Annotated in this window: 46 protein-coding genes and 4 pseudogenes (2 of these 50 running past the window's edge); 14 read left to right on the top strand and 36 right to left on the bottom strand. The window is 72.5% G+C overall.

The features are described 5' to 3' along the window. The 11 genes from EIM47_RS05675 to EIM47_RS05725 form a co-directional block, all read right to left on the bottom strand. Nucleotides 1-307, bottom strand: the 5' portion of a protein-coding gene (locus tag EIM47_RS05675; RefSeq protein ID WP_019399406.1) for a YceI family protein. It extends 272 nt beyond the left edge of the window; 307 of the gene's 579 nt are visible here — the first part of the coding sequence; the start codon lies at nt 305-307; its stop codon lies off the left edge, out of view. A gap of 41 nt (nt 308-348) precedes the next feature. After that, on the bottom strand, nt 349-825 hold the full coding sequence (locus EIM47_RS05680; protein ID WP_019399405.1) for a TlpA disulfide reductase family protein: 477 nt from the start codon (nt 823-825) through the stop codon (nt 349-351). After that, nucleotides 822-2,618 (bottom strand): protein-disulfide reductase DsbD domain-containing protein, encoded by a 1,797-nt coding sequence (locus EIM47_RS05685; RefSeq protein WP_240626169.1) that lies wholly within the window; start codon nt 2,616-2,618, stop codon nt 822-824. Before EIM47_RS05685 ends, EIM47_RS05680 begins: the two co-directional genes overlap by 4 nt. Further along, the gene (locus EIM47_RS05690; RefSeq protein WP_028914353.1) at nt 2,615-3,652 is read right to left on the bottom strand and encodes a cytochrome c peroxidase; all 1,038 of its coding nucleotides are present in this window, start codon (nt 3,650-3,652) and stop codon (nt 2,615-2,617) included. Before EIM47_RS05690 ends, EIM47_RS05685 begins: the two co-directional genes overlap by 4 nt. A gap of 8 nt (nt 3,653-3,660) precedes the next feature. Further along, complete coding sequence (locus tag EIM47_RS05695) at nt 3,661-4,137, bottom strand: disulfide bond formation protein DsbD (protein WP_125076362.1); 477 nt, start codon at nt 4,135-4,137, stop codon at nt 3,661-3,663. 51 nt (nt 4,138-4,188) lie between these two features. Further along, nucleotides 4,189-5,541: a TlpA disulfide reductase family protein gene (locus tag EIM47_RS05700; protein ID WP_125076363.1), complete on the bottom strand. Its 1,353-nt coding sequence runs from the start codon at nt 5,539-5,541 to the stop codon at nt 4,189-4,191. 230 nt (nt 5,542-5,771) lie between these two features. Continuing rightward, entirely contained in the window at nt 5,772-6,803 is a 1,032-nt protein-coding gene (locus EIM47_RS05705; protein WP_125076364.1) for an NAD(P)H-dependent glycerol-3-phosphate dehydrogenase, read from the bottom strand. Between the two features lie 22 nt (nt 6,804-6,825). Next, entirely contained in the window at nt 6,826-7,362 is a 537-nt protein-coding gene (gene secB, locus EIM47_RS05710) for a protein-export chaperone SecB (protein ID WP_019399306.1), read from the bottom strand. Nucleotides 7,363-7,470: 108 nt separating this feature from the next. Next, the gene (locus EIM47_RS05715; RefSeq protein WP_205948690.1) at nt 7,471-7,905 is read right to left on the bottom strand and encodes a rhodanese-like domain-containing protein; all 435 of its coding nucleotides are present in this window, start codon (nt 7,903-7,905) and stop codon (nt 7,471-7,473) included. A gap of 67 nt (nt 7,906-7,972) precedes the next feature. Then, nucleotides 7,973-8,392 carry a hypothetical protein gene (locus EIM47_RS05720; protein ID WP_125076365.1) on the bottom strand — a complete coding sequence of 140 codons (420 nt, stop codon included), beginning with the start codon at nt 8,390-8,392 and terminating at the stop codon, nt 7,973-7,975. A 31-nt stretch (nt 8,393-8,423) separates the two neighbouring features. Beyond that, the gene (locus EIM47_RS05725) at nt 8,424-8,912 is read right to left on the bottom strand and encodes a YiiD C-terminal domain-containing protein (RefSeq protein WP_019399303.1); all 489 of its coding nucleotides are present in this window, start codon (nt 8,910-8,912) and stop codon (nt 8,424-8,426) included. Nucleotides 8,913-8,969: 57 nt separating this feature from the next. Between EIM47_RS05725 and EIM47_RS05730 the strand changes: the two genes are divergently transcribed. The 3 genes from EIM47_RS05730 (at nt 8,970) to EIM47_RS05740 (ending at nt 12,050) form a co-directional block, all read left to right on the top strand. Beyond that, nucleotides 8,970-9,722 carry a uroporphyrinogen-III synthase gene (locus tag EIM47_RS05730; protein ID WP_125076366.1) on the top strand — a complete coding sequence of 251 codons (753 nt, stop codon included), beginning with the start codon at nt 8,970-8,972 and terminating at the stop codon, nt 9,720-9,722. A gap of 97 nt (nt 9,723-9,819) precedes the next feature. After that, nucleotides 9,820-10,797, top strand: a complete 978-nt coding sequence (locus EIM47_RS05735) for a uroporphyrinogen-III C-methyltransferase (RefSeq protein WP_028914348.1) — start codon at nt 9,820-9,822, stop codon at nt 10,795-10,797. Next, complete coding sequence (locus EIM47_RS05740) at nt 10,794-12,050, top strand: heme biosynthesis HemY N-terminal domain-containing protein (protein WP_028914347.1); 1,257 nt, start codon at nt 10,794-10,796, stop codon at nt 12,048-12,050. Before EIM47_RS05735 ends, EIM47_RS05740 begins: the two co-directional genes overlap by 4 nt. 82 nt (nt 12,051-12,132) lie before the next feature. Here EIM47_RS05740 and EIM47_RS05745 read toward each other — a convergent pair whose 3' ends face one another. Further along, entirely contained in the window at nt 12,133-13,410 is a 1,278-nt protein-coding gene (locus tag EIM47_RS05745) for an acetyl-CoA C-acetyltransferase (RefSeq protein WP_019399314.1), read from the bottom strand. Nucleotides 13,411-13,578: 168 nt separating this feature from the next. Here EIM47_RS05745 and EIM47_RS05750 point away from each other — a divergent pair, with 168 nt between their 5' ends. Further along, nucleotides 13,579-14,466, top strand: coding sequence for a hypothetical protein (locus EIM47_RS05750; protein WP_019399315.1), 888 nt, complete (start codon nt 13,579-13,581; stop codon nt 14,464-14,466). Between the two features lie 189 nt (nt 14,467-14,655). Here EIM47_RS05750 and EIM47_RS05755 read toward each other — a convergent pair whose 3' ends face one another. The 7 genes from EIM47_RS05755 to glnA form a co-directional block, all read right to left on the bottom strand. Beyond that, on the bottom strand, nt 14,656-15,243 hold the full coding sequence (locus EIM47_RS05755; protein WP_125076367.1) for a superoxide dismutase family protein: 588 nt from the start codon (nt 15,241-15,243) through the stop codon (nt 14,656-14,658). Nucleotides 15,244-15,363: 120 nt separating this feature from the next. Beyond that, nucleotides 15,364-16,794 carry a nitrogen regulation protein NR(I) gene (gene ntrC, locus EIM47_RS05760; protein WP_019399317.1) on the bottom strand — a complete coding sequence of 477 codons (1,431 nt, stop codon included), beginning with the start codon at nt 16,792-16,794 and terminating at the stop codon, nt 15,364-15,366. Beyond that, nucleotides 16,791-17,849: an ATP-binding protein gene (locus tag EIM47_RS05765; protein WP_125076368.1), complete on the bottom strand. Its 1,059-nt coding sequence runs from the start codon at nt 17,847-17,849 to the stop codon at nt 16,791-16,793. Before EIM47_RS05765 ends, ntrC begins: the two co-directional genes overlap by 4 nt. 54 nt (nt 17,850-17,903) lie before the next feature. Further along, the gene (locus EIM47_RS05770; RefSeq protein WP_125076369.1) at nt 17,904-18,650 is read right to left on the bottom strand and encodes an N-acetylmuramoyl-L-alanine amidase; all 747 of its coding nucleotides are present in this window, start codon (nt 18,648-18,650) and stop codon (nt 17,904-17,906) included. A gap of 205 nt (nt 18,651-18,855) precedes the next feature. After that, the gene (gene amt, locus EIM47_RS05775; protein ID WP_026010669.1) at nt 18,856-20,313 is read right to left on the bottom strand and encodes an ammonium transporter; all 1,458 of its coding nucleotides are present in this window, start codon (nt 20,311-20,313) and stop codon (nt 18,856-18,858) included. 19 nt (nt 20,314-20,332) lie between these two features. Next, nucleotides 20,333-20,671 (bottom strand): P-II family nitrogen regulator, encoded by a 339-nt coding sequence (locus EIM47_RS05780; protein WP_019399321.1) that lies wholly within the window; start codon nt 20,669-20,671, stop codon nt 20,333-20,335. A 291-nt stretch (nt 20,672-20,962) separates the two neighbouring features. Further along, nucleotides 20,963-22,372, bottom strand: a complete 1,410-nt coding sequence (gene glnA / locus EIM47_RS05785; protein ID WP_125076370.1) for a type I glutamate--ammonia ligase — start codon at nt 22,370-22,372, stop codon at nt 20,963-20,965. A gap of 228 nt (nt 22,373-22,600) precedes the next feature. Between glnA and EIM47_RS05790 the strand changes: the two genes are divergently transcribed. Continuing rightward, complete coding sequence (locus EIM47_RS05790; RefSeq protein ID WP_019399323.1) at nt 22,601-23,392, top strand: undecaprenyl-diphosphate phosphatase; 792 nt, start codon at nt 22,601-22,603, stop codon at nt 23,390-23,392. A 57-nt stretch (nt 23,393-23,449) separates the two neighbouring features. On the opposite strand, the gene EIM47_RS05795 is transcribed toward EIM47_RS05790, so the two are convergent. Both EIM47_RS05795 and EIM47_RS05800 read right to left on the bottom strand, forming a co-directional pair. Further along, complete coding sequence (locus EIM47_RS05795) at nt 23,450-24,052, bottom strand: GyrI-like domain-containing protein (protein ID WP_028914340.1); 603 nt, start codon at nt 24,050-24,052, stop codon at nt 23,450-23,452. A gap of 19 nt (nt 24,053-24,071) precedes the next feature. Further along, nucleotides 24,072-24,242 (bottom strand): annotated as a pseudogene (locus EIM47_RS05800) (YbhB/YbcL family Raf kinase inhibitor-like protein); the annotation flags it as partial. On the opposite strand from EIM47_RS05800, the pseudogene EIM47_RS05805 reads away from it, so the two are divergent. Then, nucleotides 24,237-25,350: pseudogene (locus EIM47_RS05805) on the top strand (alpha-amylase family glycosyl hydrolase); the annotation flags it as partial. The pseudogenes EIM47_RS05800 and EIM47_RS05805 overlap by 6 nt on opposite strands. Nucleotides 25,351-25,624: 274 nt before the next feature. Here the strand turns inward: EIM47_RS05805 and EIM47_RS05810 are convergent. Next, nucleotides 25,625-28,339, bottom strand: a complete 2,715-nt coding sequence (locus EIM47_RS05810; RefSeq protein WP_125076372.1) for a TonB-dependent receptor — start codon at nt 28,337-28,339, stop codon at nt 25,625-25,627. Between the two features lie 263 nt (nt 28,340-28,602). Between EIM47_RS05810 and EIM47_RS05815 the strand changes: the two genes are divergently transcribed. Continuing rightward, a complete protein-coding gene (locus EIM47_RS05815) occupies nt 28,603-31,146 on the top strand; it encodes an alpha-amylase family glycosyl hydrolase (RefSeq protein WP_164514549.1) in 2,544 nt (847 codons plus the stop codon). A gap of 162 nt (nt 31,147-31,308) precedes the next feature. Here EIM47_RS05815 and EIM47_RS05820 read toward each other — a convergent pair. Then, a pseudogene (locus tag EIM47_RS05820) lies at nt 31,309-32,001 on the bottom strand (glycoside hydrolase family 97 catalytic domain-containing protein); the annotation flags it as partial. 96 nt (nt 32,002-32,097) lie between these two features. On the opposite strand from EIM47_RS05820, the pseudogene EIM47_RS05825 reads away from it, so the two are divergent. Beyond that, a pseudogene (locus EIM47_RS05825) lies at nt 32,098-32,442 on the top strand (undecaprenyl-diphosphate phosphatase); the annotation flags it as partial. 57 nt (nt 32,443-32,499) lie between these two features. On the opposite strand, the gene EIM47_RS05830 reads toward EIM47_RS05825, so the two are convergent. The 9 genes from EIM47_RS05830 to EIM47_RS05870 form a co-directional block, all read right to left on the bottom strand. After that, nucleotides 32,500-33,102, bottom strand: coding sequence for a GyrI-like domain-containing protein (locus tag EIM47_RS05830; RefSeq protein ID WP_125076374.1), 603 nt, complete (start codon nt 33,100-33,102; stop codon nt 32,500-32,502). A 19-nt stretch (nt 33,103-33,121) separates the two neighbouring features. After that, on the bottom strand, nt 33,122-33,733 hold the full coding sequence (locus EIM47_RS05835) for a YbhB/YbcL family Raf kinase inhibitor-like protein (RefSeq protein ID WP_125076375.1): 612 nt from the start codon (nt 33,731-33,733) through the stop codon (nt 33,122-33,124). Between the two features lie 73 nt (nt 33,734-33,806). Continuing rightward, nucleotides 33,807-34,799, bottom strand: a complete 993-nt coding sequence (locus EIM47_RS05840; RefSeq protein WP_028914338.1) for an alpha/beta fold hydrolase — start codon at nt 34,797-34,799, stop codon at nt 33,807-33,809. 81 nt (nt 34,800-34,880) lie between these two features. Beyond that, complete coding sequence (locus EIM47_RS05845; RefSeq protein WP_019399327.1) at nt 34,881-35,690, bottom strand: lysophospholipid acyltransferase family protein; 810 nt, start codon at nt 35,688-35,690, stop codon at nt 34,881-34,883. A gap of 73 nt (nt 35,691-35,763) precedes the next feature. Beyond that, nucleotides 35,764-36,207, bottom strand: coding sequence for a hotdog fold thioesterase (locus EIM47_RS05850; protein ID WP_019399328.1), 444 nt, complete (start codon nt 36,205-36,207; stop codon nt 35,764-35,766). Nucleotides 36,208-36,252: 45 nt separating this feature from the next. Then, complete coding sequence (locus EIM47_RS05855) at nt 36,253-38,217, bottom strand: phospholipase D family protein (RefSeq protein ID WP_019399329.1); 1,965 nt, start codon at nt 38,215-38,217, stop codon at nt 36,253-36,255. Continuing rightward, a complete protein-coding gene (locus EIM47_RS05860; protein WP_019399330.1) occupies nt 38,214-38,813 on the bottom strand; it encodes a YceI family protein in 600 nt (199 codons plus the stop codon). Before EIM47_RS05860 ends, EIM47_RS05855 begins: the two co-directional genes overlap by 4 nt. 4 nt (nt 38,814-38,817) lie before the next feature. After that, complete coding sequence (locus EIM47_RS05865; protein ID WP_019399331.1) at nt 38,818-39,294, bottom strand: histidine phosphatase family protein; 477 nt, start codon at nt 39,292-39,294, stop codon at nt 38,818-38,820. 25 nt (nt 39,295-39,319) lie between these two features. Continuing rightward, nucleotides 39,320-39,949, bottom strand: a complete 630-nt coding sequence (locus tag EIM47_RS05870) for a ParA family protein (RefSeq protein WP_019399332.1) — start codon at nt 39,947-39,949, stop codon at nt 39,320-39,322. Nucleotides 39,950-40,058: 109 nt separating this feature from the next. On the opposite strand from EIM47_RS05870, the gene EIM47_RS05875 reads away from it, so the two are divergent. Next, complete coding sequence (locus EIM47_RS05875) at nt 40,059-41,543, top strand: AAA family ATPase (protein ID WP_125076376.1); 1,485 nt, start codon at nt 40,059-40,061, stop codon at nt 41,541-41,543. 172 nt (nt 41,544-41,715) lie between these two features. Next, nucleotides 41,716-43,863 (top strand): M48 family metallopeptidase, encoded by a 2,148-nt coding sequence (locus EIM47_RS05880; RefSeq protein ID WP_164514550.1) that lies wholly within the window; start codon nt 41,716-41,718, stop codon nt 43,861-43,863. A 43-nt stretch (nt 43,864-43,906) separates the two neighbouring features. On the opposite strand, the gene EIM47_RS05885 is transcribed toward EIM47_RS05880, so the two are convergent. Further along, on the bottom strand, nt 43,907-44,824 hold the full coding sequence (locus tag EIM47_RS05885) for an AEC family transporter (protein WP_125076378.1): 918 nt from the start codon (nt 44,822-44,824) through the stop codon (nt 43,907-43,909). A gap of 232 nt (nt 44,825-45,056) precedes the next feature. On the opposite strand from EIM47_RS05885, the gene EIM47_RS05890 reads away from it, so the two are divergent. Beyond that, nucleotides 45,057-48,803 (top strand): indolepyruvate ferredoxin oxidoreductase family protein, encoded by a 3,747-nt coding sequence (locus EIM47_RS05890; RefSeq protein WP_125076379.1) that lies wholly within the window; start codon nt 45,057-45,059, stop codon nt 48,801-48,803. Nucleotides 48,804-48,819: 16 nt separating this feature from the next. Here the strand turns inward: EIM47_RS05890 and EIM47_RS05895 are convergent, their stop codons facing one another. The 3 genes from EIM47_RS05895 to EIM47_RS05905 all read right to left on the bottom strand — a co-directional run bounded on the left by EIM47_RS05895 (nt 48,820) and on the right by EIM47_RS05905 (nt 54,421). Continuing rightward, the gene (locus EIM47_RS05895) at nt 48,820-49,785 is read right to left on the bottom strand and encodes a LacI family DNA-binding transcriptional regulator (RefSeq protein ID WP_240626182.1); all 966 of its coding nucleotides are present in this window, start codon (nt 49,783-49,785) and stop codon (nt 48,820-48,822) included. Between the two features lie 98 nt (nt 49,786-49,883). Beyond that, nucleotides 49,884-51,449, bottom strand: a complete 1,566-nt coding sequence (locus EIM47_RS05900) for a sodium/sugar symporter (protein WP_125076381.1) — start codon at nt 51,447-51,449, stop codon at nt 49,884-49,886. Between the two features lie 383 nt (nt 51,450-51,832). Continuing rightward, nucleotides 51,833-54,421 carry a glycoside hydrolase family 3 protein gene (locus tag EIM47_RS05905; protein ID WP_125076382.1) on the bottom strand — a complete coding sequence of 863 codons (2,589 nt, stop codon included), beginning with the start codon at nt 54,419-54,421 and terminating at the stop codon, nt 51,833-51,835. A 404-nt stretch (nt 54,422-54,825) separates the two neighbouring features. Here EIM47_RS05905 and EIM47_RS05910 point away from each other — a divergent pair, with 404 nt between their 5' ends. The 3 genes from EIM47_RS05910 to EIM47_RS05920 form a co-directional block, all read left to right on the top strand. Then, the gene (locus EIM47_RS05910) at nt 54,826-55,341 is read left to right on the top strand and encodes a c-type cytochrome (RefSeq protein ID WP_019399340.1); all 516 of its coding nucleotides are present in this window, start codon (nt 54,826-54,828) and stop codon (nt 55,339-55,341) included. A gap of 76 nt (nt 55,342-55,417) precedes the next feature. After that, a complete protein-coding gene (locus tag EIM47_RS05915) occupies nt 55,418-57,148 on the top strand; it encodes an ExeM/NucH family extracellular endonuclease (RefSeq protein WP_125076383.1) in 1,731 nt (576 codons plus the stop codon). Nucleotides 57,149-57,227: 79 nt separating this feature from the next. Next, nucleotides 57,228-57,246: the beginning of a TSUP family transporter gene (locus tag EIM47_RS05920; protein ID WP_125076384.1), read on the top strand. Its footprint extends 767 nt past the window's final position; 19 of the gene's 786 nt are visible here — the first part of the coding sequence; the start codon lies at nt 57,228-57,230; its stop codon lies off the right edge, out of view.

The following is a 57,246-nucleotide window of genomic DNA, read 5'->3' on the forward strand; positions in this document are numbered from 1 at the left end:
CCTCGGGGAAGCGCCCGGAATCGAAATAGTCCTCGCGCTGCACGCGCTGGTTGAGGCGCTCCACGTGGCCGTCGAAGCTCGCCAGCGGCAGCACCACGTCCACCCGCGAGGTGGCGGGGCTGGCGGGGTCGTAGACCACGGTGCCGGTGGCCTCCAGCCGCGCGGTGGGGCGGGCGAAGCCGAGGTAGTCCCAGCTCACCAGCACATCGGTATGGGTCGGGTCGATGGTGTAGCTCAGCGGTGCGGCGGTGGCGCCGGCGGTGGCGGCCAGCAGCAGGGCGGCAAGGGTCGGGCGCAGCGGTTTCATGGCGGGACTCCGGGGTCGTGGAAGGAATGCACGGCGGCGGCTCAGCGCGCCGCCGCCGTCCAGGCCGCCAGTTCGGCGGCGGTGAGCGGGCCGGCCTTGCTGCGCAGCACCCTGCCCTGCGCGTCGAGCAGGACCGAGTACGGCAGCACACCCAGGCGGTTGCCATAGCGCGCGGAACTGCCGGCCTGGCCGTAGTCCACGGCCTCGACCAGCACCGGGTAGCGCACCGGCCGCCGCGCGAGGTAGGCCTGCACGCTGGCCGGCTCGTCCAGGGCGATGCCCACCACCTGCACCGCGCGCTTGCCGGCCTGCGCGGCGGCGAAGGCATCCAGCTCCGGCATCTCGCGCAGGCACGGCGCGCACCAGGTCGCCCAGTAGTTCAGCAGCACCGGCTGGCCGCGCCACTGCTCCAGCGGCGGCGCGTGCGCGGGCGCAGCGGCCTGGGCGATGGCGGCGCACAGCACCAGGGGCAGCCAGGCGAAGCGGCGGTGGCGCGCGCGGGCGGACGTGCGTTTCATGAGGCATCTCCCTGCAGCGCGGCCTCGACCTGGGCCTCGGTGGGAACGGTGGACAGCACCCGGCCGGCGCCCCCGGGGCGGAACACCACGTACAGCGGCACCCCGACCGCGCCGTGCTCGCGCAGGAACGCGGTGATCTCCGGATCCATCCGGGTCCAGTCGCCCTTGAGGTAGACCGCACCGCTGCGATGCAGGGCGGTCCGGAACGGCGCGCGCGCGAACACCCGGCGCTCGTTGGCCTTGCAGGTCACGCACCAGTCGGCGGTCATGTTCACGAACACGGTGCGGCCGTCGGCGCGCAGCCGCGCCAGCGCCTGCGCCGAGTACGGCAGGCTGCCGTCGGCCGCTTGCCGCGCCGGCTCCGGTGCCGCCGTCGGCAGGGCGTGGATCCGGTACAGCGGCCAGGCCGCGACCAGCGCCAGCAGCAAGGCCGCAAGCCGCGGTCCGCCGTTGCCGACGTGGCGCAGGCGCTCGCTGGCCCACAGCGCCAGTGCCAGCCACAGCATCCCGGCCAGCAGCCAGCCCAGGGCCTCGCTGCCGTGCTGGCGCACCAGCACCCAGGCCAGCCACGCGGAGGTGGCGTACAGCGGGAAGGCCAGCGCCTGCTTGAGGGTTTCCATCCACGGCCCCGGGCGCGGCAGGCGCGTGGCCAGCGCCGGGACGAAGCCCGCCAGCAGGAACGGCAGCGCCAGCCCGAGCCCCAGCGCCAGGAACACACCCAGCGCGGCCGCGACCGGGAGCGCAAAGGCCGCGGCCAGGGCCACGCCCATGAACGGCGCGGTGCAGGGGCTGGCTACCACCACCGCCAGCACGCCGGTGGAGAAATCGCCCCCCAACTCGTCGCGGCCTGCCAGGGCCTGGCCGGCGCCGCCCAGGCGGGTGCCGATCAGGACCACGCCCGACAGCGACAGGCCCAATGCCAGCATCACCCAGGCCAGGAACGCGACCACCACCGGCTGCTGCAGCTGGAAGCCCCAGCCCACGGCCAGGCCGGCGCCGCGCAGGGCCAGCACGATGGCACCAAGCGCGGCGAAGGCCAGCAGCACGCCGGCGGTATAGGCCAGCGCGCGGCGGCGCGCATGGCGCGGCGAGCCGCCGGATCCGGCCAGCGACAATACCTTCAGCGACAGCACCGGCAGCACGCAGGGCATCAGGTTGAGCAGCAGGCCGCCAAGCACGGCCGACAGCAGCAGCGCGGCCACGGCCGGAGCGCCGGTGGCGGCGGCTGCGGCGGTTCCGGATCCCGTCGCGCCGGCTACCCCGGCATCCACGGCTACGGTGGCGGTGGCGCCCGCGTCCGGCGCGCCTTCCACCCGCACGAGGCCGCCGTCGATCCGCAGCACCGTGGCGTGCGGCGGATAGCAGACCAGCGGCTCGACCTCGTGGCAGCCCTGCACCACCACGCGCAGGCGGGTGGCCGTGGCCGGCGCCGCGGGCGCCGCCAGCACGACCTCGGCGCTTGCCTCGCCGCGGTAGACCTCGACCGGCCCGAGGTACGGGTCGTCCTTGGCCACGCCCGGCGGCAACCGCAGTTCCGGCGCCGGCGCATCGTCCAGCGCGCGTACGTGGATGCGTTCGCGGTAGAGGTAGTAGTCGTCGGCCACGCGCCAGTGCAGGCGCAGCCGGGTCGGCGACTGCAGCCGCGCGTCCAGGGCGAACGCCTGCTCCACCGGCAGCAGGCCCGGCGGTCCTGTGTCCTTCGCATGCAGCGACGGGACCACGGCGCCGGCAAGCAATGCGCCAAGCAACGGCCAGCGCGCGCGCAGGGTACGGGGCATGGCGACCGCGCTCATCGCCGCGCCTCCAGCAGCGGCGCGTAACGCGCGTCGGTCAGCGACACCAGGAAGGCCTCCAGGTCGTCCAGCTCCTGCGCGTCCAGGCCCAGCGGGCCGGCCATCGAGGCATCGCGGCCGTGGGCGCCGGGTACCACGCGGTCCGGGTCGTTGTAGTACTCCAGCACCTCGCGCAGGGTGGCGAACATGCCGTTGTGCATGTACGGCGCGGTCACCGCCACGTTGCGCAGCGAGGGCACCTTGAACTGGCCGTCATCGGCCGGGTTGCCGGTGACTTCGCCGCGGCCACGGTCGGCGAGCCCGGCGCCGTCGTACAGGCCGATGTTGCGGAAGCGGTCGGAGGTGAAGTCCTCGCCGGAATGGCAGTCCGCGCACTTGCCCTTGCCGATGAACAGCAGGCGGCCGCGGCGCGCCGCCTCGCTGATGGCGCCGTCGTCGCCGCGCGCGTAGCGGTCGTAGGGCGAATCGCCGGACTCGAGGGTCTTCTGGTACGCAGCCAGGGCCCGGCCAAGGCTGCGCGCGGTGGCCGGACCGCCGTAGGCGGCCTCGAACGCGGCGCGGTAGGACGGGTCGGCGTTGAGCCGCGCCAGCGCCTGCTCCAGTGGCAGGTCCATCTCCAGCGGGTTCTCGATCGGGAAGATCGCCTGCTCCTCCAGGGTCTCGGCGCGGCCGTCCCAGAACATCGAGGTGCGCGCGGCGACATTGAGCACCGAGGGCGTGTTGCGCCGGCCCAGGCGTCCGCCCACGCCGGCGCTTACCGGCACGTCGTCGGCGAAGGCGCGCTCGGGGCGGTGGCAGGACGCGCAGCTGGTGCTGCGGTCGGAGGACAGCAGCGGGTCGAAGAACAGGCGCCGGCCCAGCTCCACCCGCAGCGCGGGCAGGTCGGCGGCGGCCGGTGCGCCGGTGGCGGTGGCGGCCGCGCCGGCCAGCCACGGCAGCGCGGCCAGGCCCGCGGCGGCCAGGGCCAGGCCCAGCAGCAGGCGCGGCCCGTGGCCACGACGGCGGCGGCGCGTGCGCAAAGCGGCAGCGTCCACGGCATTCCTCACGGCACGACGGCGAACGGTGCCTTGAACAGGGTGCACAGCCCGCTGCCCTCGTGGCAGCTCTGCCCGGCCAGGGTGCCGCTGACCTCGCGCGCGCCCGGCTCCAGGCGCACGCGCTGGCGGAAGGTGGCCTGCCCGGCGAAGTAGGCATAGCGGTACTCGCCGGCGAAGTTGCTGCCGCTGCGTTCCTGCGCGCCTTCCGCGCGCAGCGGCTGCAGCGCCTGGCCGCCGGACTCCACCGCCAGCCGCGCCGGGCGCGGCCCGAAGTCCCCGGCGTCGAAGCCGGCGGCGTACACGATCCAGCCCGGGCGCACCGGCGCGTTGGCCACCAGCTCGACCTCGCCCGGCGCGCCGGGCACCGCTTCGGCGCGCCAGCGCCAGTCCAGTTCCACTTCTTCCTGCGCCGGCGCCGGCGCCGCGGCGAGGGCGAGCGCGCCCAGCAGCAGGCCGCGGGCGGCCTGTTTCCAGTCCCTCATGGTGCTTCCTCGTTGCGATGGCGCCTGCCGCCGCCGCGGCAGGCGCCGGGTTCAGGGTGCGGCGGCCAGCGTGGCCGGCGGCGCAGTGCCGCCATCGGCGCTGGCGTACGGGTCCGGCTCGGCCAGCAGTTCGTCAAGCAGCGCGTTGAAGCGGGCCACGTACTGCTCGTAGTACTCGCCGGTCACGGTGCCGGTGTAGCCGGTGTAGATCTCGCGCACCTCGCCCTTGCGGTCGATGATGAAGGTGGTCGGGAACGCGGCCAGGTAGTTCACGCCCTGCAGCTTCTCGGTCGCCACCTTCTTGTCGGCGATGCCGCCGAACACGATGTCGTACTGGATGTCGAAGTACTGCTTGAACTTGCCCAGCACTTTCTGGAAGTACTCGAAGCTGTCCTCCTGCTCGAACGCGACCGCCACCGCCTCGACCCCGCGGTGCCTGTTCTGCCTGAACCACGGCGCCAGGAAGTAGGTCTGGTCGGTGCAGTTCGGGCACCAGGTGCCGATCACCTCGACGATCACCACCTTGCCCTTGTACTTGTCGTCGCGCAGGGAGACGGTGCGGCCCTGCAGGTCGGGGAAGCTGAAGTCGATGCGCTTCTGCCCGTCCTTGAGGAAGGTCAGCTGGTAGGGGTCGGGCAGCTCGGCCGCCGGGTCCTTGCGGCCCTCGAAGCGCACCACGTTGTAGATGCCCGAGCCGGACACGCCCTGCAGGTTGCCGTCCTCGTCGATCGTGCCCTTGATCAGGCGCGGGCTGGGGCCGCTGAAGTGCGACAGCCAGAAGCGGTTGCCCTGGACCACGCCCTCCAGCTCACGCGAGTCGCCCACCGCGGTCATGATCACGCCGGTCAGGCGGTTGCCCTGCTGCTGGAACAGGCCGACCTGGTTGCGGCGGTTGCGGCGCTCGTCGGGGTTGTCGTCGCGCAGGCGCGCCTGGTCGGACTGCTGCAACGCCCACTTGCCGCTGAGGTCGACCCCGGCCGGCTGCTCGCGGCCGGGTTCGACGAAGCGCCAGGCCTTGCCGTGCTCGGCGGTGAACGGGATGTTGCGCGCGCCGTTGCGGCTGGGCACCAGGTCGCGGTACTCGCCGGCGAGGGTGCCGTCGTCGCGCACGGTGAACACCAGGGCGGCGTCGTAGGTGTTCATCGGCACGGACAGGGTGTCGTCGGACACGCGCTCGACCACGAAGCGATCGCGGCGCGAACCGTTGATCAGCTCGAAGCTGGCGTCGGCCGCGTCGCGGCCCCGGACCTCGAAGTTGAACGGGATCGGGTCGCCGTCCACCGTGAACTCGCCGCGCCAGATGCCTTCCTTCGGGAAGCGCGCGGCGGCCTCGGCGGCGGCGGCCGGCAGGAGCGTGGCCAGCAATGCGGTGCCTGACCACAGCAGCGCTGCAACTGCCTTCATTGCCTCACCTCGTCGTTGGGGATGCCTCCGGGGCAACGAATGTAGGAAGCGGCACGCGGCGGCGTCCACGCGAAAGCCCACGCCATGCATGGCATGTGCTCATGTGCTGATGAGGGCAGGTGCTGAGGCGGCTTCCGCGGCGGCGGCTACACCCGGCCGCCGCCTGCGATGGCGGCTCCGGTCGATCCATCATCACGGGGACCCGCGCCGCGAGCCGGCGCGGGCAGCCCTCAGCGGAACAGGGTTTCCGGGTATTCCGGCTTCTGTTCGCGGGCCAGCAGCTGCTCCAGGCCCTGGCGCGGGGTCAGCTCGCCGTGCAGCACGGCGTGCACGCCGGCGGAGATCGGCAGTTCCACGCCGTGGCGGTTGGCCAGGCGCATGACCTCGTTGGCGGTCTGCACCGATTCGACCACCTGGCCGATCTCGCGCACCGCCTCGTGCAGCTCCTTGCCACGGCCCAGGGCCAGGCCCAGGCGGCGGTTGCGCGACAGGTCGCCGGTGCAGGTCAGCACCAGGTCGCCGAGGCCGGACAGGCCCATCAGGGTCTCCGGGCGCGCGCCGATCGCCGCGGCCAAGCGCAGCATCTCGTTGAGGCCGCGGGTGATCAGGCCGGCACGGGCATTGAGGCCCAGCTCCATGCCGTCGGCCACGCCGGTGGCCACCGCCAGCACGTTCTTCATCGCCCCGCCCAGCTCGGCGCCGACCATGTCGTCGCCGGTGTAGGCGCGGAACGCGGGGCCGTGCAAGGCCGCGGCGACCTTGCGGGTAAACGCCGGGTCCTCGCCGTGCACGGTCACCGCGGTGGGCAGGCCCAGGGTGACTTCCTTGGCGAACGAGGGGCCGGTGACCACGGCCAGCGGCACGCCCGGGCCGAGCACGTCGGCGGCAACCTCGTGCAGGAAGCGGCCGGAGCCGGGCTCGAAGCCCTTGGTCGCCCAGGCCACGCCGGCACCGGCCGGCAGCAGCGGCTTGAGCGCGTGCAGGGTCTCGGTGAAGGCATGCGAGGGCACCACCACCAGCACCCAGTCGCAGCCGGCGACGGCCGCGGCCAGGTCGGTGGTGGCACGCAGGTTCCCGGGCAGCGGGATGCCCGGGAGGTAGCGCGGGTTCTCGTGGCGCTGGTCGATGGCCTCGACCACCACCGCGTCCCGGCCCCACAGGGTGGTGGCCAGGCCGTTGCGGGCGGTCAGGGTCGCCAGGGCGGTGCCCCACGACCCGGCCCCGAGGACCGCCAGCCTGCTGCTGCCGGTTGCGGCAGTCATCGGATGCGCGTTTGCCGCCGGATCAGGCGTTGCCGGCCGGCTCGGCCGAGGCCACGTCGCCCTCGGCGGCCTGCTGCTGCGCAGCCTGGGCCTGGCGCTGGCGCAGGGTCTCGGCGTACAGCGCGTCGAAGTTGATCGGCTGCAGCAGGAACGGCGGGAAGCCGCCGGCCTGGACCAGGTCGCTGACCAGCTGGCGCACGTACGGGAACAGGATGTTCGGGCACTGGGTGCCCAGCAGCACGTCCACGCCCTGCGGCGGCAGGCCGGCGATGCCGAACACGCCGGCCTGGTCGACCTCGACCACGTAGGCGGTCTTCTCGCCGACCTTGCAGGTCAGGGTGACGCGCAGGGAGACCTCGAACGCGGTCTCGTTCAGGCGCTGCACGCGCTGGTTGAGGTTCAGCTGCAGGTCCGGCTGGCCCTGCTCGTTAAAGATCGCCGGCGAATTGGGCGACTCGAAGGAAACGTCCTTGACGTAGATCTTCTCGACGCTGAAGGCCGCGCCGGCGGCTTCCTGCGGGGCGGGGGCGGCAGCGCCGTTGGTGGTTTCGTCGGACATTTCGGACTCCGGAATCGCTGGTTGGATGGCCGGCTGAACCGGCCGGGAACGGAACGCGGGATTATGGCACGTGCGCCGGACGCGGGTAGCCCCGGGGCGCGGCCGGGCTCAGCGGCCCTTGACCAGGGGCAGGCCCGCGGCCTGCCAGGCGACCAGCCCGCCGTCGAGCCAGTACACCTGCTCGAAGCCGGCCTTCTTCAGCTTGCGCGCGGCGCCGGCCGAGGCCATGCCGGTGCGGCACACCACCACCACCGGCGACTGCTTCGCGCCGGCCAGCAGCTTGCCGGCCGGGTCGAACTGGCTGGGGATGATGTTGCGGCTGCCGGCGATGTGGCCCTTCTCGAAATCGGCGATCGCCGACAGGTCCACCACCAGGGCGCCGGGCTGGTTGGCCACCAGCGCCAGCTCCGACGGCTTGAGCGCCTTGTAGCCGCGCAGCAGGCGCACGATCTCGGTGTAGATGATCGCCACGGTCAGACCGGCCAGCGCCAGCGACAGCATCGGGTGGCGGCCGGCGAAGGCCATCAGGGTCTCAAGATTCACGGCGCGCGTTCTTCATGCGGATGGGACGGGGCGGCGATTGTCGCACATGCCCCGCGCCGCGCCGCCGCTAGTGCCCGTCCCAGAAGTCCGGCAGCCCGGAGACCTGCCACCAGCGCCGCGCCTGCGCGTCCCAGCGCCACAGCTCGCGCCAGCGCACGGTGCGCTCGGCCTGGGTGTGGCGGTTGACCGCGCCGACCTCGATCTCGCGCGCGACGCTGCCGTCGGCCAGCACCGAGCTGGTGCCCTCGCGGTAGCGGGTCACCTGCAGCTGGCGGTAGCGCTCCAGTTCCAGCCCGCTGACCGGGTGGGCGGCCAGCCATTCCGGATCGACCAGCTGCAGCGCGGCCTCGTAGTCGCTCCAGCGCACCGCCGCGGCGAACGCCTCCTGCGCCTGGCCCAGGGCCTGCGCCTGGCGCTTGCCCATGGCATGCGCCGGCAGCACCAGCGCGCACAGCGCCAGCAGCAGCAGGATCCCTGGAATGCGCATCGTCGTCCTCCGGCGGGCCATGGCCGGCATGCTAGCAGCTGGCCCCGGCGGCGCGGCCGCCGGCCATGGCCACGTAGCGGCCGCTGAACACGGTCGCATCGCCGCCGCCGGGCAGGGCGATGCGCGCGGCGATCCGGCAGCGCGCGCGGCCACGCTGGCGGAAAGTGGCGAGGAAATCCTCCCACTGCCCTTCCTCCAGCCAGGCCTCCGCCTCCAGCGCGTCGTACAGCGGCGCCAGGTAGCGCACGTGGCTGTCGGCCACGTACACGTCGGCCGGGTGCCCGGCGCGGGCCAGCTGCCAGGTGGCCAGGCCCCAGCCGGCCAGGGTCATCAGCGAGGCCAGGCTGCCGCCGAAGGCCGAGCCCTTGTCGTTGATGTTGGGCGCCAGCGGCGCGCGCAGGCGCAGGCGGCCGTCGCCGGCATGGACGATCTCGATCTGCATCTGGCGCGCCAGCGGGATCGCGCACAGCTGCGCGCGCACGGCGGCCAGGGCGGGGTCATGCGGCTCGTTCGTGGTCATCGGCAAAGGGTAGCGGAAGCCCGGCCCGGGCCGGTCCGCGGCCCGCATAATGCGCGGATGCCTGCACCCCCTCCGCCCTGGACCCTGGTCTCGCTGCGCCCCGCCGGCGGCCACGACGCCATGCGCCGCGCCGCCGCGCGGCATGGCGCGCGCCTGCTGGCGCTGTCGCCGTGGGCGTTGCGCCCCTGCGACGACGACGATGCCCGCCGCGCGCTCGACGCGGCCCTGGCCTGCGAGGCGGTGCTGTTCACCAGCCCGGCGGCGGTGCGCGCCGCCGCGGCCCTGCGCCCGCTGCGGCCGGGTCCCGGCCAGGCCTGGCTGGCGGTGGGCGCCGGCAGCGCCGCCGCCCTGCGCCGCGCCGGCGTGGCCCGGGCGCAGGCCCCGGCGCAGATGGACAGCGAGGGCGTGCTGGCGCTGCCCGCGCTGGCCGCGCCCGCCAGCGTCGGCCTGGTCACCGCCCCGGGCGGACGCGGGATGATCGCGCCGACGCTGGAAGGCCGCGGCGCGCGGGTGCTGCGCGCCGACGTCTACCGCAGGGAGCCGCTGCCGCCGGCGCCGCGCGCGCTGGCCGCGCTGCGCGCGCTGCAGGGCCCGGCCTGCGTGGCGGTCAGCAGCGGCGAGGCGCTGGAACGGGTGCTGGACGGCTGGCCGGAGGACGCGGTCGCGGTCCTGCGCCGCTGCGCCGTGGCCGCCGCCAGCGAACGCCTGGCGGAACTGGCGCGCGCGCGCGGCTTCGCCCGCGTCGCCTCCGCCGCCAGCCCGCGCCCGGCGGCACTGGCGGCGCTGGCGCAACAGCTGGTTGCCGGGTGAGTCCTTGCGGGCGCGGCGGCGGCCAAGCGATGCTTGCCGCTGGCCGGATGGCCGCCTGGAGCGCGGCACCCCCCGCCCGGCCGAACAGGATGCAGCCGTGAACGAGACTCCCCCTTCCCGCCGGCCATCCACGCGCGCGCTCGCGTGGCTGCTGGTCCCGCTCGTACTGGTGCTGGCCGGCGCCTTCGCCTGGCATGCCTGGCGCCAGCAACAGGCGCGCCTGCACGACCGCAACGCCGACCAGGCGCGCCAGCTGGAAACCCTGATCGCGCGCATGGACAACCTGCGCAGCGACCTGGCCACCCAGTCGCGCCTGATCCGTGATGCGTCCAATGCCAACCGCGTGCTGCGCGACGAGGTACTGGGCCTGGGCCAGCGCAACGCGCTGCTGGAGGACAACGTCGCGCGGCTGGCCGCCAGCAGCCGCGACGGCAGCCGCAGCGCGCGCCTGGACGAGGCCGAGCTGCTGCTGGTGATGGGTGCACAGCGCCTGCGCATCGCCGGCGACGTGGAAGGCGCGCGCCGCGCCTACGCGCTGGCCGCCAGCCTGCTCGAGGGCCTGCACGACCCCGGCCTGCTCAACCTGCGCCAGACCCTGGCCGAGGAGCGCGCCGCGCTGGACCGGCTCGGCCCCGGCCCGCGCGCGGCCATCGCCGCGCGCCTGGACGCGGTGGCCGCGCGCCTGGCCGACCTGCCGCTGGAAGCCCCGGCGGCCGACGAAGGCCGCCCGCAACCGTGGTGGCAGCGCGCGCTGGCGCCGCTGGTGCAGGTGCGCCCGGCCGGCAGCCACGAACTGCTGACCGGCAGCGAGCGCATCGCCGCCGAAACCACCCTGCAGCTGGAGCTGACCCTGGCCCGCGCCGCGCTCGAGCGCGGCGACGCGCCGGCGTTCGGTTCGGCGCTGCAGCGCGCGCAGGCGGCGATCCGCCGGTTGTGGCCGGATTCACCCGCCCTGCGCGAGGTTCAGGGTCAACTGCAGGCCTTGCGCGGCCAGCCGCTGGAACTGCAGGAACCGGTGCTGGAAGCCACCCTGCTGCAGCTGCGGGCCGCGCGCGAAGCGAGGAGTGTGCAATGAAGCCGTATCGATGGCTGGTGGCGTTGCTGGTCGCGGCGGTGCTGGGCGTGCTGGCCGCGCAATGGATCGCGCAGCAGGACCCGGCCGCGCTGGGCCGGGTGATCGTGCGCACCGGCGGTTACGACTACAGCACCAGCCTGCCGGTGGCCATCGCCCTGGCGGCGCTGGCGCTGGTGGTGCTGGGCGCGGCCTGGCACCTGCTGCGGCTGCCGTTCCGCGCCTGGGGCCGCTACCGCAAGCGCCAGGGCCGCGGGCGCCTGATCGAGGGCATGCGCGCGGTCTACGGCGGTCGCTGGAGCCAGGGCGAACGCCTGCTCGGCAATGCCGCCGACGATGCCGAGGCCGGCACCCTGGCCCTGGCCGGCGCGGTGCGCGCGGCCGATGCACGCGGCGACGAGGCCGCGGCCGCGCAGTGGCTGGCGCAGCTGGCGCAGCGCGACCCGGTGCTGCACGCGGTGCTGCAGGGCGAGCGCATGCTGGCGCGCGGCCGTCCGGTGGACGCGATCAACGCGCTGGACGTGGCCGAGGCGCAGCCGCTGCCGCCGCGCGGCCTGCTGTTGCGCGCCCGCGCCCTGGCCGCGGTGCACCGCGCCGGCGAGGCCTACGGCCTGCTCGGCGCGCTGCGCCAGCAGGCAGTGCTGCCGGCCGACGAGCTGGCCACCCTGGAGCTCGACCTGGCGGCCGCCTCGCTGGAGGAGACCGACGACGCCAACCTGCTGGCCGAGCGCTGGGAAGCCATGCCCAAGACCCTGCGCACCGAGCCGGCGGTGGTCGGGGCCTATGCCCGCCGCGCCGCCGCGCTGGGCTGGCACGAGGCGGCCATGCGCCACCTGGAGCAGGCGCTGGACGCGCACTGGGACGAGGAGCTGGTGGACCTGTACGCGCGGCTGCCGGTCGGCCACGTGGATTCGCGCCGGGCCAGCGCCCAGCGCTGGCTGCAGCAGCACCCGGGAAGCCCGGCGCTGCTGGTGGCGCTGGCGCGCCTGGCAAGGCAGCAGGAGCAGTGGCCGCAGGCGCGCGACTTCCTGCAGCGGGCGCTGGAACAGGGCGCCGGTGCCGAGGCCTGGGAACTGCTGGGCGACGGCCTGGCCGAGGCCGGCGACCACGCCCTGGCCGCGCAGGCCTACGCCAACGCGCTGCTGGCAGGACGCGGCGAACCGGTGCAACCGCTGCCGGCGCGCCTGCTCCAGCCGCCGGCCGACGCCGCCCCGGAGGAACGCGACGCCAACGGCCTGCCGCGGCTGGTGGAGTGATCCGCCGCGGCGCGGATCCCGGCGACCCGGAAAAGGAAAGGCGGCCCCAGGGCCGCCTTTCTTCGTTGCGCCGGCGCCGGGATCAGCGCTCGACGATCGCCACCACGCCCATGCCGCCGGCGGTGCAGATCGAGACCAGGGCGCGGCCGCCGCCGCGCTCGGCCAGCTGCTTGGCCGCGGTGGCGATGATGCGCGCGCCGGTGGCGGCGAACGGATGGCCGGTGGCCAGCGAGGAACCGACCGGGTTGATCTTCTCCGGGTCGATCCGGCCCAGCGGCGCGTCCAGGCCCAGGCGGGTGCGGCAGTAGTCCTCGCTCTCCCAGGCGCGCAGGGTGCACAGCACCTGCGCGGCGAAGGCCTCGTGGATCTCGTAGATGTCGAAGTCCTGCAGGGTCAGGTTGTTGCGGCGGAGCATCTCGGCCACCGCCACGGTCGGCGCCATCAGCAGGCCCTCGCCGTGGACGAAGTCCACCGCCGACACGTGCGCGTCGCGCAGGTAGGCCAGCGGCTCGTGGCCGTGGGCGCGGGCCCACTCCTCGGTGGACAGCAGCACCGCCGCGGCGCCGTCGGTCAGCGGGGTCGAGTTGGCGGCGGTCAGGGTGCCGCGGCCGGAGGTCTTGTCGAACGCCGGCTTGAGCGTGGCCAGCTTCTCCAGCGAGGTGTCCGGACGCAGGATGTTGTCGCGCTCCACGCCGCGGAACGGCGCGATCAGGTCGGAGAAGAAGCCGCGCTCGTAGGCGGCGGCCAGCTTCCTGTGCGAGGACACCGCCCACTCGTCCTGCGAGTCACGCGAGATGTTCCACTGCTTGGCCATGTCCTCGCAGTGGTCGCCCATGCTCTTGCCGGTGCGCGGCTCGGCCACGCCCGGGAACTCGGGCTTGAGTTCGGACAGGCGGAAACCCTTGAATGCGGCCAGCTTGTCCTTGAAGGTCTTGCCGCGGTTGGCGGCCAGCAGGCGCGCGCGCAGCTTCTTGCCGTAGACGATCGGCACGTCGGAGGTGGTGTCCGAGCCGCCGCCGATGCCCGAGTCGATCTGCCCGACCGCGATCTTGTTGGCGATGGTGATGATCGAATCCAGGCTGGTGCCGCAGGCGCGCTGCAGGGTGATGCCCGGGGTCAGCGGCGACAGGCCCGACGACAGCGCCGCCTCGCGGCCCAGGTTCCAGTCCGAGGAGTGCTTGATGACCGCGCCCATGGCCACCTCGCCCAGCTGCTGCCCGTGCAGGCCGAAGCGCTCGACCAGCGCCCCCAGGGTGCGCACCGACATGCCGAGGTTGCCCACGTCGGAGTAGGCGGTGTTCTGGCGGCAGAACGGGATGCGGACGCCGCCGAGGATGGCGACGGGGCGGGTGGATGGCATGGGATGACCTCGGGTGGATTCCATCGGGATTACGGTCTGCATACGCGACCGAATGCATAATGGCCGAAGTGTATCCCCCAGCCGTCAGGCGGCCAACGATGCAGACCCATTTCGCGATGAACGGCGGCCCGCGCCGCCAGTCCCACCCTTCCCGGCGGAGGACTGCGCGTGGCTGACACCGTGTTCCGTGGCGTGTTCGCGCTGGAGCTGGCCGGGGGGCAGGCGCCCGGCCGCGCCGCGCTGTCCCAGGAAGAGGCCGGCACCCTGGCGGTGGCCGTGGGCCGCGACCTGGCGCGGCTGGTGCCGGACGTCGCCTCGCTGGACCTGGTCCTGGCCGCCGCCCACTTCGACCCGGCCGAGGCCCTGCGCCCGGGCTGGTCGCTGCACCGCCGGCTGGAGGAGCTGCACATGCGTGCCCCGGGCCGCAACCAGGGCCCGCGCGTGGTCGCCTTCGGCACCGATGCGGACGGCGACGTCCCGCTGCCGCTGCAGGCCGACCCGGCCCTGACCGGCGGCGGCCTGCGCGTGCTGCCCTTCATCCTCGCCGGCGAGCCGCAGACCCTGGCGGTGGTCGCCGGCGCGCTGGAGGAAAGCCTGCTGCCGCAGGGCATGGCCGGTGCCGACACCGCGCTGCTGGCGCAGGACGGCTTCCGCGCCCGGATCGAGCATGCGCGCTACCTCAGCGCCCACGACCTGGCGGCGATGATGGCCATGCAGTACGACAACCAGGGCCTGTCGGCGCTGTGGAACCTGATCGAGGCGGCGCTGCTGGCGCCGGGCTCGGAGGAATGGCTGGACGCCGGCCCCGAACCGCTGCTGCGGCTGGCCGACGGCGAGGCGCGCATGGCCCTGTTCGACCCGGCCGGCTGGTGCGCGCACTACCACGGCGGCACCCCGGGCGAAGGCGAGTGCGAGCGCCTGCAGCGGCTGTACGAGCTGTTCCTGGCGCGCCAGCGGCAGCTGGCCGCGGTGCTGGAGGCACACGGCATCCCGGTGCTGTACGTGCACGCCAACGGCCAGCAGGACGCGCGCGCCCTGCTTTCGCAAGCGGCCTGATCCGCAGGCTGCATCCCGCAGCCGTTGCGGCGTCTTCCCGCCCGCGTGCGGCGGATGCGTCCACGCCCCTGCACACCGGAGCGCGGCCCGGACCGTGGCCCCGGCCGCGCCGCCTTGCAGCGCGGGTTTTCGCGCGCGGCCCGGGACCCGGCCCCCTCCGTCCGCCGGAGGGGAGGGCCCTGGTGCCGCTCAGCGCACGACCTTGATCACCCCGCAGGCCACGCGCGCGCCGGCGTTGCCGGTGGGCTGGCTCTGGTAGTCGTCCGGGTCGGCATGCACGATCACCGCGCGCCCGGCGATGTCGTTGGCCGCGCCGCCGCCCAGGGTCACCCCTAGCAGGTGCGCATCGACCGTGGCCACGCCCTCGGCGTCGCTGCTGATGTTGTCCATGTCCCCGCCATGGTGGGCGCCGCTGCCGGCGCGGCCGTGCGGGGCACCGGCCGGGTTGAAGTGGCTGCCGGCGCTGGTGGCGTCGGCCGCGCTGCAATCGCCCTTTTCGTGCACGTGGAAACCGAACTGGCCGTTGGCCGGCAGCCCGCCGACCTGGCCGCGCACGTGCACGCCGCCGTCCATCGGCACCAGGACCAGGGTGCCGCTGACCCGGCTGCCGGAGGCCGAGGCCAGCGCCACGCGCGCTTCCTGCGCGGTGCTGGTGGCGACCGGCTCGGCCGGCGCCGGCGGTGCCGGGGCCACCGGCTCGGTGGTGCTGCAGCCGGCCAGCAGGGCCAGGGCCGCCAGGGCGGGCAATGCGATTCGCGGATGGGCGGGAGTCTTCATGCACGTGCACCGGTCAGTGGAACGGACCGCCATGGTGTCCGCTGGCGCGTTGCCGGGCAATCAAGGGCCGCGGCCCCCCATCCGCGACGGCGCGCCCGCACCGCAGCGGGGCCACGCCGCTCAGCGCTCGCGGCGGCGCCCTGGGCCCAGCTTGCGGGTGACGGTGTTGCGGCCCACGCCCAGCAGCGCCGCCGCTTCCACCCGGCGCCCGCCGGTGTGCTCCAGGGCGGCGTTGAGCAGGGCGCGGTCAAAGCGCTCGCGGGCCTCGGCGTGCAGGTCGCGGGCGCCGGCGCGCAGGCAGTCCAGCACCCACTGCCGCAGCTGCATGTCCCACTGCGCGGCACTGGCCGGCGCCGCCGGCGGCGCCGCCACCGGGGCCTGCAGCACCTGCAGGTCCTCCAGGGTGATGGTTTCGCCCGGGGCCAGCGCGGCCAGGCGCCAGCACAGGTTCTGCAGCTCGCGTACGTTGCCCGGCCAGTCCATCGCCTGCAGCGCGGCCAGCGCCGCCGGCTCGAAGCGCTTGGCACCGCCGCCGAGCTTGCGCGAGGCGCGGTGCAGGAAGGTGGTGGCCAGCAACGGGATGTCGCCGCGGCGCTCGCGCAGGGCCGGGATCTGCAGCCGCACCACGTTGAGCCGGTGCAGCAGGTCGGCGCGGAAGCGGCCCTGCTGCACCAGCGCCTCCAGGTCCTGGTGGGTGGCGGCGATCACCCGCACGTCCACCCGGATCAGCTCGCGGCCGCCCACGCGGAAGAACTCGCCCTCGGCCAGCACGCGCAGCAGGCGGGTCTGCAGCGAGGCCGGCATGTCGCCGATCTCGTCCAGGAACAGGGTGCCGCCGTTGGCCTGCTCGAAGCGGCCCACGTGCCGCTTCTGCGCGCCGGTGAAGGCGCCGGCCTCGTGCCCGAACAGTTCGCTCTCCAGCAGCTCGGCCGGGATCGCGGCGGTGTTGAGCGCCACGAACGGGCCATCGGCGCGCGGCGACTCGCGGTGCAGGGCGCTGGCGACCAGTTCCTTGCCGGTGCCGGTCTCGCCGGTGATCAGCACCGACAGCGGCGCCTGGGCCAGGCGGCCGATCGCGCGGAACAGCGCGCGCATGGCCGGGGTGTCGCCGATCAGCTCCTGGCTGGCGGCCTCCTCGGCGGCGGCGGCCGGCACCGGCGGCGGTGGCGGCGCGCCCTCGGCCGGCAGCGCGCGTGCGGCCAGCGCCACCGCGTCGTCCAGGTCGAACGGCTTGGACAGGAACTCGTGGGCGCCGCCGCGGAAGGCCGAGGCGGTGCTGGCCACGTCGGTGTAGGCGCTCATCACGATCACCGGCAGCTGCGGGTGCGCGGACTTGAGCCGGTCCAGCAGCTTGAGGCCGTCGTCGCCGGGCATGCGCACGTCGGTGAACAGCAGGTCCGGGGCGCCACGCACGCGCAGTGCCGCCAGCGCGCTGGCGGCGTTCTCGAAGCCGTCCACCTCGTAGCCGGCGTCGCGCAGCGCGGTCGCCAGCACGAAGCGCACCGAGCGGTCGTCGTCCACCACCCAGACGCGGCGGCTCTCGGAATTCATGCGGCGGTCTCTCCTTCAGGCTCGGTCTGCGGCAGCAGCAGGGTGAAAACGGTATGGCCGGGGCGGGAACGGAAGGTCAGGGTGCCGCGGTGCTCGCGCGCCACCTGGTGGGCCAGGGCCAGCCCCAGGCCGGTGCCCTCGGCGCGGCCGCTGACCAGCGGCAGGAACAGGTGCTCGGCCAGCTCCTCCGGCACCCCGCGGCCGTCGTCCACGATCTCCACCCGCAGCGCGCGTGCGTGCAGGTGGTCGCGGATGTTGAGGCCATGCTCGAAGCGGGTGCGCAGGATGATGGTCGAGGCTCCCGCCTGCAAAGCGTTGTTGACCAGGTTCCACACCGCCTGGGCGAGGCGGTCGGCGTCGCCGGGGAATTCCGGGATCGAGGGGTCGTAGTCGCGCTGCATGCGCACCGGGCGGCGGCCCTCGGCCTCGGCCTCGGCCAGGCGCAGCACGCGCTCGAGCACGGCATGGATGTTCAACGGCGCGTGCGGCCGCTGCGGCGCCGGCGACAGCAACTGGTCGACCAGGCTGCTCAGGCGCTCGATCTCCGAGCCGATCAGCTCGATCAGCTCGCGCTCGCCGGCATCGTCCTGGCGGCTGGCGGCACGCCGCGACAGCAGCTGGGCCGCGCCCTTGAGCCCGGCCAGCGGGTTGCGCAACTCGTGGGCCAGGCCCTTGAGCGCGGCCTGCAACGCCCCGGGCAGGGCCTGGGCCGCGTCCGGCAGGGTCAGGTCGTCGCAGGGATGGGCCTCCAGCAGCCAGCCGCCCTCGACCCGGGTGACCCAGCCATCGGCCAGACGCGGGGCCTCGCCGGGCAGGCCCAGGGCGATGCGGTGCAGGCGCAGGATCTCGCGCTCGTCCTGCTCCAGGAACCGGGCCAGGGCGTCGCCCTCCTGCTCCAGCGCCGCCAGCGGCTGCCCGACCAGGCGCCGCGGGCCGATCCCCAGCCAGCGCGGGAAGGCGGCATTGACCCCGGCGATCCGCGCTTGGGCATCGGCCCAGACCACGGGCGTGGCCAGGTGTTCGAGGGTGGGTGCGGCTACGGCGCTCATCGACATTGCACCAATCTAGTGCATGGCGCCGATGGCGGCGATGGCCGCCGCGGGTGGCGGTCAGCGCCGGCGCCGCGCCTGCAGGACCAGCGAATGCAGGATGCGGAGGTCCTCCGCGTCCAGGGTGTCGGCCTCGTCGCCGCGGTAGTGGCGGCGGTAGGCGCGCACCGCCGCGGCCGGGTCGTGCAGCGGCCAGCCGATGGCCTGCAGCGCCAGCCACGGATCGAAACCGGGAGGCGGTTCGCCATCGGCCGGATCCGGCCACAGGCCAAAGCCGGCCTCGGCCAGGCGCTGCCACGGGAACCGCGGGCCGGGATCGCGCTTGCGCGTGGGCGCCAGGTCGGCGTGGGCGATGACCGCGTGGCGCGGGATGCCCAGGCGCGTGGCCAGGTCCTCGAGCAGGCGCAGCAGGGCCTCGATCTGCGCGGGCGGGAACGGTGCGGCGCCATCATTGTCCAGCTCGATGCCGATGGACGCAGAGTTCAGCTCGGTGAGCGCGCCCCAGCTGCCACCGCCGGCATGCCAGGCACGGCGCCGGTCGTCGACCAGCTGGTGCACGCTGCCGTCGGCGCCGACCAGGTAGTGCGCGCTTACCGGCCCGCCGCTGTTGCGGGTGCGCAGCGTGTGCAGGCTCTCCGCCACCGAGCCCTGTTCGGTGGCGTGCAGCACGACCAGCGAGGGCCGCCGGGCGTCGTGGTTGGGCGAAGGCGTCCATTGCGCCAGCGGGCTGCGCTGCGGCGCGTGCGCGCAGGCGGCCAGCAGCAGGCAGAGGACGGCGGGAAAGAGCGTGCGCAGGTCCGGGCTCATGCCCCATTGCACCGCCCCGCGGCGGCGGCGGCAAGCACTGCCTCCGGCGCGCATGGGTGACGGGAAGGCGGAACACGGTTCACCTCGGCGCATTGCAGGCGCGGCCGCTCGGGCAGCGCGCGGGGATCGGGCGGTGGCGCCGGGCGGCGCCACCGCGGTTGTTGCAGGAAGCGCGCCGCGGCCTGTGCCCGCGGCGCGATGCCACTCAGACCTCGTAGGCGGACTCGCCGTGCGAGCTGATGTCCAGGCCGATGCGCTCGGCCTCCTCGTTGACGCGCAGGCCGAACACCAGCTTGGCCACCAGCAGGGCCAGCACGGTGACCACGGCGCACCAGACGATGGTGAAGCCGATGCTGACCACCTGGATCCAGACCTGGCTGCCGATCGAGAAGTCGGCGTCGCCGGTGCCGCCCAGCGAGGGCGCGGTGAACACGCCGGTCAGGACCGCGCCGACGATGCCGCCGACGCCGTGCACGCCGAACACGTCGGCGGTGTCGTCCACGTTCAGCAGCTTCTTCAGGCCGGTGACGCCCCACACGCAGATCGCGCCGGCGGCCAGGCCGATCACGATCGCGCCCAGCGGACCGACCGTGCCGCAGGCCGGGGTGATGCCGACCAGGCCGGCGACCGCGCCGGAGGCGGCGCCCAGCGCCGACGGCTTGCCCTTGCTGATGGCCTCGACCAGGGTCCAGCCGACCACCGCCGCCGAGGTAGCGAGGATGGTGTTGATGAAGGCCAGGGCGGCGGTGCCGTCGGCGGCGGCGGCCGAGCCGGCGTTGAAGCCGAACCAGCCGATCCACAGCAGGGCGGCGCCGATGAAGGTGAACGGCACGTTGTGCGGCTTCAGCGCGGTCTGGCCGAAGCCCAGGCGCTTGCCGACGAAGTAGGCGCCGACCAGGCCGGCCACGCCGGCGTTGATGTGCACCACGGTGCCGCCGGCGAAGTCGATCGCGCCCAGCTCGCCCAGGTAGCCGCCGCCCCACACGATGTGCGCCATCGGCAGGTAGCTGAAGGTGAACCACAGCACCGAGAACAGCAGCACCGCCTTGAACTTGATGCGCTCGGCGAAGGCGCCGACGATCAGCGCGGTGGTGATGGCGGCGAAGGTGGACTGGAAGGCCACGAACAGCAGCTCCGGGATGGTGCCGCTGAGGGTGTCGACGCCGATGCCCTTGAGGAACGACTTCTCGGTGAACGAGCCGAAGAAGGCGTTGCCCTCGGTGAACACCGCGCTGTAGCCGTAGAAGGCCCACAGCACGATCACGATCGAGGCCACCACCAGCACCTGGCTGAGCACCGACAGCACGTTCTTGCTGCGCACCAGGCCGCCGTAGAACAGGGCCAGGCCGGGCACGATCATCAGCAGCACCAGCAGGGTCGAGGTCAGCATCCAGGCGGTATCGCCCGAATCCAGGCTCGCCTCCTCCTCGGCCGGCGCCTCCTCGGCGGCGGCGGGCTCGGCGGCCGCTTCCCCGACCGCGGCAGCGGCGTCGGCCGTGGCATCGGCGGCGGCGGCGACCGCCGCGGCGGCTTCCTCGGCCGGCGGCGCGGCGGTTTCCTGCGCTTGGGCGGCGAAGGCGGTGGTCGCCAGCGCCGAAACCAGCATCATCAGGCACACGGAATAGAACCGGGTCTTCCACCCGGCCAGGAATCGCGTCTTCATGGTTCTCTCCGGGGTGGGGTTAGAGCGCGTCCGCGCCGATCTCGCCGGTGCGGATGCGGATGACCTGCTCGACGGCGGTGACGAAGATCTTGCCGTCGCCGATCTTGGCGGTGCCCGCCGACTGCTGGATGGCTTCCAGCACGGCGTCGACGCGGTCGTCGGTCACGACCGTCTCGATCTTGATCTTGGGCAGGAAGTCGACGACGTACTCGGCGCCCCGGTACAGCTCGGTGTGCCCCTTCTGGCGACCGAAGCCCTTGACCTCGGTCACGGTGATGCCGGACACGCCAGCCTGGGCGAGGGCTTCGCGCACCTCGTCAAGCTTGAACGGCCGGATGATTGCGGTGATCAGTTTCATGTTCGCATCCCGATGGTGGAGGTTCCGGCCATTGCGGCCGGCGTTCGGAACTCCGGGAGCGGCCGGGCCGGGTGGCCCGGCCGTTCCCTTTCGACATGGCCGCTCCGTGACGGCGGCGGCGCACCGATTCGCAGGCTGCATCCGACTTCTTGGGGGAGGTCATGCAGGCCCGGGAATCCCCTTTGCTTGCTTCGCTTCTCTCTCCTTCCACTGCCGCCCGGCCCCCTGGCGGACGGCGGTATCGCGCACGGATGCGGCTGCGGCGCGGGGTCGCCCCCGCGCCGCAGCCGGTCAGTTGCCGTAGTACAGCTGGTATTCCAGCGGGTGCGTGGCCGCGCGGAACTTGGTGACTTCCTGCATCTTCAGCGCGATGTAGCCGTCGATGAAGTCGTCGCTCATGACGCCACCGGCCTTGAGGAACTCGCGGTCCGCGTCCAGCGCCTCCAGCGCCTGGTCGAGGCTGGAGCAGACCTTCGGGATGTTCTTCTCTTCCTCCGGCGGCAGGTCGTACAGGTCCTTGTCGCTCGGCGCACCCGGGTCGATCTGGTTCTTGATGCCGTCCAGGCCGGCCATCATCAGCGCGGTGAAGGTCAGGTAGCCGGACTGCAGCGGGTCGGGGAAGCGGATCTCGATGCGGCGGGCCTTCGGGCTGGACACCCACGGGATGCGGCAGGAGGCCGAGCGGTTGCGCGCCGAGTAGGCCAGCATCACCGGCGCCTCGAAGCCCGGGACCAGGCGCTTGTAGCTGTTGGTGCCGGCGTTGGCGAAGGCGTTGATCGCGCGGGCGTGCTTGAAGATGCCGCCGATGTACCACAGCGCCAGCTGCGACAGGCCGCCGTAGCCGTCGCCGGAGAACAGGTTCTTGCCGTCCTTGGACAGCGACTGGTGCACGTGCATGCCGCTGCCGTTGTCGCCGACGATCGGCTTGGGCATGAAGGTGGCGGTCTTGCCGTTGCGGTGGGCGACGTTCTTGACGATGTACTTCAGGGTCAGCAGCTCGTCGGCCTTGCGCACCAGGGTGTTGAAGCGGGTGCCGATCTCGCACTGGCCGGCGGTGGCCACCTCGTGGTGGTGGACCTCGACCGGGATGCCGGCCTCCTCCAGCACCTTGCACATCTCCGCGCGCAGGTCGTGCAGCGAGTCGTGCGGGGCGACCGGGAAGTAGCCGCCCTTCACGCCCGGGCGGTAGCCGGTGTTGCCGGTCTCGTACTTGGTGCCGCTGTTCCAGGCCGCCTCCTCGGACTCGATCTCGAAGAAGGTGTGGCCCATGTCGTTGGCGAAGCGCACCGCGTCGAAGATGAAGAACTCCGGCTCCGGGCCGAAGAACGCGGCGTCGGCGATGCCCGAGGACTTCAGGTAGGCCTCGGCGCGCTTGGCCACGCCGCGCGGGCAGCGCGCGTAGGCCTGCATGGTCGCCGGGTCGAGCACGTCGCAGGTCAGGACCAGGGTCGGGTCGGCGGCGAACGGATCCAGCAGCGCGGTCTCCGGATCCGGCATCAGCAGCATGTCCGACTCGTTGATGCCCTTCCAGCCTGCGATCGAGGAGCCGTCGAACATCTTGCCGTCCTCGAACAGCGAGTCCTCGATGATACTGGCCGGGAAGGTGACGTGCTGCTGCATGCCGCGCATGTCGACGAATCGCAGGTCGACGAACTCGACCTTGTTGTCCTTGATCAGCTTCTCAACGTTTTCCACGGACATCGCTGTGCAACCTCGGGTTGATGGGTACCCGTTCCGTAGCAGGGTCCGTGCCAACCATCACACTCGTCACAAGCGGTTGATTTGACTGAACTTCCGGTCCGGGAAGGGGAACGAGGCACCAAACAGGTGCATTATTTTGGTGCGAGCAATGCACCTTTTTGGGGATGTGCCAGTGCAGCATTTGCTCGCGTATGCTGGGGCCGCCCTCCCAACCGACGACGCCGCCACGTGTCCGAACTGCTCTCCGCCCTGCTGCTGGGCATCCTCGAAGGACTGACGGAATTCCTGCCCATCTCCAGCACCGGGCACCTGCTGATCGCCCAGCACTGGCTGGGCGCGCGTTCGGACTTCTTCAACATCGTGATCCAGGCCGGCGCGATCCTCGCCGTGACCCTGGTGTTCCGGCGCCGGCTGTGGGAGCTGGCGACCAGCCTCGGCGACCCGGCCACCCGCGACTACGTGGCCAAGCTGGCGGTCGCGTTCCTGGTTACCGCGCTGGTCGGCCTGCCGGTGCGCCTGGCCGGCTGGGAACTGCCGGAGACGGTGACTCCGATCGCCTGGGCGCTGGTGCTGGGCGGCATCTGGATGCTGGTGGCCGAGCACTACGCGGGAAAGCGCGGCGACGTGGCCACGATCAGCTGGAAGGTCGCGGTCCTGGTCGGCCTGGCCCAGGTCGTGGCCGGCGTGTTCCCGGGCACCTCGCGCTCGGCCGCGGCGATCTTCATGGCCATGCTGGCCGGCACCAGCCGGCGCGCCTCCGCCGCCGAGTTCGTGTTCCTGGTCGGCATCCCGACCATGTTCGCGGCCAGCGCCTACGCCTTCCTGGAACTGGCCATGGAAGGCGGGCTCGGCGGCGAGGACTGGGCCGGCGTGGCCCTGGCCTTCGCCGCCGCCGCCGCGACCGGTTTCGGCGTGGTGCGCTGGCTGATGGGCTACATCAAGGCGCACCGCTTCACCGGCTTCGCCGTGTACCGGATCCTGTTCGGCATCGCCCTGCTGGTGCTGATGCCGGCGCAGTAACCGCGCCGCGCGGCAGCCGCCCGCGGCCGGACACGCCGCCGCGGCCGGCATGGCGGCTCATGCCATCGGCTGGCGCAGCAGGGTCTTCAGCTTCTCCGGCCGGCTGCGGCGCGGATCGCCGAGGTAGATCTCGTGGTGGCGCCCGCGCAGCGCCGAACGCTCGCGGATCCAGGCGTGCAGGCGGGCGATGGCCAGCCCCTCGTCCCGGTACGGACCGACGTGCAGCAGCTGCGCGCAACGCCCTTCGGCGAAGCTCTCCAGGCGCAGCCGCCGCAGCGCCGGCAGCGCCTTCTTCGCGCGCACGCCGGCCACCGCTTCGGCGACCAGGTCCGCGTCCGCCTCCGGCGGCTGCATGATCATCGCGGTCCATTGCCAGGCAGCGCGGTCGCCGCGGACGAAGCTGGACAGGTCGTCCGACCACCACAGCGCCTCCAGCGGCATCACCACGTAGTCCAGCGCGCGCCGCCGCTTCAGCGCGAACTTCACCGCGTAGGCCACGGCGTACAGCGCCTCCACGGCCTCGCGCCAGGCCGGCGCGGTGTCCGGGTCGCCGCGGCCGTCGACCATCAGGAAGCCGGACGCGGGCACGTCCAGCTCGACGATGCCCGGGGCCGGCCGGTACAGCGGCCCCAGGCTGCGCTTGAGGTCGATCTTCTCCACCCCGGCGCCGCGCGCAGGCTCAGCCCAGGCGGCTGTTGAGGGTGTAGGTGCCGTGCACCGCGGCCTCGCCCAGCACGTGGCCCTGCATGGCGCGCAGCGCGTCGGCGGCGGTGAAGCGGTCGGGCACGTCCAGCCGCGGCACGTCCAGGGCGAACAGGCGGAAGAAATAGCGGTGCACGCGGGCGTCGTTGCCGGACCTGAACTTCCATAATCCGGAAGTGCAGCAAGCCACGCTGGACTACGTGAAGTTCTGGCTGGACCGGGGCGTGGACGGGTTCCGGCTGGATTCGATCAACTTCTGCTTCCACGATCCCGCGCTGCGCGACAACCCGGCCAAGCCGATGGAGCTGCGGTTGGGGCGGGGCTTCAGCCCCGACAATCCGTACGCGTTCCAGTACCACTACTACAACAACACCCAGCCGGAGAACCTCGGGTTCCTCGAGCGCTTGCGCGGGTTGCTGGACCGGTACCCGGGTACGGTGACGCTCGGCGAGATTTCCTCGGAGGATTCGCTGGCGACCACCGCCGAGTACACCGCGCCGGGGCGCCTGCACATGGGCTACAGCTTCGAGCTGCTGGTGGACGATTTCAGCGCTTCCTACATCCGCGGGACGGTGGAGCGCCTGGAAGCGACGATGCGCGATGGCTGGCCGTGCTGGGCGATCTCCAACCACGACGTGCAGCGCGCGGTGACCCGCTGGGGCGGGAAGCCGGCGCGGCCCGAACTGGCGAAGATGCTGGTCGCGATGCTGTGCTCGCTGCGCGGCTCGGTCTGCGTGTACCAGGGCGAGGAACTCGGCCTGGGCGAGGCGGAAGTGCCGTTCGAGGCGCTGCAGGATCCCTACGGCATCACCTTCTGGCCCAACTTCAAGGGGCGCGACGGTTGCCGCACGCCGATGCCGTGGCGGGACGAGCCGCTCGCGGGCTTCACCACCGGCAAGCCGTGGCTGCCGATCGCGGCCGAGCACCGGACGCACGCGGTACAGGTGCAGGAGCCGGACCCGGGCTCGGTCCTGAACGCGTTCCGTGCGTTCCTGGCCTGGCGCAAGACCCAGCCTGCCTTGGTGGCCGGGGCAATCGAGTTCGTGGATGCGCCGGAACCGGTGCTGATGTTCCGGCGCGAGCTGCAGGGCGAGATGCTCCTGGTGGCGTTCAATCTCTCGCCCGAGGCCGCAGTCGCGCCGCTGCCGGCGGGACGCTGGGAGCGGCTCGACGCGCCGGGGCCGGCGAGCGGGGAAGTGCGCGGCGAAGGATTGGCGTTACCCGGTTATTCGGCGTTCTTCGCCAGGCAGGCCTGAGGCCGGACGAACATCGCTGCACGAAGAAGGCCACGGATGTGCTCCGTGGCCTTTTGCTTTGGCGCCGTTTGCGTTCGTTGTGGACGATTCCGCCGACACGGCAGCGGGGCTTGTCGCAGGAGGGACTTCAGTCCGACGCTTTGCGGTAGAGCCCGTCGGGACTGAAGTCCCTCCTGCGACAAGCAGGGGCCGTCGCGGTGGTGCTCGAAGCGGGGCGTCCAAAAAAAGCCCGCCGTGGTGAGCGGCGGGCCGTGCATGCATCCAGGCTGGAGGATCAGAAGCGGTAGTTCGCGCCCAGCAGGTAGGTGCGGCCGTACTCGTAGTACTTGTTGACGCGCTCGTTGAGCGAGTCGTTGTTGGAGCGGAACGGCTCGTTCTCCAGGTTGTTGACCTGCAGCAGCAGCGACAGGTTGGCCAGCCGGCCGCTCTGGAAGGTGTAGCCGAGCTGCAGATCGGTCACGGTTTCCTTGCCGAACATCACCCGCTCGCGGTCGCCGCCGTAGCCCTGCACCTCGCCCAGGAACTGCGAGCGGTGGCGGCTGCTGATGCGGGCCGAGAACCCGTGGCGCTCGTAGTAGGCGGTGATGCTGGAGACGTACTTGGAAAGGCCCGGCAGCGGCTGGGTGGTGCCCGGGCCGTCGGGGTGGATCTCGCTGGTGGTGTCGGAGTAGTTGGCGACGATGCCGAAGCCTTCCAGCGGCGACCACAGGATGTCCAGCGGCACCGACAATGCCAGCTCGTAGCCGCGGATCTTGCCGCCTTCGCCGTTGACCGGCTGGGTGTATTCGCCGATCGTGCTGGACGAGTACGAGGCCAGGGTCTCGGCCGAGATCGGCAGCTGGCTGAAGTCGTACTGGACGGTCTGGCTGTAGATGTAGGTCTTCAGGTCCTTGAAGAAGTACGCCGCGCTGAAATATCCCTTGTCGCCGGCGAAATACTTCTCGTAGGACAGGTCGTAGGCATCGGCGAGCCAGGGCTTGAGGTTCGGGTTGCCGCCGCTGCCGGTCCATTTCTGCTTGGTCTGGTCGTAGCTGAAGACCGCGTTGCCCGCCATCTGGTCCATGCGCGGGCGCGCCATCTGCCGCGAAGCGCCCAGCCGCAGCACCTGTTCGTGCGGGAAGCCGAACGACAGGTTCATGCTCGGCAGGTAGTTGGTGTAGGAGGTGCCCTGGGTATTGCTGTCCCCCAGCGCCACGCCGTCGAAGGTGGCGACGCCCTCCGATTCCTGGTCGACGTTGACCGCCTGGATGCCGACGTTGCCCTTGACCGACACCGGCCCGAGGTCTCCGTCGAGGTTGAGCTGCGCGTAGGCGGTGGCTACTTGCTCGTCGACCTGCCAGTTCTTGTTGTTGATGTCCGGGTCGTCCTTGCCGACCAGGTAGTAGACGCCGTCATTGAGCATCCCCAGCACGTCAAGGCGCAGCACCCGGCTGATGCCGGCGAAGTTGAAGTCGGTGCCCTTGACGTACTGGGTCGGCACGGCCATTTCGACGTTGTTGGTGCAGGCCGCGGTGGTGCACAGGGTGTACTCGGTGGAGGCGCGGCTCTTGCTCCGGTCGGTGAGGTTGGCGCCGAACTGCAGGTTGCTGATGAAGCCGCTGTCGAAGCTGCGCGACAGGTCCAGGCGCACGGCCGAGAGGGTGTCCTTGACCTGGAAATACTTCAGGTAGCCGGCCTGGGCGCGCGCGCCGCCCCAGCTGTCCGGGTCATAGAAGGTCAGGTTCGAGGCGTCGCCGTAGTCCGCGCCGAGGTAGCTGTCGTACCAGCCATTGCTGTTGTAGGTGAAGGTGCCGCTGTCGCTGGCATCGCCGGCCAGGCCGGCATAGCTTTCGAGCAGGGTCTCGTCGCGCTTGGCGCGCGAATAGCTGACGTCGGCGGTGGCGGTCCAGTGGTCGTTGATCGAGACCTTGTTGTTCCAGCCGACCGAGATCAGCTTGTCGTCGGTCTCGTTGTAGTCGTTGCGCACGACCACCGGAGAGATGTTGCTCCACTGCGAGGACACCGTGGTGCCGTTCTGGTACTCGGCGCTTTCCAGGGTGGAGCCGCTGCCGTAGGCCAGGCCGTACTGCAGGCCCCACTTGGATCCCTTGCGCTTGAACTCAGAATAGAACAGGTCGAGCGTGGACTCGAAGCGGTCGTTCGGCTTGAACTGCACGGTGGCCATCACGCCGTCGCGCTTGTTGTCGATCTCCGAGCGGTAGGCATTGCCGCCGCCGATGATGCCGTTGCTGTAGCCCCAGGACTCGTACTGCTTGCTCTGGCCGGGGCTGTCCATATGCGCCAGCCCGAGCACCACGCCCCAGGTGTCGTCGGCGAACTGGTCGATGTAGGAGGCGCTGAGGCGGTTGCCGTAGTCTTTCAGGTCGCCAAGGCGGTTCATGTCGCCGCGGACGTTGATCGCGACGGCGCGCTCGCCGTAGTCGAGCGGGCGCACCGTCTTCATGTTCGCCGTGCCCGACAGGCCCTGGCCGACCAGCTCGGCGCTGGTGGTCTTGTGCACCACCACCTGGCTCATGAGCTCGGACGGATACTGGTCGAACTCCACGCCGCGGTTGTTGCCGAAGCTAACCTGCTCGCGGCCGTTGAGCAGCGCGGTCGAGAAGTCGCCGGCGAAGCCGCGGATGTTGATCTCCTGCGGGCGGCCGCCGTAGCGCTGCGCGGTCAGGCCGGGCAGGCGCGCGAGCGAGTCGGCGATGCTGGCGTCGGGCAGCTTGCCGATGTCCTCGGCCGAGATCGCCTCGACGATGGTGTTCTCGGCCTGCTTAGTGATGATCGAGGCCTCGATCGCACGGCGGATGCCGGTGACGGTGACCGAGTCGAGCTGCTTGATGGCGCCGTCGGCGGGCGGGTTGGCGGCTTCTTCGGCCTTGGCCTGCTGCTCGGACGCGGTGGTGTCGGCAGACGTGGTGGCGGACTGGGCCATGGCCAGCGTCGGCGTCAGGGCGACGGCCAGCGCGATGCTCAGCGCGCTGCGCTTGTGGTTCAACATTTTCCCCTCCCAGGCAATGTTGTGATGTCGAGTTGTGCGTCCGGGTGATTGTCTGGACGTGGGTTGCACGCAGCAGAATGGTCCGTTCGCGACTGGCACGTATGGTAGACAGCGGCATACCTCGCGCGTCCTTCTTGCATACGTATTCAATGGCCGCAGCCAGGGTGGAATCGATTTCACGAGGCACCATGGCGCCGCCGCGGGCGGAAGGGCATCGGTCCCGGGCGAGGCTGGAGCGCAGGAAGGGAGGAAACATGCGGACCATGAACAAGCTGGCGTGCCTGGCCGGCATGTGGCTGTCCGGCGCGGCCGTGGCGGCCGCGCCCACGGAGCCGGCGCGCGACTGGCGCGATCAGGTCATCTATTTCGCGATGATCGATCGCTTCGACAACGGCGATCCGGGCAACGACGACCAGGGCGGCGGCGAATACGACCCGGCTGATCCGCGCCGCTTCAGCGGCGGCGATCTCGCCGGGCTGGCGCGGCGGCTCGACTACATCCAGGACCTGGGCGCGACCGCGCTGTGGATCACCCCGCCGGTAGCCAACCAGTGGTGGAACGCGCGTGCGCAGTACGGCGGCTACCACGGCTACTGGGCGCAGGACTTCACCCGGGTCGATCCGCATTTCGGCGACCTCGTGGCCTATCGCGCGCTGGCCGACGGCCTGCACGCGCGCGGCATGCGGCTGGTGCAGGACATCGTGGTCAACCACACTGCCGACCATTTCTCGTGCACCGCCCCCGGCCGTTGCGTGCGCCACGACGCCACGCGGGTGCGGCCGGCACCGCTGCAGCACAACGATCCGCGCGATCCGCGCGACCGCGCCCGCGGCATCTACCACTGGACGCCGGACATCGCCGATTTCGGCGAGCGCCGCCAGGAGCTGGACTACCAGCTGGCCGGCCTCGACGACCTCAATACCGAGAACCCCGAGGTGCGCCGCGCGCTGCGCCGCATCTACGGTGACTGGATCGGGCAGGTGGGGGTGGATGCGTTCCGCGTCGACACTGCGTTCTACGTGCCCGAGCGCTACTTCCGTGATTTCCTCTACAGCGACGACCCGCAGGCGCCGGGCATTCTGCGGCTGCGGCCGTTCGCAGGCGGCGCCGGCTTCCACGTGTTCGGCGAGGGCTTCGGCATCGACCGCGCGTTCGACGACACCCAGGCGCGGCGGATCGAGGCGTACACGCGCGACGCCGACGGCCCGTTGCTGCCGGGCATGCTCAACTTCCCGCTGTACGGCACGCTCGGCGAGGTATTTGCGCGCGGCCGGCCGGCCGCCGAGCTGGGCTGGCGCATCGAGGACATGCTGCGCGTGCATGCCGATCCGTGGCTGATGCCGACGTTCGTGGACAACCACGACGTCGAGCGGTTCCTGGCCGGCGGCAGCGAAGCGGCGTTGCGGCAGGCGCTGCTGGCAGTCATGACGCTGCCCGGCATCCCGGTGATCTACTACGGCACCGAGCAGGGCTTCCGCGGCCAGCGCGACGCGATGTTCGCCGCCGGCTACGGCTCGGGCGGGCGCGACCACTTCGACCGCGACGCACCGCTCTACCGCTACCTGCAGCGCGCCATCGCGCTTCGCCGCGGGAACCGGGTGTTCTCGCGCGGGACGCCGCGCGTGCTGCGCGCCGAGGCGGCGGCGCCGGGCGCGCTGGTCTACCGGATGGACGCCGCGGACCAAAGCGCGCTGGTCGTGTTCAACACCGCGGACCGGCCGGTGCTACTGGACGGACTGCAGACCGGTCTGGCGGCGGGAACCCGGCTCGATGCGCTGTTCTCGATCGACGGCGAGGCGCCGGCGCAGCGCGTCGGTGCGGGCGGGCGCCTGGACCTGGTGCTGCCGCCGCGTGCGGGCTGGGTGTGGCGTGCGACGCCGGCCAGCGGCGGCATCCCGCGCGCTCCGGATGCGATGACGATCACGATGCCTGGCGATCCGGACCAGGTAGGTGACTTCGAGGTGCGCGGCGTCGCGCCGGGCGCCGGTCCGGTGCGACTGGTGATCGACGGCGACCTCGGCCGCGCCCAGGTCGCGCAGGCCGGCGACGACGGCCGCTGGTCGCTGCGGCTGCGCACCGACGCGCTGGTCGATCCGCAGGCAGGGCACCGGCTGGTCGCCTGGCAACCGGCGACCGGCGCGATGTCGGCGCCAGCGACGTTCCGGGTGGCGCGCGAGTGGCGGCTGCTGGCGCAGCAGGACGATCCCGAGGGCGACGACGCCGGGCCGGACGGGCGCTACCGCTATCCCGCCGATCCGGGCTGGAGCCGCGAGCGGCCCGGCGACCTGCGCCGCGTGCGGGCGCTGACCAGCGGCGGTTCGCTGCGGCTGGAACTGGAGATGCACAGCGTGGTCTCGGAATGGAACGCGCCGAACGGCTTCGACCACGTCGCCTTCACCGTCTACCTCGGCCTGCCGGGACGATCGGGCGCGACGCTGATGCCGCTGCAGAACGCGACGCTGCCCGACGGCCTGCACTGGAACTACCGGCTGCGCATCGGCGGCTGGGCCAACGCGCTGACCGGCGCCGACGGCGCCGCTGCCGATCATGAAGGCACGCCGGTGTCGCCCGGGGCGCAACTGGAGGTGGACAGGGCCGCGCGCCGCATCACGATCACGCTGCCGGCCGATGCGCTGGGCGATCCCGACGACCTGCGCGGCGCGACGGTGTACGTGACGACCTGGGACTACGACGGCGGATACCGCGAGCTCACCCCGGGAGGCGGCAGCGCGAGTTTCGGCGGTGCCGACGGCAGGGTGGCGCCGCGCGTGCTGGATGCGGCGTTGCTGAGGCTGCGGCCGGACTGAGAGCGGTCAACAAAACGCGTCATCTCCGCCGCAAGCGCACTGCTGTTCGGGGAAAATCTGTTCGTCGCCCCCGCGTGGGCGGGGGGGCAGTGACTTTGCCGTGATCGGCACGAAAGTCCCTGGATCCCCGCCTGCGCGGGGATGACGAACTTGAAGCTCGCGCTAGCGCGCCGGCCCCAGCGGCACGAACCGGATCGCCTCGCCGCCGCCCGGCGCCAGTTTCAACTCCAACCGGTCCGCGCTGCCCACCTCGCGCGTTTCGCGCACGAATGCGAACGGGTTGCTGCGGTAGTCGGCGGTGTCGCCGTCGCGGTAGATCTCGGCGCGGTAGCGAACGCCCGGCTCGAGGAAGGAGAGATCGATCGGCAATACGCGGCCATGTTCGTCGGTGATGCTGCCGACGAACCAGTCGCGGCTATGGCGATCCTTGCGCGCGATCGTCACGTAGTCGCCGACCTCGCCGTTGAGCACGCGCGTATCGTCCCAGTCCACGGCGACGTCCTCGATGAAGCGGAACGCCTCGCGGTGCCGTTCGTAATGTTCCGGCAGGTCGGCGGCCATCTGGATCGGGCTGTAGATGGTCACGTACAGCGCCAGTTGGCGGGCGAGGGTGCTGGGGATCGGCTGGCCGCCGCGTCCCTTCAGGCTGAGGATGCCGGGGGTGTAGTCCATCGGCCCGGACAGCAGCCGCGTGAACACCAGGTCGACCTCGTGCGCGGGAGGATTGGGCGGTTGCCCCCAGGCGTTGTACTCCATGCCGCGCGCGCCCTCGCGCGAGAGCCAATTCGGATAGGTCCGGCGCAGGCCGGTGTCCTTGATCGGTTCGTGCGCATTGACCGACAGGTGCCGCCTGCTCCATCGCATAGGCGTCCTGCAGCCATTGCAGAAGGCGTTTCTCGTAATCGGTGCTCATCGCGTGGGTCCTCGGCTGGAAGTCCGGGATACCGTGGCGTGGCCGGTGTGTTCCCCGGCACCTCGCGCTCGGCCGCGGCGATCTTCATGGCCATGCTGGCCGGCACCAGCCGGCGCGCCTCCGCCGCCGAGTTCGTGTTCCTGGTCGGCATCCCGACCATGTTCGCGGCCAGCGCCTACGCCTTCCTGGAACTGGCCATGGAAGGCGGGCTCGGCGGCGAGGACTGGGCCGGCGTGGCCCTGGCCTTCGCCGCCGCCGCCGCGACCGGTTTCGGCGTGGTGCGCTGGCTGATGGGCTACATCAAGGCCCACCGCTTCACCGGCTTCGCCGTCTACCGGATCCTGCTGGGCACCGCCCTGCTGGTGTTGATGCCGGCGCAGTAACCGCGCCGCGCGGCAGCCGCCCGCGGCCGGACACGCCGCCGCGGCCGGCATGGCGGCTCATGCCATCGGCTGGCGCAGCAGGGTCTTCAGCTTCTCCGGCCGGCTGCGGCGCGGATCGCCGAGGTAGATCTCGTGGTGGCGCCCGCGCAGCGCCGAACGCTCGCAGATCCAGGCGTGCAGGCGGGCGATGGCCAGCCCCTCGTCCCGGTACGGACCGACGTGCAGCAGCTGCGCGCAACGCCCTTCGGCGAAGCTCTCCAGGCGCAGCCGCCGCAGCGCCGGCAGCGCCTTCTTCGCGCGCACGCCGGCCACCGCTTCGGCGACCAGGTCCGCGTCCGCCTCCGGCGGCTGCATGATCATCGCGGTCCATTGCCAGGCAGCGCGGTCGCCGCGGACGAAGCTGGACAGGTCGTCCGACCACCACAGCGCCTCCAGCGGCATCACCACGTAGTCCAGCGCGCGCCGCCGCTTCAGCGCGAACTTCACCGCGTAGGCCACGGCGTACAGCGCCTCCACGGCCTCGCGCCAGGCCGGCGCGGTGTCCGGGTCGCCGCGGCCGTCGACCATCAGGAAGCCGGACGCGGGCACGTCCAGCTCGACGATGCCCGGGGCCGGCCGGTACAGCGGCCCCAGGCTGCGCTTGAGGTCGATCTTCTCCACCCCGGCGCCGCGCGCAGGCTCAGCCCAGGCGGCTGTTGAGGGTGTAGGTGCCGTGCACCGCGGCCTCGCCCAGCACGTGGCCCTGCATGGCGCGCAGCGCGTCGGCGGCGGTGAAGCGGTCGGGCACGTCCAGCCGCGGCACGTCCAGGGCGAACAGGCGGAAGAAATAGCGGTGCACGCGGGCGTCGTTGAATGGCGGGTACGGGCCGTCGTAGCCGTAGTAGTCGCCGCCCATGTGCGCGTCGCCGGCGAACCAGCCGGTGTAGTCGTTCAGCCCCTGGCGCGCGCCTTCCGGGCCCGGCGGCTGGCGCTTGCCGCCGCGGGTCGGGCGGTCGCTGCAGCTGCCGGCCTCGATCGCCACCACCGCCGGGGCGATGTCGACCATGGCCCAGTGCACGAACTCGGTGCGCGGCTGCTCCACCGGGATCTCCATGTCCTCGCGACCCACGGTCTCCGGCACGGTCGGCGCGTCCGGGTCGATGCACAGCAGCACCAGCGAGCCGGTGCCCTCCGGCACCCCGTCCCAGGCCAGGTGCGGGTTGCGGTTGCCGCCAAAGCCGTCGATCGCGCCCAGCGCGAATTCGGCGGCGATCGGGCCGCCGGCGGGGAAACTGTCGCTCCAGATGCGCATGTGTCTGCCTCCCTGTGGTGGTGGGCCACAGCGTAGCCGAGGCCGCGCCGGCGCGGACCGGAAGGCGCGGGGCTCAGCCGGCCGGCAGTGCCGCGCACAGGCGTTCGGCCACCCAGCGCTCGGCGAAACCGTCGCCGTTGAGGCTCTCCAGGAACGCGCAGTGGCCGCCCCAGGACGCCACCTCCAGCCGCGCGCAGGCCGGCAGCTGCCAGTCCTGGAAATGGTCGATCGGGATCACCGGGTCGTCGCGCGACATCAGGATGTCGGCCGGCACGTCCAGCGCGGCCAGGCGCCGGCCGGCGATCGAATAGCTGTCGAAGTAGGCCTCGACCGAGCCGAAGCCGGCGTGGCGCTGGGCCAGCCAGCCCATCAGCCCGCGCATGTCCAGGCGCAGGGTGGCGTCGTCGTAGCCGTAGCGGTCCGGGAACAGTTCGCGCTTGCGCAGCAGCGAACTGCGCCACTTGCGCCGGAAGTACCAGTCGTAGATCTGCGGCGCGCGTTCCATGTGGTCCATGGTCCTGGCCGGGTCCACCAGCGGGCAGACCGCGGCGATGTGGCGCAGCGGCAGCCCCGCCACCGCCGCGCGCAGGCCCAGGCGCAGGGCGAAGTTGCCGCCCAGCGAGTAGCCGGCCACCACCAGGTCGCGCACCCGCAGCCGCGCCACCATGTCGGCGGCCGCGTGCACCACCTCGTCCAGGCGGTTGGAGTGGAACAGGTCCTCGTTGAGGTGGTGGGTGCCGCCGTGGTCGCGGAAGTTCAGGCGGAACACTTCCAGCCCGCAGCCGAGCAGGCGCGCGGCGGCCATGCGCATGTACCCGGACTCGGCGCTGCCTTCCCAGCCATGCAGCAGCAGGGCCATGCCGCGCGGTTGCACGCCCGGCACCCGGCTGTGCCAGCCCTGCAGGCGCACGCCGTTGCCGCCGTCCAGGATCAGTTCGCGGGTCTGGGCGCCGCTGGCGGCCAGCGCGCGCAGGCCGCGGTGGCGGCGCAGGGCGCTGGAGCCCAGCACCGACTGCACGTGCGGATTGCGCAGCAGGCGCGGCGGCTGGAAGTCGGCGGCGGTCAGCATCCGGGGGAGCGGGACTTGCAGTTTCACCGGCAATCATTCGCCGGACGACGCGGACGGCGCAAGTGCCCGGCGCCCGGATCAGCGTTCCATCACCGCCACGATGCGTTCGCGCGACAACTCGGCCAGGCGGCGGCGCCCCTCGACCTGGCCCGGCGCGATCGGCTCGAGGAAATGCACCTCGGCGCGCCGCGCCGGTTCGCCCAGCAGGCGCAGGAAGTTGGCCACGAAGCTCTCGCGCGGACCGAACGCCACCACCGTCTGCGCGTCACCGCGCTCGCCGTAGCGCAGCGCCACCGGCTGCACCGGCACGCCGGCCTCGACCGCGGCCTGGAAGATGCGCGCGTGGAACGGGCCGACCGCGCTGCCGTCGCGGGTGCGCCCTTCCGGGAACACGCCGACCGCGCGGCCCTGGCGCAGGCGCTCGAGCATCACCGCGATCACCCCGGCCAGCGAGTCGGTGTTGCCGCGCTGGTGGTAGATGGTCTGGCCCAGGGTGGCCAGCCAGCCGACCACCGGCCAGCCGGCGATCTCGCGCTTGGCGACGAAGCCCATCATGCGCTGGCTGTGCAGCATCTCGATGTCGACCCAGCTGACGTGGTTGGCCACGAACAGCACCGGCCCCGGCAGCGGCTGGCCGATCCGCACCAGGCGGAAGCCGAACACCCACATCAGCCCGCCCGACCAGGCGCGCACCGCGCGGTCGCCCAGGGTCTCGCCGCCCCAGCGCAGGCGCGCCAGCGGCGTGACCTGGCACAGCACGGTCAGCGGCAGCGGCAGCAGCAGGTGCAGCAGCAGCAGCGGGACGCGGTAGAGGTAGCGGAACAGGCGGGCAACGCCGGATCCGGGCCGGGCACGGCGCCGGGCGGCTCGTGGGGGAGCGTGGTCCATAGGACGCGCACGATACCGGATGCGGCGCCCGGTTGGGGATGGGCGCCGGCTTTGCCGCGGCGACGGCGCCGGATCAGGCCGCGCCGGCCTGCGGCGCGGCCACCGCGACCACCGCCAGGGTCAGGCGCGAGACGCAGGCCGGGCGCCCGCGTCCGTCCTCGATGCGGATGTCCCAGACCTGGGTGCTGCGGCCCACGTGCACCGCCTTCGCGGTGCCGGTGACCACGCCCTCGCGCACCGCGCGCAGGTGGTTGGCGTTGATCTCCAGGCCCACCGCCTGCTGCACGCGGGTGTCCAGGCACAGGTTGCCGGCGCTGCTGCCCAGGGTCTCGGCCAGCACCACCGAGGCGCCGCCGTGGAGCAGGCCGTACGGCTGGCGGGTGAAGCCCGCCACCGGCATGGTCGCCTGCAGCCAGTCGTCGCCGGCGGCGGTGAACACGATGCCCAGGTGCTCGATCAGGGTGCCGCGGCTGAGGCGGTTGAGTTCGTCCAGGTCGACCGGACCACGGAACACCATCGGTGCTGCTCCTGCGCGGAAGGGGCGGCGATTATCGCCGCCGGCTCAGAGGATCGGCACCAGGCCGGCACCGAAGGCGGTCAGCATGCGGGTCAGGATCGAGCGCGGGCCGAGGCTGACCTCGGGGAAGTCGCCGACCGCCACGTAGCACTGGTGGAAGCGCGGGTCGCGCCGCGGCAGCGGCCGCGGGCACTCCGGGCCGGGCTGGAACACGTAGTTGGTGGCGTAGCGCCACGGCCACAGGTCCAGTACCGGCGACTTCTCCAGCACCTTGTTCATGCTGTAGTTGAGCCCGGACAGCACCGGCGGCCGCGCGCGCGGGGCCACGGTCCAGGAGTTCCCGGGGGCGATGTCGCGCTCGATGCTGGCGGCCAGGGCGCCGGCGAAGGCCGGGTCCTCGATCACCACCACGCCCTCGGTGTTGTAGGTCTCGCTGCGCGGGTCGAAGTTGTGGGTGCCGATCACCGCGATGCGGCGGTCGATCACCATCGACTTGGCGTGCAGGCCCATGCGCGGGCGCTTGCCCTGGGCGCGCACCGGCACCGGGCGGTTGGCCGGGTGGCTGGTGCTCAGCAGCGAGGGCCGGCTCTCGGTGCGCAGCTTGTCGCGCACCTGCCGGCGGTCGTCGTCGGCGCGGCCGCGCCCGCCGCCGGAGCCGGAGACCGCACCGGGCAGTTCGCTGCGCGGCACCGAAGGATCCTGCGTCTCGGCGTCGCCCGGCTGCCAGGCGCCCAGCGCCGGGTCCACCGGCGGGTCCTCGGGGAACGGCCGGTACTCGTAGATGTCGAAGCCCAGCTCGCGCACGTTGCGGCGCTTGTACTTGTAGCTGAGCGCGTAGACGATCGCGTTGTCGGTGGCCGCCAGGCTGTTGGTCGAGGCCACCACCCGCGGTGGCCGCTCGCGCTGGCGCAGCTGGCGGAAGATCTCCACCGCGCTGTCGGACAGCACCAGGTACGGGGTCTGCAGCAGCACTTCCTCGCGTGCCTGCGCCAGCAGCCCGGCCAGCCCGGAGGCGCCGCTGACCCGGCTCTCGCCCTCGCGGTGCTTCTTCGGCACGTCGGCCAGGTACTCCACCGGGCCCACCGCCATCGCGCGCCGGGCCAGGCGCTCCTCCACCAGCCCGGCGTCGGCCGCCGCCTGGCGCATCCGCTCCACCCGTTCCGGGCGCGCCGGCGTGGCCGGCGGCATCTCCGGCACGCCGGAGGACAGCAGCAGCCGGGCCACGTCGTCCAGCCGCTCCACCGGCACGCTGCGGCGGTCGTTCCAGTAGGCGGCGAAGTTGCGCTGCATCTCGCGCACCACCGGCCCGGCCACCAGCACGTCGCGGTCGCGGAAGTTGTACTGGCTGTCCCAGTCGTAGTAGTCGTCCTGGTAGTTGCGCCCGCCGGAGATGCCGACCGCGTCGTCGATCACCAGCAGCTTGTTGTGCATGCGCTGGTTGAAGCGGCGGAAGCAGCAGATCACGCTGGCCGCGTAGTGCAGGTAGTTGGGCTTGGCGCGGCCGAAGGTCGGGTTGTAGATGCGCAGCTCCAGGTTCTGGTGCGCGCCGGCCAGGGCGGCCAGGATGCGGAGGTCGGCGATCGCCGAGAGCTGGTCGATCAGCACCCGCACCTTGACCCCGCGGCGGGCCGCGGCCAGCAGTTCGTCCAGCACCAGGCGCGCGCTGTCGTCCTTGTCGAAGATGTAGGTCTGCAGGTCGATGCGGCGGGTGGCGCTGCGCATCAGGTTGATCCGCGCCAGCAGCGCCTCGCCGCCCTCGTCCAGGATCAGCGCGCGGTGCCGGGTGCGGCCGTCGGGCGCGCTGGCGGTCTCGGCGAAGGCCTCGCCGGCCAGTTCGCGCAGCGGCGAGGGGGCGGCGCAGCGGTCGGCGCGCTCGCAGTCCAGCTGCGCGTCGCGCCCGGCCACCGCCACCGCCGCGGCCTGCTCGCGCAGCTGCGGGCTCAGGGTGCTGCAGGCGCTGGCCGCCAGCGCCAGCAACGCGGCCAGCAGTGGCCGGGTCCAGGCCCTCACCGCGGCCCCGCCTCGCGCAGGCGCACCTGCATGGTGAAGCGCACCCGCTCGGACAGCACCAGCTGCCAGTCGCCCATGCCGTAGTCGCTGCGCACGATGTCGCCCTCCACCTGCACCGCGCAGTCCAGGCCGGGACGGGCGCAGGGCGCCGGCTGCACCTCCAGCACCTCGCCGCGGGTCGCGCCGCGCAGGGTCAGGCGCCCGTGCAGGCGGCCGCCGCGGGCCAGCGCGTCCGGCGGGAAGGGGTCGGAGACGAATTCCATCCAGGGGTACCGCAGGGTGTCGAAGAAGGCCTCGCCGCGCATCCAGCCGGTGTAGCGCGGCTTGCCCGGGATCTCGGCGGAGGCGGTGGAAATCCGCAAGCGTACCCGGTGGCGGCCGTCGGGCAAGAGGTCGACCAGGCCCTCGTAGCGCGGGAACTGGCCGCGCAGGCGCTGGCCGACGCGGGTGCGCACCTCGAATTCCAGCCGGCTGTGGACGGTATCCAGCTCGTACAGCGTCACCGCCGGCGCGGCGACGGCGGCCGGCTCCTGCACCGCCGCCGCGGCGAGCGCGGGCCACAACGCCAGGGCCAGCAACCAGCGCGGGTACCGCATCCGCTCAAGGCCACCAGAATGCGGTCAGGCGGCCCACGCCCGGTTCCACTGGCTGCGCGGTCGGCAGCGACAGCACCGCCAGCCCGGCCGGGGGCATGCCGCGGTATTCGTCCGAACGGCCGCTGTCGAGCAGGGCCACCAGCCGCTCCAGGCCCGGGTTGTGGCCGACCAGCATCAGCCGCTCCACCTCCTGCTGCTCGTCCAGCAGGCCGATCAGGGTGCCGGGGGTGGCCTCGTAGATCGATCCTTCCAGGCGCTGCTCGGCGTAGCCGGTGACCGCCAGCACCGCTTCCAGGGTTTCGCGCGCGCGCCTCGCCGGCGAGCACAGCACGCGGTCCGGCAGCAGGCCGTGGGCCAGCAGCCAGCGCCCGGCGGCCTCGGCCTCGGCCAGGCCGTGGGCCGACAGCGGGCGGTCGATGTCGGCCTGGCCGGGGGCCCCGGGTTCGGCATGGGCATGGCGCAGCAGGATCAGTTCACGCACGGGATGTCCTCGCAGAGGCGGGAGGTCAGGCCTGGTCCAGCCACTGCAGCAGTGGCTCCCAGTCGCCCTGGTGGTCGCGCACCTGCGCGGAGTGGTAGTCGAACAGGCTGCGGCCCAGGCCCACCAGCACGGTGTAGGCCTGGGTGTCGCGCAGCTGCGCCACCAGCGGATAGGGCCAATCGGACAGCATCTGCACCGCCTGCTGGCTGGTGTTGGTCCACGGCTTGCTGCGGTTGAGCACCAGCCCCACCGGAAGGCGCCGGGCGTGGACCCGCGGCACCTTGGCCAGGGTGTTGAGGAAGGCCACGGTGGCCTCGATGTCCAGCGCCGAGGGCTGCAGCGGCACCACCACCGCGTCGGCGCGTTCCAGGAAGCGCTCCAGGTCGGCGGCCAGGGCGCCGGCGGCGGCGTCGACCACCACCAGGTCGGCGTCGGCCGGCAGCCGCTCCCAGCCGCGGCGGGTGCTGGCGTCCACCGGCAGCACGGCGCTGTCCAGGGCGGCGCGGCGCTGCGCCCAGCGGGTGGCCGATCCCTGCGGGTCGGCGTCGGCCAGGACTGTCCGCCGGCCCTGCAGTGCCGCGTGCGCCGCCAGATGGGTGGCGATCGTGGTCTTGCCCACGCCGCCCTTGGACCCGGCCACCAGGATCGTCTTCATCCGCCGCTTGCTCCCATTGGGCTGGCCGCAGGTTACACCGCCCCCGGTGGAGGCGGTAGGAAGCCCGGCGGGTTGCTATCTTTCCCCGCCTCCCCGACACGGACGTGCCATGAGCCAGCTGCAGAACCTGACCGCCCTGATCCGCGCCAACACGCCGCTGGTGGTGGTCGAGACCCGCGACGAGGACCGGGTGGTGGAGCTGTTCCGGCAGTCGCTGCTGCACGTGTGGCGGGCCCTGCACCGCTGGACCATCACCGAGGGCCTGCGCCGCCTGGACCTGGACCGCGAGGATCCGCCGCAGGGCCCGCCGGACGCCTCCTCGGTGCTGCGCGCGATCCAGGAGGCCGACCAGCGCGGCATCTACCTGCTGCTCGACTTCCACCCCTACCTGGGCTACGCCAGCCACCAGCGCCTGCTGCGCGACATCCTCCAGCGCCGCCACTGCCAGCCGCACGTAATCGTGCTGGTCGGGGCGAAGGTGGAACTGCCGCCGGAGCTGGAAGCCATGGCGGTGCGCTTCACCCCGCGCCTGCCGGACGCGGCGGCGCTGCTGAAGCTGGTGCGCGAGGAGGCGGAGGCCTACGCCCGCGAGAACGGCGGGCGCCGGGTGGAGGTCGAGGCCGAGGCGGTGCAGCAGATCGTGCGCCACCTGCAGGGGCTGGACCTGCACGACGCCCGCCGCATCGCCCGCCAGCTGATCCACGCCGACGGTGCGCTCACCGCCTCGGACCTGCCGCAGCTGGCCAGGCTGAAGTTCGAACTGCTCAACCGCAGCGGCCACCTGCACTACGAATACGACGCGGCGGCCATGGACGAAGTCGCCGGCGCGCGCCGGCTCAAGCGCTGGGTGCAGCTGCGCCAGGCCGCGTTCGCCGGCAGCCCGCCGCCGGGGCTGGAGCCGCCGCGCGGGATCCTGTTGCTGGGCGTGCAGGGCTGCGGCAAGTCGCTGCTGGCCAAGGCCATCGCCGGCGGCTTCGGGGTGCCGCTGCTGCGCCTGGACTTCGGCACCCTGTACGCCAAGTACCACGGCGAGACCGAACAGAACCTGCGCACGGCGCTGGCCTCGGCCGACCAGCTGGCGCCGTGCGTGCTGTGGATCGACGAGATCGAGAAGGGCGTGGCCGCCGACTCCGGCGATGGCGACGGCGGCGTCTCGCGCCGGGTACTGGGCTACCTGCTGACCTGGATGGCCGAGCGCAAGGCGCCGGTGTTCCTGGTGGCCACCGCCAACCAGGTCCAGCACCTGCCGGCCGAGCTGCTGCGCAAGGGCCGCTTCGACGAGATCTTCTTCGTCGACCTGCCCGACCCCTCCACCCGGGTGGAACTGCTGCGCATCCACCTGGCCGCGCGCGGGCTGCAGCCGCAGGGCTTCAACCTGTCGGCGCTGGCGGCCGCGACCGAGGGCTTCTCCGGCGCAGAGCTCGAGCAGGCCATCGTCTCCGGCCTGTATGCCGCTCACGCCGAGCAGCGTCCGCTGGACACCACCCTGCTGATGGACGAGATCCGCGCCACCCGCCCGCTGTCGGTGCTGATGGCCGAGCAGGTCCGCGCGCTGCGCGAATGGGCCCTGCCGCGCACCGTGCCGGCGGACTGAGCCGCGCCGCCGGTTCGCGCCGCGCCGCGCGCTTGGCTATGCTCGGGCGCGGCGGCCAGGGGGGCCAGGCCGCCGCAGCCGAACCATGGAACAGGTCCGCGGGCAGGGGAAGACGCCCGTGGCGGCGCGGCTGGCATGCATGCGCCCTGCCATCGCAAGGAGGCCTGGCACGATGTCCTCGATTCCCGCCGGCATGCCCGCCGGCAACGCCGTAGCGCCCACCACGCAGCTGCGCCAGCTGCGTCCCGGTTCGATCCCGCGCCCGCCGCGCAAGCCGCTGTACGACCTGCTGCTGTGGCTGGTGGCGGTGCTGTCCTGCCTGATACCCCTGGCCTACCTGGGCCTGGTCGCCGGGCTGGCCTGGCTGGGCGTGCACTACTACCTGGAGTGGGCCCCGCGCAGCGGCCACGGCATGCTGCGCCTGGTCGGCTGGACCGCGCCGGGCTTCATCATCGGCGTGCTGGTGGTGTTCCTGCTCAAGCCGTTCTTCGCCCCGCGCACCCGCGCCCCGGAACCGGTACGCCTGGAACCGGAACAGGACCCCGGCTTCACCGCCGCGGTGCACGCGCTGTGCGCGGCCATCGGCATCCGTCCGCCGCGCGCGATCCACCTCACCCACCAGGTCAACGCCTGGGTGCAGTTCGTGCCCGGCCCGGCCGGCCTGCTCGGCGGCGCGCGCACCCTCACCATCGGCCTGCCGCTGGTGGCGGGCATGAGCGCGCGCGAGCTGGTCGGGGTGCTGGCCCACGAGTTCGGCCACTTCGCCCAGCGCGGCGGCATGCGCGCGGCGCACCTGATCAACCGGGTGAACTACTGGCTGGAGTCGCGCGCCTACCAGGACGATGCCTGGGATGGGCGCCTGCGGCGCTGGCTGGAGGACGAGGAAATGGGCGGCATCGTCCACCTCACCTGCCTGGCGACCCTGGCCTGCCTGTGGGCCACGCGCCTGCTGCTGCGCGGGATGTTCCAGCTCAGCTTCCGCATGAGCCGGCGGCTGTCCCAGGAAATGGAGTTCGATGCCGACCGCTACGAGGCCACGGTCGCCGGCAGCGAGGCCTTCGCCGCGACCGCGCTGCGCATGCGCGCGCTGGAACATGCCTGGCACGAGGTCGACCGGCTCAACCGCAAGGCCTGGGGCGAAGGCCGCCTGGTCGACGACCTGCCCGGCGCCACCGCCCAGCGCCTGCAGCAGTGGGGCAGGCAGGACTGGGAATCGGTCGAGGCCCAGTTGCAGTCCGACGACACCACGCGCTACTGGGATTCGCATCCGGCCGACCAGGCCCGGATCGCGAACGCGCAGGCGCTGCAGGCGCCGGGCATCTTCCGCGACGACCGTCCCGCCGCCGCGCTGTTCGCCGACTTCCCCGCGCTGTGCCGCCAGGTCACCGCCCACTACTACGCCGGCATGGAGCTGGACTACGGCCCGCGCCAGCTGATCGGCGCGGCCGAGCTGCTCGGCCGCGGCCGCCTGGCCGACGCCACCGCCGCGGCCTGGCAGCGCTACACCAACGGCATGCTCGGCAGCGTGCCGCTGCTGGACCCGGCCGAAGCCGGCCTGCTGCCGGCGGCGGCCTTCGACTGGCAGGGCAGCGTGGACGAACTGCGCCGCCTCGGCCCGGAAGCGACCGGCCTGTGGCAGCGCCTGGACCGCCTGCGCGAGCGCGCCGACGCCCTGGCGCTGTGGATCGCCCTGCTCGACCAGGAAGAAGACTTCGTGATGCCCGACGGCAGCCCGCCCGACCCCGGCGCGCTGCGCGCCGAATACGGCGCCTGCGTGGCCGCGGATACCCCGGACCTGCGCCTGGCCCGGCGCATCCTGGCGGTGTTCGCGCGGCGCCTGCGGCACGCGGTGGACACCCTGGAAGGCGCGGCCCGCGACGAGGCCGAGGCGCGCCTGGCGCTGCTGGCCAGGATGCACGCGCACTGGCCGGAGCTGGCGCGCACCCTGCAGGAGGCGCGGGTGTGCATGCGCATGCACGCCGGCATGGGCAGCGGCGACGAAGTGCTGCGGCCGCGCGTGCATGCGCGCGCCGAGCGCTGCCGCGAGCAGGTGGGCGCCCTGCTCGGCAGGCTCGACGACGCCGTCCCCGGCAGCGGGCAGCCGCTGGGCCAGCTGCTGCTCAAGCGCTGCGGCCACTACTCCAGCGCCGGCGCCGACCCGTTCGCGTTTGCGCGCGCCGTGCTGCCACTGGAGGACGCGTTCCTGGACCTGTACCGGCAGCAGCTGGCGGCGCTGGTGGAAACCGCCGATTTGGCCGAACGCACCCACGGCATCCGCCCGATCCGGCTGTTCGCGGCGCCGGCGGCGGTCGAAGCCTGAGCCCGGCGCGCGCGGCGCGGCGGCGATGCCCCGCCGCGCCGCCTCAGCCGTGGAACCGGCCCAGCAGCCAGACCCAGGCCGGCAGCGTGGCCAGGCATACGACGATGCCGTAGCCGACCAGGCCCGCGCACAGCCGCGGCGCCAGGCCATGGGCCATGGCCAGGGCCGCGACGGAGACCATGGTCGGCATCGCCGATTCGAGCACGTTGGCGCGCAGCATCAGCGGCGGCATGCCGAACAGCAGCGACAGCGGCAGGGCGATGGCCGGCATCACCACCAGCTTGAGCGCCAGGCCGGTGGCCAGCGGGCCCAGCTCCTCGCGCGGCAGGCGCAGGCGGATCGACAGGCCCACCGCCAGCATCACCAGCGGCAGCATGGCGTCGGCCAGCCGCTGCAGCCCGGCGCCGATCCAGTGCGGCGGCTCGGCCGGCATCAGGGTCAGGCCCAGCAGCAGCGCCCAGGCCGGCGGGAAGCGCGCGATCCGCAGCGCCACCTGGCGCGGGCCCGGCGGCGCGTCGCCGCTGTAGCGCGCGCACACGTACAGGCCCAGGGTGGACAGCATCACGAAGGTGCCGAACTGGTCGTACACCACCGCGTACTGCACCGCGCTCTCGCCCAGCAGCGCGCGCACCATCGGATAGCCGAGGAAGCTGGTGTTGCCCAGGCCCACGCACAGCAGCAGCACCGCGTACTGCTCGCGGCCGAACTTCCACAGGCGCGCGGCCAGGCCCACCAGCAGCCAGGTCGCGCCCATCAGCAGCCAGGGCGTGAGCGCCATGCCCAGCAGCGACCATTGCAGGTGCAGGCGCGGCACGTACAGCAGCACCGCGGCGGGCAGGCAGACGTAGAGCACCACCAGGTTGAGCACCTCGGACGCATTGTCCGGCAGCAGGGTGGTGCGGCCCATGGCCATGCCGAGGGCGAGCATGGCCAGGATCAGTGCGAATGCGTCCAATGCCATGGCGTGCCTCAGCGGCTCCCGGCATCGGCAGGTTGGCAATCCGGATCGGTTCCGGCTTGCGCATGCATGCGGTTCATCGGGGAAAGCGGGATGTGGGGGGCGCCTATTGTCCCACTTCGTGGCCGCCGCGGCACGGGTTCGCGCCGCAGTGTGTCATGCCCGTCCATGCGCGCTTGTTTATGATGTTGCGCTACAGCCGGGCGCCCGGCCCAGCCCACGCTCCAGGCCTGTCATGACCAGCACCGCCGAACTGACTTCGCCCGCGTCCGCCGACCAGCCCGGGCTCGCCACCTTCGACGCCGACTACACCCTGGAACACCGCTACACGCGCCGCGACGGCCGCGTCTACCTCAGCGGCGTGCAGGCGCTGGTACGCCTGCCGCTGATGCAGCAGCTGCGCGACGCGGCGGCCGGGCTCGACACCGCCGGCTTCATCAGCGGCTACCGCGGCAGCCCGCTGGGCGGCTTCGACCTGGAACTGTGGCGCGCGCGCAAGCACCTGGAAGCGGCCAAGGTGCGCTTCCAGCCGGGCCTCAACGAGGACCTGGGCGCGACCATGGTCTGGGGCACGCAGCAGACCAACCTGTTCCCCGGGGCGAAGGTCGATGGCGTGTACGCCATGTGGTACGGCAAGGGCCCGGGCGTGGACCGCTGCGGCGACGTGTTCAAGCACGGCAACGCCGCCGGCACCTCCAGGCATGGCGGCGTGCTGGCGCTGGCCGCCGACGACCATGCCTGCCGCAGCTCGACCCTGCCGCACGGCAGCGAGGACGAGTTCGTCAGCGCGATGATGCCGGTGCTCAACCCGGCCGGGGTGCAGGACATCCTCGACCTGGGCCTGGTCGGCTGGGCGATGAGCCGCTACACGGGGCGCTGGATCGGCTTCAAGACCATCGCCGAGACGGTGGAATCCTCCGCCTCGGTGGACGTGGACCCGTTCGCGCGCCGGATCGTGCTGCCGGAGGATTTCGAGCTGCCGCCGGGCGGACTCAACATCCGCTGGCCCGATCCGCCGCTGGACCAGGAGATGCGCCTGCACCGCTACGCGGTGCGCGCGGCGCAGGCCTTCGCCCGCGCCAACCGGGTCGACCGCATCGTGCTGGACTCGCCGCGCGCGCGGCTGGGCATCGTCACCACCGGCAAGAGCTACCTGGACGTGCTGCAGGCGCTGGAATACCTGGGCCTGGACGAGGAAGCCTGCCGCGACATCGGCATCCGCGTGTACAAGGTCGGCATGACCTGGCCGCTGGAGCCGCAGGGCATCGCCGCCTTCGCCCGCGGGCTGGAGGACATCGTCGTGGTGGAGGAAAAGCGGGCCTTCATCGAGCGGCAGATGAAGGAGCAGTTCTACAACTGGCCGGAAGCCTGGGGCCGGCGCCCGAGCATCGTCGGCAAGTACGACGAGGCCGGGGAGTGGATCCTGCCGTCCACCGGCGAGCTGACCCCGGCCACCATCGCCGGGGTGATCGGCCGCCGCATCCAGCGCTTTTTCACGACCGAATCCATCGAGCAGCGCCTGCGCTGGATGGAGGAGAAGGAGGCGGAGATGGCGCTGCCGCGCGCGCAGTTCCCGCGCGTGCCGCACTACTGTTCCGGCTGCCCGCACAACACCAGCACACGCGTGCCGGAAGGCTCGCGCGCGCTGGCGGGCATCGGCTGCCATTACATGGTCACCTGGATGGACCGCTCCACCGACACCTTCACCCACATGGGTGGCGAAGGCGTCACCTGGGCGGGCCAGGCGCCGTTCACCGAGACCGAGCACGTGTTCCAGAACCTCGGCGACGGTACCTACTTCCACAGCGGCTCGCTGGCGATCCGCCAGGCCGTCGCCGCGAAGGTGAACATCACCTACAAGATCCTCTACAACGACGCGGTGGCCATGACCGGCGGCCAGCCGGTGGACGGCACCCTGACGGTGCCGGACATCGCCTGGCAGATGCGCGCCGAGGGCATCGACACCATCGTGGTGGTCAGCGACGACATCTCGCGCTGGCACAGGCGCGAACTGTTCCCGCCGGGCGTGGAGTTCCACGACCGCAAGGAACTGGACGAAGTGCAGCGGCGCCTGCGCCAGGTCAAGGGCGTGTCGATCTTGATCTACGACCAGACCTGCGCCACCGAGAAGCGCCGCCGGCGCAAGCGCGGCAAGCTCGAGGATCCGCCGAAGCGGGTGATGGTCAACACCCTGGTGTGCGAGGGCTGCGGCGACTGCGGGCAGAAGAGCTTCTGCGTGTCGGTGCTGCCGCAGGAGACCGAGTTCGGGCGCAAGCGCCAGATCGACCAGTCCAACTGCAACAAGGACTACAGCTGCGTCGAGGGCTTCTGCCCCAGCTTCGTCACCGTGCATGGCGGCCGCCCGCGCAAGGGCCCGCGCGCGGAGGCCGCGGCCCTGCTCGACAACCTGCCCGCGCCGCAGCCGCGTACCGACCTGGAGCGGCCCTGGAACATCCTGATCACCGGCGTCGGCGGCACCGGCGTGGTGACCATCGGCGCGCTGCTGGGCATGGCCGGCCACCTGGAAGGCAAGGGCGCGACCGTGCTCGACCAGACCGGCCTGGCGCAGAAGGGCGGCGCGGTCACCACCCACGTGCGCCTGGCGCGCCGGCCGGCCGACATCCATGCCGTGCGCATTGCCGCCGGCGAGGCCGATCTGGTGCTGGGCTGCGACATGGTCGTGGTCAACGACTACTGGGCGCTGTCCAAGGTCCGCGCCGAGCGCTCGGAAGTGGTGCTCAACACCTACGAGGCCATGCCCGGCAGCTTCACCACCCAGCCTGACCTGCACTTTCCCGCGGCCGAGATCATCGCCGGAGTGAGGCTGGCCCTGGGCGGGCGCGAGCCGCGCCTGCTCGACGCCACCCAGCTGGCCACCGCGCTGCTGGGCGACGCCATCGCCACCAACCTGTTCATGCTCGGCCATGCCTGGCAGCTGGGCCTGGTGCCGCTGTCCGAGGGTGCGCTGATGCGCGCGATCGAGCTCAACGGCGCAGCGGTGGAGATGAACAAGCAGGCCTTCGCCTGGGGCCGCCTGGCCGCGGTCGACCCGGATGCGGTGGCGCGCGCCGCCGGCCTGGTGTCCAACCCGGTGACCGCCAGCGAGGGCATCGCCGACGACCTGCAGGTGCTGCCGCCCGGCGACTGGGAAGGCAGCGAATGGGGCAGCACCAGCGCGCCGCGCCCGGCCAGCGGCGGGCGCGAATGGCGCGGCCTGCCGGCCTCGGCGGCCGATGCCGCCGGCAGCGGCCAGGCTTGGCCGCTGGATGCGGCATCCGGCAACGTCGCGCCGCTGCCCCTGGACGACCTGCGCCTGTCGCGCAGCCTGGAGGAACTGGTCGAGCGCCGCCGCGTATTCCTCACCGCCTACCAGGACCGCGCCTACGCCGAGCGCTACACGAAGCTGGTGGAGAAGGTCCGCGCCGCCGAACAGGAACGCGTGCCCGGCTCCACCGCGCTGACCGAGGCGGTGGCGCGCTACGCGTTCAAGCTGATGGCCTACAAGGACGAGTACGAGGTCGCGCGCCTGTACACCGGCGGCCACTTCCAGCGCCGCCTGCAGCAGCAGTTCGAGGGCGACTACCGCCTGCATTTCCACCTCGCCCCGCCGCTGCTGGCGAAGAAGGACGAGCACGGCCGCCTGGTCAAGCGCGAGTACGGGCCGTGGGTGTTCACCGCGTTCCGCTGGCTGGCGAAGCTGAAGTTCCTGCGCGGCACCGCGTTCGATCCGTTCGGCCGCACCGCCGAGCGGCGCAAGGAGCGGCAGCTGGTGGAGGACTACTTCGCCACCATCGAGCGCCTGCTGCCGAAGCTGGACGCCGGCAACGTCGGCCTGGCCGCGCAGATCGCCTCCATTCCGGACCAGATCCGCGGCTACGGCCACGTCAAGGAAGCGCACCTGCACGCGGCCAAGGCCCGCGAAGCCGAGCTGCTGCGGCAGTGGGACGATCCGCTGCGGATCGTGGTGCGCGAGGCCGCGTGAGCGCGGCGGACCGGCCTCAGTCGGGCGGGGCCGGCCCGGTGGAATCGCGCAGCTGCAGCGCGTAGGGCATGTGCACCATGCTGCCGGCGCCGCGGTCGCGGATCGATGCCAGCAGCTGCATGGTCGCCACCTGGGCCATGTCCCGGGTCGGCTGCTGCACCGTGGTCAGCTGCGGGAAGATGTGCTTGGCGATGGGCGTGTTGTCGAAGCCGCAGACCGAGACCTGGGCAGGCACCCGCAGGCCCATCTCGCTGGCCGCGCGCATCACGCCGGCGGCCATGTCGTCGTTGGCGGCGAAGATCGCGGTGGGCCGCGGCTGCAGCGACAGCAGGCGGCGTCCCGCTTCCAGCCCGGAATCGAACGAGAACTCGCCCGGCACCACCAGTTCCGGGTCGTAGCGCAGGCCGGCGCGGCGCAGCGCGGTGCGGTAGCCGGCCAGGCGCCACTCGCTGGCGCCGTGGTCCGGATGCCCGCGCACGTGGCCGATGCGGCGGTGGCCCAGCGCCACCAGGTGCGCCACCAGCTCGCACACCGCGTCGTGCTCGTCCAGGGTCACGCCGATGCGGCCCTCGCGCTTGTACGGGGAAATGCAGGCGAACGGGATGCCGCGCTGGTCCAGGCGGTCCAGCAGGGCGTCGCTGTCGGTCAGTGGCGGGGTCAGGATCAGCCCGTCCAGGCGCGCGCCGGACAGCAGCGCGTCCACTGCCTCCACGCAGCCCGGCGCCCGGTGCGCCACCGGCTGCATGACCATGCCGTAGTGGTGCGCCTCGCAGGCATCGACCACGCCGGTGACTACCTCCATCAGGTAGTTCGGCGAGGGATTGTCGTAGAGCAGCGCCACCAGGTAGGAGCGGTTGCCGGCCAGGCTGCGCGCGGACGGGTCCGGGCGGTAGTTGAGCGCCGCCACCGCCTCGCGCACGCGCAGCCGGGTGGCCTCGCGCACGCCCGGCTCGTTGTTGAGCACGCGCGAGACGGTCTTCATCGAGACGCCGGCCGCGGCGGCCACGTCCTCGATCCGGGCCCGCGCCGGGACTGGTCCCGGGCGCGGGTCCTGCTGCCGTCCGTCGTGCGCTCCCGCGTTCACCAGAAGGTCGCGTACAGCGCCACCAGGATGGCGACCACGCCGAGGGCGCCGATGTTGAACCCGGCGGTGGTCGAATAGTCCACGTCGTCGGTGCGGATCAGGTCGCTGCCCTCGCGCTGCGCCGCGGTGGCAAGCGATACGCCCACCGCCAGCGCCAGCGCCAGCAGGAACACCAGGCCGACGCGGTCGATGAACGGCAGCCCCGGCCAGGCCAGCTTGAGCACGATCGACAGCACGAACGAGCCGATCGCCGCGGCCAGCGCGCCGGCCTGGTTGGCGCGCTTCCAGAACAGGCCCAGCACGAAGATCGCCACGATGCCCGGGGTGAAGAAGCCGGTGTATTCCTGGATGTACTGGAAGGCCTGGTCGAAGCTGCCCAGCAGCGGCTTGGCGGTGAGGATGCCGATGAGCACCGAAAGCGCGGCGGCGATGCGCCCCACCCGCACCAGCTTCGGCTGGCCGGCGTCCGGGCGCATCTTGGCGTAGAAGTCCAGGGTGAAGATGGTCGCCACCGAATTGATCTTCGACGCCAGCGAGGCCACGATCGCCGCCACCAGCGCGGCGAACACCAGGCCGAGGATGCCGCTGGGCAGCAGTCGCATCATCGTCGGATAGGCCTGGTCGGGCCGGTCCAGGGACGGCGCCAGCACCACCGCGGCGATGCCCGGCAGCACCACGATCACCGGCATCAGCAGCTTCAGGAACGCGGCGAACAGCACGCCCTTCTGCGCTTCCTTCAGGTCCTTGGCCGCCAGCGCGCGCTGGATGATGTACTGGTTGAAGCCCCAGTAGCTGACGTTCATGATCCACATGCCGCCGACCAGCACGCTGATGCCGGGCAGGTCCTTGTAGAACGGGTTGTCCGGACCGAGGATCATCTCGAAGTGGCCCGGGTGCGCGTCCCACAGGTGCTGGAAGCCGGCGAAGATGCCCTCGCCGCCGCCGATCTGCGACAGGGTCAGGCCGGTCACCATCAGGCCGCCGAGCACCAGCAGGGTGACCTGCACGATGTCGGTCAGCGCCACCGCCTTCAGCCCGCCGTACAGCTGGTACACCAGCGCGAACACGCCGATCAGCACCACCGCGGTCATCTGGTCGATGCCGGTGACCTGGTTCACCGCGATCGCGCCCAGCCACAGGATCGAGGTGATGTTCACGAACACGTACAGGCCCAGCCAGAACACGGCCATGAGCGTGCGGATGCGGGTGCCGTACCGTTCCTCGAGGAACTGCGGCATGGTGTAGATCCTGTTGCGCAGGAACACCGGCAGGAAGAACTTGCCGACGACCAGCAGCGTGGCGGCGGCCATCCATTCGTAGGAGGCGATCGCCAGGCCCAGCGCGTAGCCGGAGCCGGACATGCCGATGATCTGTTCGGCGGAGATGTTGGCCGCGATCAGCGAAGCGCCGATGGCCCACCATGGCAGGGACTTGCTGGCCAGGAAGTAGTCGGAGGCCGACTTCTGGTGGCCGGCTTTCTCGCGCGAAACCAGCTGCGCGAGGATGAAGATGCCGGCCAGGTAGGCGAGCACGATGGCGATGTCCAGCGTCGCGAGTTTCACTCCGGTTCCTCCAGATCCATTGGGCTGGCGGCGGCTGGCCGCCGTATTGCGCAGCTCCGGCGCGGAAGGTGGAACCGGGGCCACCGGCGGATCGCCGGCATCCTCCGGGCCGCGTACGCCCTGGTGCGCGGACCGGCCCTCCCCTCGACGCCTGACAGCGCTGTCTTATCGGTGGCCGCAGCAGCGCTGTAAAACGCGCCACCGTGCGGGCCTGGCGGCTGCCCGCGGCCGCCGCGGCGGGGCGCATGGTTGCTTGGGCCAGGCCATGCGCAGGGCGCCGCGGCCACTGCGTTGCAGCAAAGTTTTGCGCGAAACACCGGCCCCGGCTGCCCGCCGGTGGCCGCGTGCGGGGCCGGTGCCAGGCACCGGCCCCGGGTGTCGCCTTACTCGCCGCGCGGGCAGTCGACGATGTGCTCGGCCTCGCTGACCGCGCCGATCGCCACGCGCGAGATCGACAGCGTGGTCGCCGCGTCACTGTGCAGGCGCGCCAGCACGTCCAGCGCGGACACGTCGGCGCCGGCGTGGGCCAGGCACTTCAGCGGCACGCCCAGCGTGGTCCACTGCCCGGCCGGCAGCTTCGCCAGCGCCTCACGCAACGCCACCGGCCGGCCCTGGCCGGCGCTGAGGTCGACGTTGCCGGCAGCCGGCACCTGGTCCGGACGCAGGGTCAGCACCAGCAGCAGGTCGCCGTTGGTCTCGCGCGACAGGTCCACGGCCGGCTCGGCGTAGACCGAGACCGTGGCCGGGGTCGTGCCGGACCAGGCGAGGCGGCGCGAGTCCTCCTGGCGCTCGTGGTCGACCGCGGTGACGCGGATGCTGTCGTCGTGCAAGCCGGCCGGCACCGTGGTGATCTGGGCGGTGTGGTTCTGCGCGTTCTCCACGCGCATGGCCAGGCCCGGGGCCAGCATGGCGTTGGCGAAGTACACGCCCGGGGCGGCGTGCAGGCCGTCGATGCCGGAGTCCTCCGGCAGCGGGTCCAGGTCGCCCTTGTCGGCGTAGGTCAGGCCGTGGCCGAACGGGAACAGCGCCTTGTAGTCCGGCGAGCGCACGTTGCCCTCGGCCGCCTGCGCCGGCCAGGAGAAGCTCAGCTTGCCCTTGAAGTCGTGGTTGACGCTGCCGTCGGGCTTGCGCAGCAGCACGTCGGCCACGCCCGCGCCTTCCGAACCCGGCAGCCAGGCGACCACGAAGGCGTCGGCGGCGTTGATCTCGCGGTTCATCCACAGCGGGCGGCCGGTGAGGAACACCGCCACCACCGGGATGCCGTCGGCCTTCAGGCGCTTGATCAGCTCCAGGTCGGCGTCGTTGCCCGGCTTGTACAGCAGGTTGGCGATGTCGCCCTGGAACTCGGCGTACGGCTCTTCGCCGAACACCACCACGGCCACGTCGGGCTTGGCCTTGTACTTGCCGTCCACCGCCAGCTCGGCGCTGCCGCCGGCGGCCTTGACCGCGCGCTGCAGGCCGTCCCAGATGGTGTCGGCGTTGGGGAAGTCGGCGCGGGTGGTGCCGGAGCCCTGCCAGGTGAGGGTCCAGCCGCCGGCCTGCTTGGCCATGTTGTCGGCGCCGTCGCCAGCCACCAGGATGCGCTGCTTCGGCGACAGCGGCAGCAGGCCGCCCTGGTTCTTCAGCAGCACCAGCGACTCGCGCACCGCCTGGCGCGCGACCTCGCGGTGCTCGGCCGCGCCCAGCAGCTCGAACTTGCCGCCCAGCGCGCGCTGCGAGGGCTTGGGCTTGTCGAACAGGCCCATCAGGAACTTCACCCGCAGGATCCGGCGCACGGCGTCGTCCAGCCGCTCCATCGGCAGGATGCCGTCCTTGACCGCGGCCAGGGTGGATTCGTACATGCCCTTCCAGCTGTCCGGGGCCATGGCCATGTCCAGGCCGGCGGCGAAGGTGGCCGGGCAGTTGTCGTTGCTGCAGCCCTTGACCTGGCCGTGGCCGTTCCAGTCGCCGACCACGAAGCCGTTGAAGTTGAAGCGGCCCTTGAGCACGTCGGTCAGCAGCGGCTTGTGCCCGTGCAGCTTGGTGCCGTGGTAGCTGTTGAACGAGGCCATCACCGCCTGCGCGCCGGCGTTGATCGCGGTGACGTAGCCGGCGGCGTGGATGTCGCGCAGCTCGGCCTCGCTGGCCAGGTTGTCGCCCTGGTCGCGGCCCTTGCTGGTGCCGCCATCGCCGAGGAAGTGCTTGACCGAGACCATCACGTGGCGGTCGTCCAGGAAGTCCGGCGCGCCGGCCTTGCCCTGCAGGCCTTCCACCATGGCGCGGGCGAACTGCGCCACCAGCTCCGGGTTCTCCGAGTAGCCCTCGTAGGCGCGGCCCCAGCGCACGTCCTGCGGCACCGCCACGGTCGGGGCGAAGGTCCACTCCATGCCGGTGGTGCGGGTCTCGATCGCGGTGATCTCGCCGATCCGGCGCTGCAGCTCGACGTTGCGGGTCGCGCCCAGGCCGACGTTGTGCGGGAACAGGGTGGCGCCGACCACGTTGCTCTGGCCGTGCATGGCGTCGATGCCCCAGATGACCGGGATCGCCTTGCCACCGCCGGAGGTATCCATCGACGCCTCCCAGAAAGCGTCGGCCAGCTTCAGCCACTCCTCCGGCCTGGCGTTGTACTTGCCGCCCGGGTCGGAGCTGCCGCCGGCGAGGATCGAGCCGAGGCGGTACTTGCGCACGTCGTCCGGGGTGATCGAGGCGATGTCGCCCTGGATGATCTGGCCGACCTTCTCCTCCACGGTCATGCTGGCCATCAGCGCGTCGATCTTCTGCTCGACCTCCGCGTCGGCCTGCAGCGGCCACTCGACCTGCGGCCAGTTCTCCGGGTTGATGCTGCCGTCGGCGGCGGCCGCGGTGGCGGCCGGAGCGCCGGCGTCGGCCTCGCTCTTGCCGCAGCCAGCCAGCAGGGCCAGGGCCAGCGCCGTGGCCAGTGTGGTACCGATGCGGACGCCCGGCGCGCGCGCGCCGGCAAGCTTGCTGCTCAAGGTGCTTCCTCCCTGGTGACGTTATCTGGGCCCCGGACGGCAACCGCCCTCCGGAAGGGCTGGACCGGTCGGCGCAGAGGCTCCGGCCAAACTGTCAGCGCTGTCAATTCGCGCGGCAGCAAGCCGCGACGGGCGCGGCGGCGGCGGCGGCCCGGCCCCGGCGCGCATCCGCGCCGGGGCTGCGCAACCCCGCGTCCGCAGGGCGATTCGCGCCGGGCCGGCGGTGTCCGGGGGCAGTTGCCGGGGTTACCGCTTCCTGCTGCGGCGCAGCAGGAAATTGCGACACAGGGCCGCCTGCGGGCCATCCGGCGGCCCCCTGCGGGGCGCCGCGCTTCCGAAGCCGGCGCGTCCGTCCCTATAATCGGCCAGCTGCGGCCCCGGGCCGCTCGCCAATAGGACGCGAAGTGCGCAACTACGACCTGGAATTCCTGAAGCGTTTCTCGATGGTGCTGGGCATGCTGGCCCTGATCACCCTCGGCCTGATCCTGCTGGCTTCCCACCTGCACGGCCGCATCCCGCCGGAGGTTTCGCCCTCGGCCGCCGCCCGCACCCAGGAGCGCATCGCGCCGGTCGGCGCGGTCTACGCCGGCGACACCGGCGCCGCCGCCCAGGCCGCCGCCGCCGCGGCTGCCGCGGCCGCCGCCGCCTCGCAGGTCGCCTACGGCGGCACCACCGACGGTTCGGTGATCTTCCAGAACCTGTGCGGTGCCTGCCACAGCGGCGGCGTCGGCGGTGCCCCGACCCTGTCCCAGGGCGCGTGGGCCTCGCGCATCGCCCAGGGCAAGGACACGCTGTACAAGCACGCCATCGAGGGCTTCACCGGCAGCGCCGGCGTGATGCCCCCCAAGGGCGGCAACCCCGCGCTGACCGACGAGCAGGTCCAGGCCACGGTCGACTGGATGCTCGACAACCTCAAGTAAGCGCAGCACGCGAACCACCAAGGACGCCGCCCCCGGGCGGCGTCCTCGTTTGCGGCCCCCGCGGCCAAGGATCCCCATGCAGTACCGCCGTTCCATGCCGGGCCGCCACGCCCGCTTCCTGCTCGCCCCGCTGCTGCTGGCCGCGCCCGCGCTGGCGCTGGCCGAGGCGCCGGCCACGGTCGCCATCGGCAGCCTGCACCGCGGCGGGGCCGAGGCGGCCCCGGTGCAGGTCGAGGGCGTGGTCAGCGCCGATTTCCGCGCCGGGCTGGGTGGCTTCTACCTGCAGGACGCCGGCGACGGCGACCCGGACACCCCCGACGCGCTGCTGGTCCAGGCCGACGCCGACGCGGAGGTGCCGCCGGGCTTCGGCCCGGGCATGCATTGCCAGGTCAGCGGCGAACTGGTGGAGCTGCGCGCCGGTGCCGACCGCCTGCGCGCGCTGGCGCCGGCGCGGATCGGCCCCTGCCGCGCCGCCATCCCGGTGGAGCCGGTGCGCCTGGCCGCGCTGCCGCAACGCTGGGAACCGCTGCAGGGCATGCGCGTGCGCATCGAGGCGCCGCTGACGGTGACCGGTACCCACGCCCTGGAGCGCTACGGCGAACTGACCGTGAGTTTCGCCGGACGCCAGTGGCAGCCCAGCGAGCTGGCCCTGCCCGGCACCCCCGAGCACGCCCGCCTGGCCGCGGCCAACGCCCGCCAGCGGCTGCTGCTGGACGATGGCAGCAGCCAGCGCAACCCGGCCACGATCGCGTACCTCGGCGGTGCCACCACCCCGCGCGTGGGCAGCGTGGTGCACGGCGTGGAAGGCATCCTCGAGCGCCGCCACGGCAGCTGGCGGATCCAGGTCGAGCGTCCGCTGCAGCTGCAGGCGGCGCCGCGCCCGCAGCCGCCGCGCATGCCCGGCACGCTCAAGGTGGCGGCGTTCAACCTGGAGAACCTGTTCAACGGCGACGGCCGCGGCGGCGGCTTCCCCACCCCGCGCGGGGCGAAGACCCACGCGGCGATGCAGGCGCAGCTGGCCAAGCTGGTGGCCACCGTGCACGGCCTGGACCCGGACATCGCCGCGCTGATGGAACTGGAGAACGACGGCTACGGGCCGGACTCGAGCATCGCCCAGCTGGTGGACACGCTCAACGCCGGTGGCGCGCAGTGGCGCTTCGTCGACCCCGGCCGCGGCCCCGGCAGCGACAGCATCCGCGTCGGCCTGATCTACCGCGCCGACCGGGTCGAGCCGCGCGGCGCCCCGGCGGTGCTGGAAGGCGGCCCGTTCGGCGCGCGCAGCCGGGTGCCGCTGGCCCAGGCCTTCGTGCGCAAGGGCGGCAAGCGCGACCTGGTCGTGGTCGCCAACCACTTCAAGTCCAAGGGCTGCAGCGAAGCGACCGGCGCCGACGCCGACCAGGGCGACGGCCAGGGCTGCTGGAACGCGCTGCGCACCGAATCGGCGCGGCGCCTGCATGCCTGGCTGCAAACCGTGCCGGCCGGCAGCCGCGCCCGGCGCATCGTGCTTCTGGGCGATTTCAACGCCTATGCCATGGAAGATCCGCTGCACTGGCTGCATGGCGAGGGCTGGGTGGACGCGTTCGCCGCGGCCAGGGTCGAAAGGCCGTACAGCTACGTGTACGACGGCCTCAGCGGGCGCCTCGACCACGCCCTGCTGAGCCCGGCGCTGGCGCCGGCGCTGCGCGGGGCGGCCGAGTGGCACGTCAACGCCGACGAGCCGGACGACGCCGGCTACGCCGGGCGCAACGAGCCCGGCCCGTGGCGCAGCTCGGACCACGACCCACTGCTGCTGGGCTTCGACCTGTAACCATCGGCCGTGGGCACCCTCCAGGCAGCGCCTACAATGCCCGCCCTGCCGGCCCATCCGCGCCGAGGCCCCGCGTCCCATGCCCGAGCTTGCCCTGC

The organism is Pseudoxanthomonas sp. SGT-18 (assembly GCF_003931645.1).
Classification (GTDB): domain Bacteria; phylum Pseudomonadota; class Gammaproteobacteria; order Xanthomonadales; family Xanthomonadaceae; genus Pseudoxanthomonas.

Bases quoted from the DNA above. Each gene is read 5' to 3' on its own strand.
- EIM47_RS05680 (WP_019399405.1), bottom strand. From the start codon at position 825: ATGAAACGCACGTCCGCCCGCGCGCGCCACCGCCGCTTCGCCTGGCTG.
- EIM47_RS05685 (WP_240626169.1), bottom strand. From the start codon at position 2,618: ATGAGCGCGGTCGCCATGCCCCGTACCCTGCGCGCGCGCTGGCCGTTG.
- EIM47_RS05695 (WP_125076362.1), bottom strand. From the start codon at position 4,137: ATGAGGGACTGGAAACAGGCCGCCCGCGGCCTGCTGCTGGGCGCGCTC.
- EIM47_RS05700 (WP_125076363.1), bottom strand. From the start codon at position 5,541: ATGAAGGCAGTTGCAGCGCTGCTGTGGTCAGGCACCGCATTGCTGGCC.
- EIM47_RS05705 (WP_125076364.1), bottom strand. From the start codon at position 6,803: ATGACTGCCGCAACCGGCAGCAGCAGGCTGGCGGTCCTCGGGGCCGGG.
- secB (WP_019399306.1), bottom strand. From the start codon at position 7,362: ATGTCCGACGAAACCACCAACGGCGCTGCCGCCCCCGCCCCGCAGGAA.
- EIM47_RS05720 (WP_125076365.1), bottom strand. From the start codon at position 8,392: ATGCGCATTCCAGGGATCCTGCTGCTGCTGGCGCTGTGCGCGCTGGTG.
- EIM47_RS05725 (WP_019399303.1), bottom strand. From the start codon at position 8,912: ATGACCACGAACGAGCCGCATGACCCCGCCCTGGCCGCCGTGCGCGCG.
- EIM47_RS05730 (WP_125076366.1), top strand. From the start codon at position 8,970: ATGCCTGCACCCCCTCCGCCCTGGACCCTGGTCTCGCTGCGCCCCGCC.
- EIM47_RS05740 (WP_028914347.1), top strand. From the start codon at position 10,794: ATGAAGCCGTATCGATGGCTGGTGGCGTTGCTGGTCGCGGCGGTGCTG.
- EIM47_RS05745 (WP_019399314.1), bottom strand. From the start codon at position 13,410: ATGCCATCCACCCGCCCCGTCGCCATCCTCGGCGGCGTCCGCATCCCG.
- EIM47_RS05755 (WP_125076367.1), bottom strand. From the start codon at position 15,243: ATGAAGACTCCCGCCCATCCGCGAATCGCATTGCCCGCCCTGGCGGCC.
- ntrC (WP_019399317.1), bottom strand. From the start codon at position 16,794: ATGAATTCCGAGAGCCGCCGCGTCTGGGTGGTGGACGACGACCGCTCG.
- EIM47_RS05765 (WP_125076368.1), bottom strand. From the start codon at position 17,849: ATGTCGATGAGCGCCGTAGCCGCACCCACCCTCGAACACCTGGCCACG.
- EIM47_RS05770 (WP_125076369.1), bottom strand. From the start codon at position 18,650: ATGAGCCCGGACCTGCGCACGCTCTTTCCCGCCGTCCTCTGCCTGCTG.
- amt (WP_026010669.1), bottom strand. From the start codon at position 20,313: ATGAAGACGCGATTCCTGGCCGGGTGGAAGACCCGGTTCTATTCCGTG.
- EIM47_RS05780 (WP_019399321.1), bottom strand. From the start codon at position 20,671: ATGAAACTGATCACCGCAATCATCCGGCCGTTCAAGCTTGACGAGGTG.
- glnA (WP_125076370.1), bottom strand. From the start codon at position 22,372: ATGTCCGTGGAAAACGTTGAGAAGCTGATCAAGGACAACAAGGTCGAG.
- EIM47_RS05810 (WP_125076372.1), bottom strand. From the start codon at position 28,339: ATGTTGAACCACAAGCGCAGCGCGCTGAGCATCGCGCTGGCCGTCGCC.
- EIM47_RS05815 (WP_164514549.1), top strand. From the start codon at position 28,603: ATGAACAAGCTGGCGTGCCTGGCCGGCATGTGGCTGTCCGGCGCGGCC.
- EIM47_RS05835 (WP_125076375.1), bottom strand. From the start codon at position 33,733: ATGCGCATCTGGAGCGACAGTTTCCCCGCCGGCGGCCCGATCGCCGCC.
- EIM47_RS05845 (WP_019399327.1), bottom strand. From the start codon at position 35,690: ATGGACCACGCTCCCCCACGAGCCGCCCGGCGCCGTGCCCGGCCCGGA.
- EIM47_RS05850 (WP_019399328.1), bottom strand. From the start codon at position 36,207: ATGGTGTTCCGTGGTCCGGTCGACCTGGACGAACTCAACCGCCTCAGC.
- EIM47_RS05860 (WP_019399330.1), bottom strand. From the start codon at position 38,813: ATGCGGTACCCGCGCTGGTTGCTGGCCCTGGCGTTGTGGCCCGCGCTC.
- EIM47_RS05870 (WP_019399332.1), bottom strand. From the start codon at position 39,949: ATGAAGACGATCCTGGTGGCCGGGTCCAAGGGCGGCGTGGGCAAGACC.
- EIM47_RS05875 (WP_125076376.1), top strand. From the start codon at position 40,059: ATGAGCCAGCTGCAGAACCTGACCGCCCTGATCCGCGCCAACACGCCG.
- EIM47_RS05880 (WP_164514550.1), top strand. From the start codon at position 41,716: ATGTCCTCGATTCCCGCCGGCATGCCCGCCGGCAACGCCGTAGCGCCC.
- EIM47_RS05885 (WP_125076378.1), bottom strand. From the start codon at position 44,824: ATGGCATTGGACGCATTCGCACTGATCCTGGCCATGCTCGCCCTCGGC.
- EIM47_RS05890 (WP_125076379.1), top strand. From the start codon at position 45,057: ATGACCAGCACCGCCGAACTGACTTCGCCCGCGTCCGCCGACCAGCCC.
- EIM47_RS05895 (WP_240626182.1), bottom strand. From the start codon at position 49,785: ATGAAGACCGTCTCGCGCGTGCTCAACAACGAGCCGGGCGTGCGCGAG.
- EIM47_RS05915 (WP_125076383.1), top strand. From the start codon at position 55,418: ATGCAGTACCGCCGTTCCATGCCGGGCCGCCACGCCCGCTTCCTGCTC.